Genomic DNA, 57,671 nt, shown 5'->3' with positions numbered 1-57,671 from the left:
TCAAGGTCAACATTCACCGTGGGCTGAAGATCCTCACCGCATTGATTGCACGGGAGACCAAAGCGTGAAAACCAATGAATTGATTTCCATGCTCAGTTCGCAGGTCGACCCGGTCGATACGCGAGAAGTTGTCCGAAACGTCCGGATTGCAATCTTGGTTGGCGCCGCGGCATCCCTGCTGGCGGTGGTTTTTGTCCTCGGCGTTCGCACCGACCTCAACGAGATGCACGCCCAAGTCTTCCTGGTCGCAAAACTCGCCTTCAGCCTGTCGGTCGTGATTTTGGCCTCGCATTACCTGGTCAAGTACATCCGTCCCGGCGGCGAATTTCGGGTCCGGTTCGCCCTCACCGTCCTGCCGTTTCTCGCGGTCATGATCCTCGCGGCCATCAGCCTGGCCACGGCACCGCGGTCGCACTGGGAAACCATGGTGTTCGGCAGCTATTGGCTTGAGTGTCTGATCGCCATCCCGACGGTCGCGGTCGTGCCGTTCGCCGCCATCATGTCGGCGGTTCGCCTCGCCGCGCCTACCGACCTGGTCCGCACCGGCGCGCTTGCAGGACTCGTCGCGGGCGGCGTCAGCGCAACCGCCTACGCTCTGCATTGCATGGATGACCTGCTTCCCTTCATTGCGCTCTGGTATGGTGGAACAATCGTTTTATGTACGGTCGCCGGCGCCGTACTCGGGCCCAAATTGCTGCGTTGGTAGACCGACTGACCACTCGTCAGGTCGCGGAACTCGCGAAGGCGGCGCGAATCCGACCCGCGGAAACCCTCGACCGCGTGTTTGGATTCCAGCTCGGCTTCATCTCGAGACGGAAAGCCGTGCGTGCCACCAGCGGACGTAAGTGCCGAAGACGATACCTGACCTCGGGTTCGTCGACGCCGATGGACTTTTCCTGTCGACCGCCTGATTTCACGAGATCGTGAGCTTGTAACCGAACATACTCTCTTCCCGAACTAACAGATGACGCTCGCTTTCCTGGGTGAGCGCCCAAGCGTCGCAGTCTGCTCCAAACCGCACCGCAGCACGCGTTGACCACCGACGCGCGCCATTCTTTGAAAGGCAACCAAATGAAGATCACCACTCTCATCCCGCTCGCATTGATTGCGTCGTTAGCGGCTTCCGCCGCCGTCCAGGCGGACGAAACGTCCACGCCACCGAAGACGCCGACGGAAACCAATCAACCCATGATGGGCAACGGCTCACAAGGCATGCAGGAAATGATGGGCATGATGAGTCAAATGAAGCAGATGATGGAAAGCTGCAATCAAATGATGAAGGCCAGCAACGAGCGTCACGACAAGCAAAATGCACCGAAACAAAAAGACCGTCACGGCTGAAACAGCCGCCGTCCGATTATCATGCCGATCGATGAACTTTGCGCATTCGGAAGGGCGCCCATGAATCGTTCGGCCTCGGCATCAATCGGCTTTCGGGGCATCGAACGACCATTCAAGTGGGTCTTTCACATCGGCGTGAGCCTGTAACCGGTTCGGTATTCGGCGCGAACTAACCGATGGTCCGTCTGCAAGCTCGTCTTGCCGGCGAACGGCCTCGAGTCCGGGCAACGATTCATCGGAATTGAAGAATCGCCAGATCATCCTGGACATAGGCGACGGCTCGCGACCGCCTCCCCGAGGCGATTTTCGTCGGGCGTCGCCATGGGGTCCAATTGCATTCTTCCGCGCAAGCAGCGTCAGGGGCAGACTATTGATGGACAAGTTTACGGATGACCGTCCATTCGAAGATGGACATCTAACGCGCCGCGCCCGAGCCGGAAGATCGACCGCGAAACGGGTCGCGCTCATTGTGTTCGCGATAAGCGCGCTCGCGGCAACATTGGGGATCGGCTATCGGCTCGGCCACACCAGTCAAGTGTTGCCTGATTGGGTGCCGCCTCGCCTCGCAACGGCCCTCGGTATTCAACCGGTCAAGCCCAGAGCCACCGGTCCGGTCATTTACTACCGCGACCCCGACGGCAAGGCGCTCTATTCCAAGGACGCCAGGATAACGCCGGACAGGCGCCCGTATGTCGCCGTCCATGCCAGCGAAGATGTCAGCTTCGACAATGCTCCGGAAACTGCGGCGCCAGCCCAGGACGCCAATTCCGGAGCCAAGCGAATTCTCTTCTACCGCAATCCGATGGGCCTTCCCGACACCTCCTCCGTCCCGAAAAAGGATTCGATGGGGATGGACTACATCGCCGTTTATGCGGGCGATGAGGACGCCTCCACGATCCAGATTTCGCCGGCGAAATTGCAGCGCACCGGTGTGCGTTCCGAACCTGCCTCGCGCCGGGTCGTGATACGACCGATCCGCGCCCCCGGCACGATCAAGCTCGATGAGCGGCGCGTGGTCGTGGTTTCACTGCGGGCGCAGGCCTTCATCGAAAGCGTCGCGAACGTCACGACAGGCGATCATGTCACCAAGGGACAACCCTTGTTCAAGCTTTATTCGCCGGACGTCGCCTCCGCGAGCGCCCAGTATTTATCCATCATCAGAGACGATGGTCGAACAGCCAGCCTCGCGGGACGCAAACAACTGGCCGAGGGCGCGCGGCAGCGGCTCGAGAACCTTGCGGTGCCTGCCGACGTGATCGCCGATATCGAGCGCACCAAGACGGTGCCACTGACCATTACATGGGCAGCACCTCGCGATGGCGTGGTTCTGGAAAGGACGGCGGTCGAGGGCATGCGCGCAATGCCGGGCGACGTGCTGTTTCGGATGGCCGACACGTCCGTTATTTGGGTGCTCGCCGACGTCGCCGAACAGGATATCGACGCGGTGAGGGTTGGCGCGGCGGCAACCATCAAGCTGCGCAGCCTGCCGGGGCGGGAATTCAAGGGATCGGTCGCCTTGATCTATCCCCAGGTCAACACCGAAACCCGCACCACCAAGGCACGTATCGAACTTCCGAATCCCGACGGCGTGCTTCTTCCCGATATGTTCGCCGACGTTGAAATCGCGTCCGGTGCGGAAAAGCCCGTGGTCGCGGTGCCCAATGGTGCGGTGATTGATACGGGTGCGCGGCAGATCGTCTTCATCGACAAAGGGGAAGGCCGTTTTGAACCTCGTGAAGTCAAGGTCGGCACGCACGGCGAGGACTACACTGAGATCCGCGAGGGCGTCGGCGAAGGCGACCTCGTCGTCGTTGCCGCCAACTTCCTGATCGATGCCGAAAGCAACCTGAAATCCGCCTTGCAGGCATTTACAGACGGGGAGAAGGCGAAATGATCGCCCGCCTGATCGCCTGGTCGGCGCGGAATTTGATGCTCGTCCTGATCGGGGCAGTGTTCGCGATCGCGGCGGGCATCTATGCGCTGCGCACCCTGCCGCTCGATGCCATCCCCGACCTCTCCGACGTGCAGGTGATCGTCTACACAGAATATCCTGGGCAAGCGCCGCAGGTCGTCGAAGATCAAGTGACCTATCCGTTGACCACGGCGATGCTGACGGTGCCGAAATCGAAGGTGGTGCGGGGCTTCTCATTTTTCGGCGTGTCCTTCGTCTACGTCATCTTCGAGGACGGCACCGACCCCTATTGGGCCCGAAGTCGCGTGCTGGAATATCTCAACACCGTAGCGCGCCGGCTTCCTACCGGCGTGACACCCACTCTTGGGCCCGACGCAACCGGCGTGGGCTGGGTCTATCAATACGCCGTCGTGGCCAAGAACATGACCCTCGCCGAACTGCGGTCGGTCCAGGACTGGATCATCCGGTACGGCATTTCCAAAGCCGAAGGCGTCGCGGAAGTGGCCAGCGTCGGCGGCTTCGTCAAGCAGTACAACATCGTCGTCGATCCGCAAAAACTGCGCGCCCAGGGCATTTCCCTGGACAAGCTCCGCAGTGCCGTCCGGGCCAGCAACATGGATGTCGGCGGGCGCACCGTAGAACTGTCCGAGTTTGAATTCGTCGTCCGCGGCCGCGGCTACCTCAGGGGCATCGAGGACATCGAGAACATCGTGCTGAAGACCGACGCGGGGACTCCGCTTCGATTGCGGGACGTTGCTCGCGTCGAACTCGGCCCCGACGAGCGGCGAGGAATTACCGAACTCAACGGCGACGGCGAGGTCGTCAGCGGCATCGCACTGCAGCGGTTCGGCGCCAACGCCCTCACCGTCATCGACAATGTCAAGGCGCGTCTTTCAGAGATCGCCTCAAGCCTGCCCAAGGGCGTCGACATCGTCACGGTTTATGATCGCTCCGAACTGATCAAGGCGGCCATCGAGACGCTCAAAGGAACCCTGCTCGAAGAGAGCATCATCGTTGCCTTGGTTTGCTTTGTCTTCCTGCTTCACCTGCGCAGTGCGCTCGTCGCCATCCTGATGCTTCCCGTCGGTATCCTGATGGCCTTCGCCGCCATGAAATTCATGGGGCTGGGCGCCAACATCATGAGCCTTGGCGGTATCGCCATCGCGGTCGGCGCCATGATCGACGCCGCGATCGTCATGATCGAAAATGCGCACAAGCACCTGGAGCGCGCGGAGCCCGGAACGCCGCGAACACAAATCCTCATCGATGCGGCGAGCGAGGTCGGACCGGCGCTGTTCTTCAGTCTGTTGGTGATCACCGTCGCGTTCCTGCCGATCTTTACCCTGGAGGACCAGGAAGGACGCATGTTCGGGCCGCTCGCCTACACCAAGACATTTTCGATGGCCGCGGCCGCCCTGCTCTCGATCACGTTGGTACCTGCCCTGATGGTCGTCTTCGTCCGCGGGCGGATCATCTCGGAACACAAGAATCCCGTGAACCGGTTCCTGATCTGGGTGTACCGACCGGTGATCCGGTGGGTTCTCAACGCCAAGACATTGACGATCATGCTTGCGTTGGTTGCGCTTGCGGTGACGGTCTGGCCCGCCCGCCAACTCGGCAGCGAGTTCATGCCGAGCCTAAATGAAGGCACCTTGATGTACATGCCGACGACGCTGCCCGGCCTGTCCATCACCAAGGCCGCGGAGTTGTTGCAGACCCAGGATCGCATCATCAAGTCATTTCCCGAAGTTGCATCGGTCTATGGCAAGGCGGGCCGCGCCTCGACCGCGACCGATCCGGCGCCCACCGAAATGTTCGAGACCATCATCAATCTAAAGCCGAAGTCGGAATGGCGGCCTGGCGTAACGATTGACAGCCTCAAGGCCGAGATGGACAAGGCGCTCCAGTTTCCGGGGGTCTCGAACGCCTGGACGATGCCGATCCGCGCCCGCATCGACATGCTGTCGACCGGAATCCGCACCCCCGTCGGGATCAAGATTTTCGGCAAGGATCTTGCGGAAATGGAGAAGATCGCCCGCGAAGTCGAAGGGGTGGTCAGATCGGTGCCGGGTACCTCAAGCGCTTACGCCGAGCGCGTGATCGGCGGATACTATCTCGAGATTATCCCCGATCGGATGGCGCTCGGACGCTACGGATTGACGATCAGCGACGTCCAGGACGTGATCTCGACGGCACTCGGCGGCGAAACCGTCACCACGACGGTCGAAGGCCGGGAACGTTATTCCGTCAACATCCGGTATCCGCGCGCCCTGCGCTCCAACCCGCAAACGATCAGCACCGACGTCCAGGTGCCGCTGGCGTCCGGCGGAAGCGTCCCGCTCGGCCAGGTCGCCAGCGTAAAATTGACCCGCGGCGCGACGTCGATCCGCACCGAGAACGGGCAACTTGCGGTTTACATCTACGTCGACATTACCGGTCGCGATCTGGGCGGCTATGTCGCGGAGGCACAGCACGCGGTCGCGCAGAAGGTAAAGTTTCCACCGGGATATTACGTCTCCTGGAGCGGACAGTTCGAGTACCTGCAACGCGCCGAAGCGCGGCTCAAGATCGTCGTGCCGGTGACGTTGCTGATCATCTTCCTACTGCTCTACCTGAATTTCCGAAAGTTGGCCGACACCCTGATCGTGATGCTGTCGTTGCCGTTCTCGCTGGTCGGCGGCATCTGGCTGATGTGGTGGCTCGGATTCAACATGTCGGTCGCGGTCGCCGTCGGCTTCATCGCGCTGGCGGGCGTCGCGGCCGAGACCGGCGTCGTCATGCTGATCTACCTCGAGCAGGCCATGGCCGAATTGAAGGCGGAACGCGCGGCCGCGGGACGGCCGTTCACGCGTGCCGACCTGTACGACGCGATCATGCTCGGCGCGGTCGACCGGGTGCGGCCCAAGATGATGACCGTTGTCGCCATCATGGCGGGGTTGTTGCCGATTCTCTGGAGCACAGGCACCGGTTCGGAGGTCATGCAGCGGATCGCCGTCCCGATGATCGGCGGCATGGCCTCATCAACCGTGCTGACCCTCGTGGTCATTCCCGCCATTTTTGCGGTCGTCAAGGGGTTCGGGTTGCCCGCGGCGCCGCAGGACGGCGAAGAGAAAGGCGGCGGGCGGCGGGATTCGACGCCGAAGCTCGACCTGCATCGTGCGGAGAACGTGCAGTGACGCCGAGCGGCAACATAAGAATTGCGCGCCGGAAACGGCGGCAATGGGCGCGAAGACGATCCTGGTGGGATCGGTTCAATCGCCCCGAGCCCTGCGCTCAACAACCGTCACACCAAAACAGGAGAGTATCCATGCATTTCATCGACAGCTATCACTGGGCCAGCCCTGCTGGAGTTCTGACCGCCGCGCTGCTCGGCGCGGCACTGGCGCTGCCGACGGGCGTCGCGTTCGCTCAAAACGGCGCGGGCATGTCCGATATGAAGAAAATGCCGGCGATGAGCGATACGAAAAAGGCAACGACTGCGACCGGAACCGGCACTGGCATAGTCACGGCCATCGACGCAGCGAACCTCAAGATCACATTCGATCATGGTCCAATCCCCGCCATCAACTGGCCAGCCATGAAGATGGAATTCGCGACTGCTCCTTCTGTTGATCTCGCAAAGGTGAAGACGGGCGACAAGGTCAATTTCACCCTGAGCGGATCCGGCGGCACCTACACCGTCCAGTCGATCACACCGGCGCCTTGACGCACGCGGCAGGCATGATCGGATCGCAAGGCATACTGGCCGCCTTCCGATGTGCGTTTGAGAAGGATAACGACAATGAGAAGGATAACGACAATGTTGAAGCTCTTCATCACCTTTGCAACGACCGCGCTGCTCGCGTCCGCCGCGCTTGCGGAGATGCCGCATTCTTCGACGCACGACGTCTCGCCGGACGTCCGTCGCGCACCGGCATTGGCTCAAAACGGCGCCTACTGCTTAAAGGGTGGAGAATGGGGCTTTCCAGGCAATTGCCAATTTGCAACCCTTCAGCAATGTAGGACATCAGCATCGGGAATTGGCGGGACGTGCGGCCGAAATCCGACTTCGTACTATCCCGAGGACTATTGAAAATAGGTCACCCCGCATCTGCTCGACAACAACGGATCGAGTTACGTCGCGGACGATCTGACAACGTGGCTCAAGGGCAAGGACATACAACTATTATCTACTGGCCCGCCATGAAGATGGAGTTCGCAGTTGCACCGTCCGTCGATCTCGCAAAGGTGACGACCGGCGACAAGGTGAATTTCACCCTGAGCGGCTCCGGCGGCACCTATAGCGTCCAGTCGATCACGCCGGCGCCCTGACGGGACGGATTGGATCCTGTCCGCCGCCAAGGGGAGGTGCTTGACAAGACACCTCCCCTCCCCGTCACGGCGCGGAACACCCGCGCTTATGAAAGGGAGAGTTGAAAGAGTGAAGGTCAAGGAGAACGACCATGAACAGACGACTGTTTTGCCTGGCGACGGCCGCGACGCTCGCCGGATTGCCGCTTGCGTCTCGTGCGGAGACGCTCCACGCCACCTTGTACAAAAATCCCGATTGCAGCTGCTGCGAAGGCTACGCCACCTACCTGCGCGACAATGGATTTGCAGTCGACGTCAAGCCCACCAATGACCTCGCCCAGATCAGTCTCAACGCCGGGATTCCGGAGAACCTGCAGGGTTGTCATACCATGTTCATCGATGGTTACGTCGTTGATGGACATGTGCCGATCAAAACGATCCGGAAACTGCTGACCGAAAGGCCCACGATCGCTGGCATCACGCTGCCGGCCATGCCGACCGGGTCTCCAGGCATGGTAGGCCAGAAGAGAGGACCGTTTACGATTTATGCCGTCGCCAAGGATGGGACGGTGCCAACCGTTTATGCGACCGAATAACACAAAAAGTGATTATTCTGTACACCGGCTGGCTACCGCGCCCCATGCATTGTTTCAACGTTAGCAGGGAAATATCAATGTCTTCCCATCTTTTGCGTGCAGCCCTGCCGGGGCTCGCAATTGCGCTCGTCCCTCCGACCGGGAGCATTGCCCATGAAATCGTCGGCAACCGCTTTTTTCCAGCAACGCTCGGCACCGATGATCCAGGCGTCAACGACGAACTGTCGTTGCCGACGGTATCGGCTTTCAAGACCGGCGACGATCCCTCAATCAAACAACGCGATTTCTCCGGCGAGTTTTCCAAACGAATTACCGAGGCGTTCGCGGTGTCATTCGGCTCCACATACACGCACCTTGGAGCGCCAGGCTGGCCAACCGGGATGGGTGCAAGCGGGTTTCAGAATCTGGAGACCGCGTTCAAATACCGCCTTTTCAAGGACCCTGCCCATGAGTTCGTGATGTCGGTGGGTCTTGGCGTAGAATGGGGCCGCACCAGTGCCCAAAGCGTCGGCGCGGAGCAGTTCAACACCTACACCCCGACTTTGTATTTCGGCAAAGGCTTCGGCGATCTTCCCGATACGATGTCGTGGCTGCGGCCGATCGCAGTTACCGGGCAGGTCGGCTACGCGATCCCGGGCAAACGTTCCACGACCGTCCTGGGAATCGATCCTGACACCGGCGAGCAAAGGGTCGATACCGAATTCCACCCGCGCGTGTTGGCATGGGGCGGAACGGTGCAATACAGCATGCCGTACCTCAAATCCGCAGTCGTCGATCTTGGATTGCCGGATTTTATCAATCGGTTCATCCCGCTTGTCGAGGCGACGTTCCAGACCCCGGTGGGGAATACCTTCACATCCGCGACGGGGACGACGGGGACGATCAACCCGGGATTCATCTGGGTCGGGAATACCTTTCAGATTGGCGTCGAGGCATTGATCCCGATCAACCGACAGAGCGGGTCGACGGTTGGCGCGATTGCTCAACTGCACTTTTATCTCGACGACCTCGATCCGCGTGGCATTGGCAAGCCGATCTTCGGCAATGCCGCGCAACCCGCCAGACCGTTCGGAGGAAATTGATCATGCGTCGCACTGCTCTCACCGCAATGGTTCCCTTGTTGATCCTGCTTGCGACAGGAGACGCCAGCGCACATGCTTCTCTCGATCATGCCGAACCGCGCGTCGGCAACACAGTCGCGACGGCTCCGCGCGAGGTTACGCTCTGGTTTACCCAAAAGCTGGAGACGGCTTTCAGCACGATCACTGTCACCAACTCCGCCGGTCAACGCGTCGATACCGGCAAAACCCGGGTCAGCGGCAATCGGATGGCAATTTCGCTGCGTCCCACTGGGGCCGGGACATACCGTGTCAAATGGCGCGTCCTTTCAGTCGACACGCATAGGGCGGACGGCGACTTCACGTTCAAGGTCAGCCCGTAGGGTATGGCGACCTGATGGATTGGCTCGAGACCGTAAACGATCCGTTGATCGTCGTACGCGCGATACACTTCACCGCCACGGCCGTGACTGCCGGAAGCATGCTTTTCCGGGTTGCCGTGGCAGAGCCTGCATTGGGTTCGGGTGCGCCCGCCACTGCTGCGCGGATGCAAAGCCTCAGTGTCGCATGGATCGGCCTGGCAATTGCCGCGGTCTCAGGCGCGATCTGGGTTCTGTTGGAGGCCGCGGCCATGAGCGGTCTTTCCCTCAGCGAAGCCATGACGGCCGACATCCTGTCGACGGTGTTGAACGAGACCCAATTCGGGCTGGTCTCGGAAATCCGTCTGGCGCTTGCCAGCACTCTTGCCGCTTGTTTGGCCTGCTCCCGGATGCCGTGGACGCGCTGGCCTGCGCTGACCTCGGCATTCGGCTTGATCGCAGCGCTGGCATGGGCCGGACATGCGGGGTCCAGCGTAGGTCTGATAGGCTTGCTCCATCTGACGGCCGACGTGCTGCATCTCACGGCCGCCGCGGCGTGGATTGGGGCGCTCGTGCCGCTTGCCATGCTACTCGCCGTGGCTCGACGCCGCCAAGACTTCGTCTGGACATCTCTTGCGCGCCACGCAACGCAACGTTTTTCAACACTGGGCCTCCTGAGTGTCGGGGTCTTGCTGATCACCGGCGTCGTCAATGCATGCATTCTCGTCGGCTCATTCTACGCGCTGCAGGCCACTGAATACGGTCGTCTCGTGATTCTCAAAACTGCCTTGTTCGCAGTCATGCTGTTGCTGGCGGCGGCAAATCGGTTTTGGTTGATGCCGCAACTTGCTCCCCTCTCGCGCACTGACATGCAGATCGATGCGCTCCGTCGGCTCACGCGCAACAGTGTTCTCGAGATCATTTTGGGAGTGGCGGTTATTGCAATCGTCGGTGCGCTGGGCATTTTGCACCCAGCAATCCACATCGCACTGGCTTGAGACCCAGCGCGGAGACCATGCGCCGAACGACGTCACCGAACTGCGCAACCGCTCCCGAAGCAACGGCGACGCCAGCGAAAACCAACATCTACAGTCCCTTCATCGATCTCCTCCCTTGTTGGACGAGAGCAGGTATTTGACAAGAACTGCCGCTGCGAGCAGCAAGACGATCACCACCAACAGCCCGATGAGTCCCATTCCCCACATCATCCCTGGCGCCATATCGTGCATCATGGTTCACCTTATTCGTTATTCGGCGGGCTCCGGGCCGACATCCTCATATTCCCGCGATAAAGGTGCGAGGGTCAACCTGTCCGTCGCCTTCGCAGTGGGATTCCCTCGAGAGATCGACGAGACTCCTGATCCCCAAGTCGCGGCGCCAGGCCAAAGCGCATCTGTGCGGCATTGCATCCCATAGTCTGATAAGATATACGTCCGATGTCCCTTTGACTAGTGTCCTTTGGGGATGACCGCGTGCGACGTATGCCACTCAGCAGCTCCTGGTCAGACAAATACCTACGACGATCTCGACGGAGGTGCCGAGCGTGTATTGTTCGATGATAGCGACTGGCCGCTCGGCGGGCTGCTCCCGCAAGGGTCGACACGGCGGCGCCGACTCTACTCACGCTCGCAGAGCGGGGTGTCGATGGCTCCGTCCGTGAATCAAGGAAGGAGACCTTAGCGATTGTCGGACCGCTTAAGCCAAACCGTCCGCTTTATCGAGGCCGTGGAGCAGACGAGAACTGCGGCCGAAATCGAAGATTGCCTTCTGGGGCTCGCGGCGGGGTTCGGCTTTACCGGTCTCTTCGGGGGCATCGTGCCGACACGCCCAGCGCCACTGGCTGAACTTCGCTCACGAATCCTGTTCCAGCGCTTTCCAGCGCAATGGTTAGATCGCTACAGCAGGAAGGGATACGTATTTCGCGATCCGATCATTCAGCACCTTTTTCATGAACGGGCGCCGTTCACCTGGCACGAGGGCTACGAGAGCTGCCCTCAGCGTAGGAATGTTAGGCTAATACGAGGCGAAGCCGCGGAATTCGGACTACGCGACGGTTACGTTGTGCCGATTTCGACAATAGACGGTGAGATTGCGTCTTTGTCGTTCGGCGGACCGGGAACGCTTCCGGTTTCGGCCGATCTCTCAGTGCTGAACTTTGCGGCCAGCTACGCCTTGGGCCGGCATCTCCATCGCATTGCGACCTGGCAACGCGTCAGTAGCAATCTGACCGCACGGGAATGGGATTGTCTGCTTTGGGCGGGCGAGGGAAAGACGAACTGGGAAACTTCGGCGATTCTTGGAATCTCAAGATCAACCGTGACCAAGCATATCATGGCGGCGCGCGCGAAGCTTGGTGCAGTCAGCAAAGCTCATGCCATTGCCACGGCGATTCGGACGAAGCTCCTTCGCTGAAAGCGTTAGGTCAGGCCATCGTCTACATTCGTCAGTCGACCGCCGGCCAGCTCGCCAACAACCTGGAGAGTCAGCGTCGCCAGTACGGTCTTGCCGATTGGGCGCGACAGCTCGGCTGGAACGATGTCGCCGTCATTGATGACGACCTCGGCCGCTCCGGCGGTGGCGTCGCGCGGCCCGGCTTCGAGAAGCTGTTGGCAGCCATCTGCGAAGGACGAGTCGGCGCCGTGGTCTCGATCGAGGCATCGAGACTCGCTCGCAATGGCCGCGACTGGCACACGTTGCTGGAGTTCTGTGGTCTCGTCGGCACGCTCATTCTCGGCGAGGACGGCGTCTACGATCCTCGCCATCCCAACGACCGACTGCTCCTCGGCATGAAGGGAACCATGAGCGAGATGGAGCTGTCAGTCCTGCGCCAGCGCTCGCTTGAGGCCCTGAAGCAGAAGGCGAGCCGCGGCGAGTTGTTCATGACGGTTGCCATCGGCTACGTGCGGATCGGCAACAATCGCATTGAGAAGGATCCGGATCGGCGCATTACGGAGGCGATTGCGCTCACCTTCGCCAGGTTCGCCGAGATGCAATCGGTGCGTCAGGTGCACCTCTGGCTCAGGCAAGAGCGCATCCCGTTGCCCGCTGTCACCTATGGTGCGGAGGGCCGCCTGATCGAATGGAAGTTGCCGGTGTACAACACGATTCTGCATATCCTGACCAACCCGATCTACGCTGGCGCCTATGCCTTTGGGCGCACCGGCAGCCGCGTTAGCATTGAAGCCGGCCGCAAAAGAGTGGTGCGCGGCTTCAAGAAGGAACGCAAGGATTGGGAGGTATTGATTCCGAACCACCACGAGGGTTATCTGAGCTGGGCAGACTACGAGAGGAACCTGGGCCTGATTGCGGACAACGCCAATGGTAAGAACCCCATGAGCCGCGGTGCGCTGCGCCGGGGTGAGGCGCTGCTCGCCGGCCTGCTGCGTTGTGGTCATTGCGGACGCAAGCTGCACGTCGCTTACTCTGGCGCCAATGGCAATACGGGCCGCTATCACTGTCAGGGTGGCTTTATCAATCACGGCGGTGATCGCTGCATCTCGTTCGGAGACATGCGCATTGACCGGGATATCGGTGCTGAAGTCATCGTGCGTTTGCAACCGCTCGGAATCGAGGCCGCGCTCGCGGCACAGGCACTCCGCAGTCGCGCAAACGAGGACAAGCGACGACAGATCGCGCTGGCATTGGAGCAGGCTCGCTACGAGGTCGGCCGCGCGCGTCGCCAGTATGATGCCGTTGATCCCGACAACCGCCTGGTCGCCTCGGAGTTGGAGACGCGATGGAATGAGCGACTGACTATCGCCCGCGATTTGGAGGCGGAGCTTGAGGAACTGACGGCATCACCCGCTGCCGAGCCGGCGCCTGCCGATCGCGAGCGGCTGATGATGCTCGGTGCCGATCTGCAAAGGGCATGGACGAGCGCCGGCGTGACACCAGAGGCAAAGAAACGCATCGTGCGGACGGTGATCGACGAGATCGTCGTCCGCGTCGAGGACAACGCGCTCGATCTCGTCATCCGCTGGCACGGAGGCGACCATTCGGCTCTTAAGGTCAAGAAGAACCGCACGGGCCAACACCGCTGGAGCGTCGAAGGCGAGACCATCGATCTCGTGCGCGTGCTGGCACGACAGATGCCGGACAAGGCGATCGCCTCGGTGCTCAATCGGGCCGGCAAAACGACGGGACGCGGCAACGGCTGGACGCAATCGCGGGTGTGCAGCCTGCGTAGTCACAATACGATTCCAACCTATCGGGAAGGCGAGCGTCGGGAGCGCGGCGAGGTCACGCTCGACGAGGCTGCGGCAGCTCTATCCGTTAGTCCGTCGACCGTGCGCCGTCTGATCAAAGATGGTCAACTCTCGGCGAATCAGCTCTGTAAGGGAGCGCCTTGGATCATCCACGCCGCCGACTTGGACCGAAACGACGTGAAGGGCGCGGCGACAGCCCGCCGTCTGAGACGTCCGCCGTCCAGTAACCCGCTGCAAAAAACTCTTGAACTTTAACGACATGGACAGGTGAGCATTATGAAGCCGGCTCGCTGGGACCAAGCGCAATGACATTCTCGCGCCGCTCGATCCATTCGCAACGCGCCAGTTCCAGCACCTGCATCTTGTTGAGCTTTGGGATGGCGGTGAAGTCGAAGCTGTCCAGGCTTTTGACGACCGGGAACCTTGCCGCCTTGATGCGGCGCTCGACCTTGCGGCGGTCCCGTTCGATCATCTCCCGTTCGGAAAGCCGGGTGAGGTATCCGACATGATCGACGCCCTCGGTGGCGCATAGCCGAGCCAGCTTCTGGTACTCGCGCTGGAAGGTCGGAAGCTTGAGGGTTTTGAGATAATGGGAGAGCAGGATCTCGGGCACATCAGTGCTCATGCCGCTTCCTCCCCATGCGCGGAAAGCAGTCGCATATAGGCCTTCGCCGATGTCGTCTCGACCGTCGCCCTCGGCAGGTATGGGTAGATGGACAGGTCCGTCGCGGCGGCCGTCGTTCCACCCTGCACAGGATCAAATGCTTGACGGCGTCGAAGCCGATCGCACCGAGTTGGAGGGCCTGCTTCACCGCCGCATGCAGATCGGCAAGCTCGAAGCTTTCCATGAGACGCAGGACCTGCACGTACTCGCGCCGGTTGGGGCGGTCGTCTGTGTGCACGCCAGGGACATGAAAGCGGCCTGGTGTCTGGCCGCCAGCAACGCTGAAGCGACGGCGCGCGAAATCACCAACCATTACGCCCGGCGCTGGACGATCGAGCCGGGGTTTCGCGACACCAAGGACCTTCGCTTCGGCATGGGGTTAGGCGTTCTTCGCATCGCCGATCCGCAACGCCGCGACAGGCTTCTTCTTTTGAACGCCTTCGCCATCGTGCTTTTGACGCTGCTCGGCGCAGCGGGCGAGAGTCTCGGTATGGATCGCCATCTCAAGGTCGCCACCGCCAAGCGCCGAACTCATTCGCTGTTCCGCCAGGGATGCATGCTCTACGAGTTGATCCCAAACATGCCGGATGTCCGCCTGCGCCCGCTTGTCGCGCGGTTTAGCGAATACATCAATCAACACGCCGCGCTAAATCAAACGTTCTCATGCGTGTGAATGAGGGGATACCTGAGCCTCCAGCCAGGTGTTGAACGCATCCCATGTCGCAAACTGCGGGATAGGCACCATGAAGTTGCGACGGGCATAGCCAACAAGCCCCTCAACGTTCCCCTTGTCGTTGCCTTTCCCCGGACGGCCATAGCGGTCCCGGATCAGGTAGTGGGACAGAAACCCGCTGAACAGCGTCGCCCGCTTGCGCGTGCCGTCAGCCAGGATCTTTGCCACAAGGCACCGGTCGTTGTCGTAGACGATCGACTGCGGCACGGCCCCGAAGAAGGCGAACGCATGGATGTGGCCATCGACCCAGGCCTCCGACACTGCCGCCGGATAGGCCCGTACATAGCAGCCGTCGCTATGCGGCAGATCCAACACGAAGAAGTGCGCCTTCCGCTCCACGCCATCGATCACCACCATCGCCTCGCCGAAATCGGCCTGCGCATGCCCTGGCGGATGCGCCAGCGGCACGAACACCTCCTGGCGACGCTGATCCCGCTCGCGCATGTAATCCTTGATGATCGTGTAGCCGCCCGTGAACCCGCACTCGCCCCAAAGACGGTCGAACACCCGCTTGGCCGTATGGCGCTGCTTGCGCGGCACCTTCATGTCCTCATCAAGCCAGTGATCGATCGTCGAAACAAACGCATCCAGCTTAGGCCGCCGGATCGGTGACTGACGCTGATAGCCCGGCGGCGTCGAATACGACATCATCTTGGCCACGCTATCGCGCGATATGTTGAAATGCTTTGCAGCCTGACGCCGGCTCATTCCTTCAGAACAGGCCAGACGAACCTTCAGATATAATTCCACGGTATAGATCCCCAACCCTCCTGCATTCGTCGCAGAAGGAAAATAGGTGGCCGGCTTTTACGCCGCCCGAAGCGGGACCATCCCGCCGCTACCGTGGACTAATTTTGCACCGCCGCTCTCACGCGTGTCGCTACATAGAGTGTATCGTGAATACGATTCAACGTGCCGTCCCAATCCCATAACATGAAGTAGAAATGCGCCGTGCTCTTGGCCGGCAGGTCTTTCGGCATCGCCTTCCATTGGCTGCCGGTCGACAGCACATAGAAGATTGCGTTCAACAGCTCGCGGACATCGACCGAACGGCGGCGTCCGCCTCGTCGCGCCGGCGGGATCATTGCAGCAACAAGCACCCACTCCGCATCACTCAAATCACTGGGATACCGAAGGTTGCGCCGGTCGGCCGTCAGACGGTGTTCAGGCTTCCACATCGTGTGCTCCTGTCACGAATCGCTCCGGGACATGGAATCACAACCGACTCATCTGACTCAAATTCTTCCTGGATCGGCTCTCAGGCACCCAGCCGCCGTCAGTACAGCTCACCGCGAAGTGGTGACCATGCAGTTGAATGGGATGATTGGTCATCGTGAGATTGCCCATACGAACCCAAGCCTTGTCGCGAAGCCGCACCGGCAACGGATCGATCCCCGGAAACACGCGACTATTCCAGGTCCACATATTGAAGTCGGTCATTTCGCTGACCTTCGGCGGGTAAGTACCCGGTTCGGCAGGTAAGTACCCGGGTTGGGTCGAACCGGCCGTCCGCAGCCGGAAGAGGTGCGTACCTCCGCGCCAGCGCGCCAGACTCCTTAAAATAACGTCACCGACTTCCCGGCCGGCTTGGAACATGTTTGCAGGCGGCCGCTTATCAGGACACCGGGTGCTAGGCACATCGGCCAGTGGTCCATCAGATCCATCGGGAGATTTGCGATGAAGCGGTTAGCGGCTGTAGTTTTGGGTGTTGCCTTTATAACGAGTGCCTCGGGCGCGACCTACGCGGCCACGTCGAAGAGCGACATGACGATCATGAAGAAATGCCAGTCGATGTCCGAAGATGCCATGATGAAGAACAAGAAGTGCATGGCCATGATGAAGAAGCATCCGGATATGATGGGCGGCAACATGGGCTCGGGTATGTCAAATAGCAACATGAAGCGATAAAGCGCGGTTGCCCCGTCGGGCTCGGCGGCCGGGGGGAACGCCTCGTATCGTTTGCCATCAGGGTGAAAGAACTCTGCCTGCGGGGATGCGGTCTTTTGATCGACCGGCACCCCTTGGCCAGTGCGGATCGCATTATCTAGAGTCCACCCCATTAATGGTAGCGCGACGGGGATTCCAAAAACCTCGCGAGTGTGATTCTGTTCTCTCGTGGAGGACGGCCATGGCAGTGATGTGTTTTAAGCCTCACCAAATGAGGTGCGAACCATGGGGCAAATTCACCAAAGCTCACCGAGCGCTTCCTAAAAACTTAGCACTTTATCGAACGAATGGACAAGCGCCGGATACATCTGGTGTTGAAGACTGTCTGGTCACCCTCGCAAGCCATTTTCGGCTTCACGTCAGCCTTCTGTGGTGTTGTGCCGTCGTCACGAACGCCAGTGTCATTGCGTATTACCGTTCAGCGTATGCCGCTCGAGATTAGGTACAACCGCAACGGTTATGTCTTTCGCGATCCAGCCGTTTGCCATCTGCAGCAGACCCGTTCTCCCTTCACTTGGATGAGGCCTAACTCTCACTGCTCCAACACTTCAAATGTAAAAAACTTATACAGGGTAGGCACGTGAATTTGGACTTCGGCGGGGGCATGTCGTTCCTGTCTCCACATTAGACGGGAGCACTACTGCTATATCGTTTGGTGCTACAAACCCGAAAACGAGCGGAGAGGGAAAAGATGCGTTGACGTTTGCATGGCCTATGCGGTTGGACGTCTGCTGCACACGACCCATTGCGCAGTCCGTTACCGAAATTCGGATCACGCTTCGAGAGATGGATGCGCCTCTCCCCGCAGCCTATAGCGCACGAATGATGGGATTCATTCAATGTCTCCATCCTCTTGCGTTCCTCCGGCCTCCAACCGTCAGTGATGATGGTCAGGTTTCGGACTGACTTCCTTCGATGGCTCTGCGTTGTGTTCGTGATGTCCGCCGGCGTGCGTGTGACCGTCACCTTGGCCCATGGATTCCATCTCTTCGTCGGGAGGCGCTTTTGCGACGATGTCCTTGTATTGCTGGGCCGACATCCCTGATAATTTCCCGACAAACGCGACGATGCTCCAGAGTGTAGCATCGTTGTGTCCGAGTCCCCACGCCGGCATTCCGCTCATCTTCAAGCCGTGCTTGGTGACCCAGAACACGGTTTTCGGATCGAAAGGATGTTCGGAGAGCTTTGGCGGCTTCGGGTAAAGGCCCGGCCGGATTTCCGACTCCGACTTGCCGGGCGCGAGGTGACAGTCTGCGCACATCGCCGCATATTGTCCCGCGCCTTTCAGGATCAGTTGCTCGCCCGTTAGGTCCGGGACCTGGATATCTTTCGCACGAACAGCGATGGCGCGGTCGCGGACGATTTCCATGATCTTTCTGGTCAGCGTCCAATGCGGGGTATCAGCTCCAACGTCGTAGACGCCCGAAAACACGAAGGCTCCGGCTCCCGCCAGCGCGATCACGACCGCGAGGATCGCGGCACCAACCAATTTGGTCATTTCGAAGACAGCTCCTTTTCAATTCGGTAATTCATTTGATGAGACCGGCTGCAAAAGAGCAGCTTGTTTTGTGACTCCCCTGAAGCGGATGCGACCACTTCGGCGGAAAGCCGCAAAACCGAATCCACCGCTCACTCGACATTCAGAACCAGCATCAGCCCGCCGCCGTGCTGCTCGACGTTGTTGTTCGAGGTGTGGTGCGGAATGGGGCAATGCACCAGCCACTTGCTCGGCTTACGGGCGGTCCAGATCACATCATAGCGCTGGCCCGGGCCGACGTTGACGGTATCCGCCTGATAACGCGCGCTTTCGTTCAGCGTCACGCCATCGACCGCGACGACCTCGAATGGACCACCGTGTACATGCATCGGATGAATGAAGTTATTGTTGGTTGGTAGCTGTCGAACGTTTGATGACAATCAAAAAAGAAGGCGTCTACATGCCCTTCATTCCCTTCATATCCATGCCTTTCATCCCCTTCATCTCATCGGGCTGATCGGTCTTTTTTGGGTTGCCTTGACGCGGAGCCTGGCCGGCGGGCGCATCGACCAAGTGCGCGACCGTGCCTTCGGGATACTCGTAGGGACCGGGATCACTGTAATCGTCGCGCGCGAGCCCCTCGCGGATCTTCATAACGGTAAACATCCCACCCATTTCGATCGGACCGAATGGTCCTCTTCCGGTCATCATCATCAGCGTATTGTCCGGCATCGGCATCTCCATGTCGCCCATCGCCATTCCCCTCGATCCCATCGCCATTGCGTCCGGCGCGAGCTTTCCAACCGCTTTGGCTAAATCCTTGGGGGACACGCCGATCATGTTCGCAACATTGTGTCCCATCGCGTTCATGGTGTGATGCGACTTGTGACAATGAAACGCCCAGTCGCCCGGATTGTCCGCCACCACGTCGAAGGCGCGGACGGCGCCAACGGGGACATTGACGGTGGATTCCGGCCACTGCGCGCTTTCAGGAACCCACCCTCCGTCCGTGCAAGTGACCGCGAAATGATGCCCGTGCAAATGGATCGGATGGCTTGTCATGGAGAGATTGCCCATGCGCACGCGCACGCGATCTCCTAGACGAACAGGCAACACATCGATCCCTGGGAAGACGCGGCTGTTCCAGGTCCACATGTTGAAATCGGTCATCTCGGAGACTTTGGGCAGATAGGTGCCGGGATCGATGTCGTAGGTGCTCATGATGAAGACGAAGTCGCGGTCGACGGGGCGGAAGGTCGCGTCGCGTGGATGCACGACGATCATTCCCATCATGCCCATCGCCATCTGCACCATCTCGTCGGAGTGCGGGTGGTACATGAAGGTCCCGCTGTTCCGCATCTCGAATTCGTAGACGAAGGTCTGGCCGGGTTTGATGTGCGGCTGATTGAGACCGCCGACCCCGTCCATGCCGTTTGGCACGATCATGCCGTGCCAATGCACGGTGGTATGTTCCGGTAGTTTGTTGGTAACGAAGATGCGGACCTTATCGCCCTCGACGGCCTCGATGGTCGGGCCCGGAGCCTGACCATTATAGCCCCACAGGAAGGCCTTCATGCCCGGCGCGAATTCACGCACGACCGGCTCGGCGACGAGATGAAATTCCTTCCAGTCGCCGTTCATGCGCCACGGCAGGGACCAGCCATTCAACGTCACCACCGGGCGGTAATCCGGGCCGCTCGACGGATGCAGCGGCGGTTGCATCGTCGCCTTGTCCATCATCGGAGCTTCGGGAATATTCGCCGCCTGGACGCGGCCGCTTACTGCGCTGGCGCTCACCAGCGCTGCCGTGCCGAGGAATCCTCTGCGCGATAGCATGTTGGTCTCCTTCAATGGCCGCCGTTGCCGCCCGCCTGGGCGGTGGTCGTCGGGGATTTCGATTGACCTTCTCCGCTGCCGCCGCCGTTGACGGCGGTTTGCAGGTCGGACTGCGCGAACCAAAAGGCGCGCTTGGCTTCGATCGCCGCACGTAACGAGGCAATGCGTTGACGCGCTTCCGTCAGCAGCGCGAAGACGTCGACCTGCATGCTCGAGAAGCGCAACTGCATCTCTTCCGTGATGATTTTGCGCAGCGGCAAGACCTCGCGCTGATACTGGCTGGCGATTTCATAGGAGGAGCGATAGGTGCGGTAAGCGTCGCGCGCTTCCGACCGGACGTTGACGGCCTTTTCGGTCAGACGATTGAAGGCCTGGTTGTAAGTCTCCGCGGCCTGCCGGACTCTCGCCTCGCCGCCGTCGAAGATCGGAATCTGGAACTGGATGTCAAATCCCCGTTCCCGGAATGGCGCTCCTTCCGGTTCTCGAGTCTTACGATCGATGCCGGCGATATCGAGCATAGTGACGAATCGGTTGGCTTCGGTGAGGTTCAGGGATTTCGCGAGCGCATCGAGTTCGATGCGGGCGACCTGCAGATCGATACGGTGTTCAACGGCGTCGACCTCAATGCGCGGCAACGCCCGTGGACGTGGCGGCAATGTCGGCAGGTGGCTCGGCAGCTTGAAATTCAGGTCGCCGTCCCACAGGCCCAATAGCCGCGCCAAGGCTTCACGCGAGCTCGTTGCTTCCTGACGCAGCGTCGCAAGATCCGCCGTGGTTTCCGCGTAGAAAACCTGCTCGCGTGCCTGATCGAGCTTGTTGAGAGAACCCGTTTCGCCAAGTTTCTTCGACAGTTGCGCGGTGGATTCCGCGGTGGCCTTGGCGCCGCTGAGAAGGGCGACGAGTTCGTTTGCGGCTACCGCGCGGTAGTAAGCACGTCTGACATCGGCGGCAAGACGAAGCGTTTCCAGTACAGCACGAAGCTGCGCTTGCCGGAAACGCTGCTTCGCGATCTCGGATCGGAACGGCAGCGTCGCAAGCGCGAGGATGTCTCCCACGACTTGGCGCTCGATCTCGGTGGCGCCATTACCCGAAATGCGCGAGACCGAGAAGGTCGGATTGGGCGGCAGGCTTTCCTGGATACGATCGGCTTCGGCCAGGGCCAACTCGTTATACGACGCCTGAAGCCCGCGATTGTTGAGCAACGCGACCTGAACCGCGGTATCTACGGTGAGCGTCCGGTGCAGCAGACGCTTGACGTTGTCGTCGGCCTGCCGCGCGTCGTCAACGGAGCGGATCGCAATCACGTCCTTCTTGATCGTGCCGTCGGCGATATCGGCGACGACGCCCATTCCTTGATCCGGCGAGAAGGTCGCGCAACCGGAAAGAACAAGGGAGATGGCCAGCACCAGTGGCGACCGATTGTTTCGGAGGAGGTTCTGATGCGACAGCAAGCCACGGATAATTTTCATGACGTGCTCCTAATGCTCGTGGCCAGACTTCGGTGACGGCGTGACGCGCTGGTTCTGTTCGGTCCAACCCGAAGGCGCCGTCGGACGGAAGCTGGTGTAAGGCGCGATGCTCGACCGGTAACCGACGCCGGCGGTCCTCGCGCCGGGATCTGCGGGGTCCCTGCCGATCAGCGGCGCCGGGGGTAGCGCGCAGCCGCCGAGCGTTATGGCCGCGGCGACCATCCCTGCGAATGTCCCAAGTCTTCTTCCGGATATTCCGCGCACCACCGAACCAACGGCGGCGACAGTCGCCCCAAGCTGCGCTGACATAAGAGTTTCCTGAACTGACGATGGACCACAGGCGCGCGTGCCCCGCACGGGGCACGGCACAGCGTCATGCTGTTGTCAGGTCAGGAAATGGGGGGACGATAGCGCTGCGGGGGCGCATTGTCCGTCAGTTTCCGATACTGATCGGACGCCCGGACGGCCTTCGGCACCGACGGTTGTGTCATGGCGACGAGCGGCGCGGGAAGTGCCGTGACGCACTTCAGTCCGCAGCACTTTCCATCCGCCGAATGCGGCGCCTTAGCCGGACCGGCGTCGCTCTTCAGCGCGACCGGCTTCGCATCATGATCGGCGGATGAATCCGCGTGGGTCTGAACGCCGGAATGATGTTGGTCATGTCCGCCCTTGTGGACATGCATCACGCCTTCATGATGCATATGGATCATGCCCGGCACATGATCCTCGTCGGTCAGACAATAAGGAGCGGCCTGACTGCCGGGCAAAGCGAAGGACAGCGTCGGCGCCATCACGCAAAACAGATAAGCCAGAGCGATGAACCACCCTGCTCTCCGCCGTTGCATCCTGGTAAGTCCGAGCAACATAAACGCGTCAATGCTTTCGATTTGCCGTACCCGGATTCGGAATCATAGTCGCGAATCCTCCTACCGCCAAGAAGGAACCGAGAGGTTCATCGTTCCGCCCGTCCGACCACCGCCATCAATTCCGCGATCTTGCGGCGCTGATCCGCCTTATCGCCGCTTGCGATCGCATACTCGACGCAATGGGCGACATGGTCCTTCAACACCTCTTCCTCGACGCGGCGCAGGGCGGCACGAACGGCGGAGATTTGCGTTACGATATCGATGCAGTAGCGGTCCTCCTCCACCATCTTGGCGAGGCCGCGGACCTGGCCTTCAATCCGGCTCAAACGTTTCTGGCACGATGTCTTGATGTCTTTGCGCATCCGCCCTATATACCCCCACAGGGTATGAATGGCAAGCCCCACAGGAGACTTAGATGACCAGTCCTGAAAAGGCTAATTCCAAGGGCGAATGCGGCTGCTCCTCGAAGGCAAGCGCGGCACCGGGCCCCGACGAAACCAAAGCAGCTTGTTGCGGTGACGGTCATGGCGGCCATGATCACGACGCTCACGAGCATCGCCACCATCCCGTTTCGGGAGACGGAAAGGTCGTGGACCCAGTTTGCGGGATGACCGTCGATCCGACGTCGAGCAAGCACCGGTTCGATTACCAAGGTCACACCTACCATTTCTGTTCGGCAGGCTGTCGCACGAAGTTCGCGGCCGCCCCGGAAACGTATCTCGACAAGTCCAAGGCCACACCGAAAGACCCTGTTCCGGAAGGCACCGTCTACACCTGTCCGATGCATCCGGAAATCAGGCAGATCGGGCCCGGCAGCTGCCCGATCTGCGGCATGGCCCTGGAGCCCGAAGTGGCAACGCTGGACGCCGCGCCGAATCCCGAACTGGCGGACATGACACGACGGTTCTGGATCGGCCTCGTGCTCGCCTTGCCCGCGGTCGTCCTCGAAATGGGCGGGCATCTGGTCGGCGGCCACGGCTGGGTCGACCAAACCCTGTCGAACTGGATTCAACTCGTTTCGGCGACGCCGGTCGTGATCTGGGCGGGTTGGCCGTTCTTCGTGCGCGGCTGGCAGTCGCTGGTGACCCGCAACCTCAACATGTTCACCCTCATCGCGATGGGAACCGGCGTGGCTTACGTCTACAGCCTCGTCGCCACGGTCGCCCCGCAGGTCTTTCCACCCGCGTTTCGCGGCCATGACGGCGCCGTCGCTGTCTATTTCGAAGCGGCGGCGGTGATCACCGTCCTGGTGCTGCTGGGCCAGGTGCTCGAATTGCGTGCCCGCGAGGCAACGTCGGGAGCGATCAAGGCTCTGCTCGATCTCGCGCCGAAGACGGCGCGCCTCGTTGCCGAGGATGGCACCGATCACGAAGTCCCGCTCGACGGCCTGAACGTCGGCGACAGATTGCGCGTCCGTCCCGGCGAAAAGGTACCGGTGGACGGTGTCATTCTGGAGGGACGTTCATCGGTCGATGAATCCCTGGTGACCGGAGAGTCCATGCCCGTCACCAAGGAAATCGATGCCAAGGTAATCGCAGGAACGCTCAATCAATCCGGAAGCTTCGTGATGCAGGCCGAGAAGGTCGGCCGCGATACGGTATTGTCGCAGATCGTGCAGATGGTGGCGCAGGCGCAGCGGTCGCGGGCGCCGATCCAGCGCCTCGCCGATCAGGTGGCGGGCTGGTTCGTCCCCGCGGTGATCGGTGCCGCGCTTGTCGCGTTCGCCGTCTGGGCCCTGGTCGGTCCCGAGCCTCGTCTGGCGTTCGGTCTGGTGGCAGCCGTCAGCGTGCTGATCATCGCCTGTCCTTGCGCCCTCGGCTTGGCGACCCCGATGTCGATCATGGTCGGTGTCGGGCGTGGTGCACAGGTCGGCGTCCTGATCAAGAACGCCGAAGCGCTCGAACGCATGGAAAAAATCGACACGCTCGTGGTCGACAAGACGGGCACCCTGACCGAAGGCAAACCCAAGGTGGTCTCCATCGTGGCGTCCGCCGGATTCCGGGAGGACGACCTGCTGCGTTTCGCAGCCAGCGTCGAGCGCGCCAGCGAGCATCCGCTGGCCGACGCCATCGTTCGCGCCGCCAAAGAGCGCGATCTGTCGCTGGCAAACGTGGAGGAATTCGATTCACCCACGGGCAAGGGCGTGACGGGTAAGGTCGACGGCAAGAACATATTGCTCGGCAACGTCGGTTACCTGCAGTCGCTGGGCGTCGAAACCCAATCGATGGAAGCGCAGGCTGAAGCGCTCCGCGGCGACGGCGCCACCGTCATCAATATCGCGGTCGACGGAAAGCTGGCGGGACTCTTCGCGATCGCCGATCCCATCAAACCATCGACGCCTGATGCCTTGAGGGCGCTGGCCGCGGACGGCATCAAGGTCATCATGCTGACCGGAGACAACAGGACGACGGCCAATGCGGTCGCGAAGCGGCTCGGCATCTCGGAGGTCGAGGCGGAAGTTCTGCCCGACCAGAAGAGCGCCGTCGTAAGCAAGCTACAGAAGGCTGGCCGGATCGTCGCCATGGCGGGGGACGGCGTCAACGACGCCCCTGCCCTCGCTGCGGCCGAAGTCGGAATCGCGATGGGCACCGGCACCGACGTCGCCATGGAGAGTGCCGGGGTAACCCTGTTGAAGGGCGATCTCGGGGGGATCGTTCGCGCTCGCCTCCTATCGGAAGCAACGATGGCCAACATCCGTCAGAACCTGTTCTTCGCCTTCATCTACAACGCCGCCGGAATACCGATCGCGGCCGGCGTGCTGTATCCAGTGTTCGGCCTGTTGCTGTCGCCGATCATCGCCGCAGCGGCCATGGCGCTATCGTCGGTGAGTGTGGTCGGCAACGCGCTGCGTCTGCGGATGGTCAAGCTTTGATCGTCGGTCGACCGCAAGGCGGAACGCAACGTGACGATGCTGGACAAGTATACGATACCGACTCAATTTCTTTGGAAGACGCTGAATTGAAAATGCTGCGTATTGCCGCCCGGGGTCAAATGATCGTGCCGCCGACAATCGACCAATGTAAATTCCGCTCCGACCACGGCGGCAAGAGCATCGGCGTCATAGCGTATGATCCGCAGTCCGCTGCACCGCTCCGGACCGTCCGGCGCAAACGTGCCGATGACGACATGCCCGCTTGGGCCGACGGCCTTTTTGAGGCACGCAATGTAAGCCTCACGATCAGTCGGGTCCGTCAGGAAATGGAACGCAGCCCGGTCGTGCCAGAGATCGTAGGTACGCGTCGGGTGCCATCGCGTAACATCCGCGACAACCCATTCTACCCCGGCGCCGGCGCGGCCAAGACGTGTTTTCGCGTCGGCAAGGGCGGCCGCCGAGAGATCGAGCACAGTGATGCGGCGAAACCGGCGGTCGATGAGACCATCAACCAGGCGTGAGGCGCCGCCACCGATGTCGATGATCTCCGCTTCGTTGGACAAGCCGGCACGTGCAATAAGCTCCAGGGATGGCGCCGGGTTCTCCTGAAACCAGCTGACTTCATACTCTCGCTTGGTGCGGTACACGTTTTCCCAGTGGGCTTGCCGATCGATCTCGTCCATGAACTGCGTTCCTTCTCAATCGACCAAGGTGCGACCGATGGCGACGCCCCCGATCCTTGACAATAAGAATACCTCCTCACCTTCCGTTTTCCTGCCATCGGCTTTGCTACGCGAATCGCGGCGACAAAAGAATCTTCCCGTTTCTCAGGTCCCGCCCGTCTGCCTGCTGGATCCCGACGGAGACCTCGTCGGCAAACTTCGGCAGACGGGTCAGGCCAAGCGCTTCGCCTCTTGGCCATGTTATCACACCGAGCTGGATACGTTCATGCTCGCCGGCCGTGAAATCGGGATCGTTGGACGTGTGGTCGGCGCACCGTCTGCCGTTCTGGTGGCGGAAGAACTGTTCGCGAGCGGTTGTCGCCTGCTGATCAGTCTGACTTCGGCGGGACAGATCGTCCCCTGCGGGCCGACACCCTATTTCATCATCATCGATCGCGCGCTGCGCGATGAAGGGACGAGCTACCACTATGCTCCGCCTTCCGAATTTGCCGAAGCCTGCCCTCTGCTGGTATCGAAGGCATTCGATGCCACGTCGCGAATCGAGCCTCGGGTCGTGGTCGGATCGACTTGGACAACCGATGCACCGTTTCGCGAGACGGCCGAAGCGATCAGAGCGGCAAAGCTGAAAGGAATATTGGCCGTCGAAATGGAGGCAGCCGCACTCTACGCTTTCGCCCAGGCGGCGGGCGCAAAGCTTCTCTGCCTCGCCCATGTCACAAATACAATGGGACAAGGCGGAGCCGATTTCGACAAAGGCGAGGCCGATGGCACGACGGACGCCATCAAAATGCTGGACCGCGTGGTCGCGGCTCTTTCGCACACAATCGATACACCTGCGGTGTAACGTGCGGGGGCCGCTGCCGTGCATTCTATCGCGATGCCGTCCCCGAAACTGTCAACTGAATGACCGTTTCCGTTTTCTGCCCCAAACTAACCAAAAATAATCCAGCGCTGGCGCAGGGTCTGCGGGGATCGCGGCAGTTTCTCGTATCAGCCGCTCGCTGATTTCTTATGGAGTTTCGACCCGGAATCTCGCCTGGAGAGCACGTTCGCTGCCGCCGGCTACGAAATCTAGTTCGGTCGCAGAACATTCAGCTCGGGCGCGAGATAGGTTCAAAGCGGGGATAGGATTTGAAACTATCAACATCAGGTTGTGAGCGTGACGACCGACCGCTCTACGCTATAAGCGGTCGGTCACCCTGGAAATACAAGGCGGCGAGCAACAGCGGCCCGGTGGGAGCGCAAGTCGCCATTGGGCCGGCGCCGCTGATCAATGCCGAGAGCGCACGACCAGCGGCTTCAGTAGTTCGGCGAACACCAAATAGACGATGACGATGATGCCGGTCCCGACGAGCATCGCCAGCGGCGGCGCCTCGAAGCCGAACCAGCCGCCGACAGGTGTGAAAGGCAGCACCATCGCGACGATCAGCGCTACTAGTGATGAGGCTGCGAGAGCGGGCCGCGGAAGATCCTGCCATGGCCGGCCGTTGGTGCGGATAATGAAGATGACGAGGATCTGCGTCGCCATCGATTCGAGAAACCACGTGGTTCGGAATTCAGCCGGCGAGGCATTGAACACAAACACCAGTGCACCGAAGGTTAGAAAATCGAATAGCGAAGAGAGCGGTCCCATGATCGCCGCGAACCGAATGAGGCCGCTCATGTCCCAGACCTGAGGCCGCGCCGTCGCCTCTGGGCGCACCCCATCGAACGGAATTCCCAGCTCGGACAGGTCATAGAGCAAGTTGTTGAGAAGGATTTGCGTCGGTAGCATCGGGAGGAACGGCAAGGCGATGGAGGCCACCGCCATCGACAACATGTTCCCGAAATTGGAGCTCGCTCCCATCCGCACATATTTGAGGATATTGGCGAAGGTTCGCCTTCCTTCTTCGACGCCGTCGGCGACGACTTCCAAATCCGACGCGAGCAGGATCATGTCTGCCGCAGCCTGTGCCACACCCGTCGCGCCTTCAACCGACAGCCCTATGTCCGCAGCCTTCAGGCCCGGCGCATCGTTGATGCCGTCACCAAGGAACCCGACGACCGCGCCTTTTGACTGAAGCGCCTTGACGATCCGAGACTTCTGGTCGGGCGCCAGGCGCCCGTAAGCGTCGACGGATTGAACCTGCACCGCCAACGCCTCATCGCTCAATTTGGCGATATCGTTGCCGGAGAGAACCTTCTCGGCATTGAGCCCGACAAGGCCGGCCAGCCGCTTCACGACGATCGGATCGTCGCCCGACAAGATTTTGAGCCTGACGCCCGCGCTTGCGAGCCGTGCGATCGCCGCCGCCGCGGTTGGTTTGGGCGGATCGGCGAAGGCGCAAACCCCTTCAAATACCAGTTCGTTTTCGTCGGCTACTTCAACTTCGTGGGCCTTTTCCGACCAAGGACGCGAGGCAACGGCAACGGCACGAAGTCCATTCTGGGCGAGCGCGTGTACCCTGTCGATTGCCTCGGTCCGTGCCCTTCCATCCATCGCCAGCACGTCTTTGCCTCGCCGCTGTTTGGTGCAGAGTGCCAGCACGGCCTCTGGGGCGCCCTTGACGATCAGCAACTGGCCGTCCGGGCCTGCCGCGAGGACCGATCCCAACCGGCGAGTGAAATCGAACGCGTGCCGGCCGAGGAGTGTCCAGCCCCCCGCCGCCGCCGACGAACCGCGGAGCAGCGCCGCGTCCAGTGAACCGCGATCACCGCCGAGGTCGGCGGCGATGGCACCGAGTCGGGCAGCGCGAGGATCGTCGGCTCCAAAAGCATCGAGGCTGCGGGCGAGAGTAATCTCGGCGGAGGTCAGGGTGCCGGTCTTGTCGGTGCACAGCACAGTCATGGCACCTAGATCGTGGATCGAGGCGAGCCGCTTGACGATGACCTTGCGGCCGGCCATCCGCATCGCGCCGCGTGACAGTGTGACCGTGGTGATCATCGGCAACAGTTCAGGTGTCAGTCCGACGGCCAGCGCCACGGCGAATAGCAGCGAATCTAGCACCGGACGACCTAACAGGACCCGCGTCGCGAGAACGATGACTACCAGAGCGAGGGTCAACCGCGCTATCACGAGGCCAAATTGGTGTAAATCGCGCTGAAAAGGGGAAGGTGCCTGAGCCTGTGCCAGAGCGGACGCCGCAGCCCCGAACACAGTCGCGCGTCCCGTATTGACTGCAAGCGCGATCGCTTCTCCGGTCTGCGCCACAGCACCGCGGAACAATGTATTCGATGCTTCGCCTGCGTTCGTTCCCGTGACTACGCCAGCGCGCTTCTCGATGGGATAAGGTTCTCCAGTCAAGGCTGCCTCGCCGGTCGTGCAGGCCGTGCTCTGGAGGATCAGCGCGTCAGCCGGAATGATATCCCCGGCCCGCACGCGCAGGATATCGCCGGGAACGACTCTTTCCACCTCGATCTGATGGAAGGTTCCATCGCGTTTGACTTCAGCCTTGAGCGCCACCGATCGCCGCAGGATATCCGCGGTCCTGACCGCATGTCCTTCCTGCACGGTGTCGAGCCCGATCGAGAGCGCCAGGATCGCAACAATGATTGACCCGCCGATCGCATCGCCGGTAACAACAGAAATGATGCCCGCAGCGAGCAGGATTAACGACAGGGGCTCGAGCAATCGACGGAAGATTGCGCGCAACAGACTGTCGGCCTTGGCTTCGGCGTCGCTATTGGGTCCATATTGAGCGAGTCTTTGCTCGGCGTCGCTCGAACTCAAGCCTTCCAACCCGCAATGAAGCGTGGTCGAGATAACTTCTGGCGTCTGGGTCCAGAACCTGTCGAGGCTGTCCGTATGTTTTTCCGCGAGGGGATTGTCGACCGTTTTCATCTGGCTTCGCCGATCATGCAACGATGTGGAAGCGGCGTGATCGTCCCGATTTGCGAGACCAAGATCTTCCCCGAAGGTCTCGATTTCGTCACCCCAGCACGAACGTATCGTCCTCGGTTGGCCCTGCTCACACTACTGTTCCGAATAAGGCCCCGACGCCAGCGGTCAGTCCCATGGCCAGCGCACCCCAGAACGTGACGCGTATTGCGCCCACCGCCAAACCGGCGCCGCCCGCGCCCGCCGCCAGCGCCCCCAAAAGTGCGAGGAACATTAGTGAAGTTGCAGGGACAAGGATAATCAGACTCGCCTCCGGGACGGAGGCAGCGGTTAAGAGAGGCATGGCTGCTCCAACAGCGAAGCTAAGAGCCGACGCGAACGCAGCTTGAATCGGACGCGCCCGGAGCGTCTCGGTGACCCCAAGTTCGTCGCGGGCATGCGCGCCTATTGCATCATGGGCCATGAGTTGATCGGCGACCTGCTTCGCGAGCAAAGGATCGAGGCCGCGAGCGACGTAGATCGCAGTCAGTTCCTCATGTTCTCCCTTGTCGTCAGCTTTGAGTTCCGCGAGCTCCCGCTTGAGTTCGGCCTTTTCGGTGTCGGCCTGCGAGTGGACAGATACGTACTCACCCGCAGCCATCGCCATGGCCCCTGCGACCAGGCCGGCGACCCCGGCGACCAACACGTTGCTGCGGCTCCCGTGCGCGGCGGCGACACCGAGCACCAGACTTGCCGTCGAAACGATACCATCGTTCGCGCCTAACACCGCTGCGCGCAGCCAGCCGATGCGTTCGGTGCGGTGTCGTTCCTTGTCGTGTAGAGCCTTTCTTGATGGAACAGCCGCTTCTCGGTCTGGCACACGAACGACCCCTTATTTTCACGCATCCATATGCTGGAGACGCTCGCGGTTGCGAAGCAAAATTTGGCGGGCCCCCGAAAACCCCAGCACTCCTGACTATGAAACTGCGAAAGCGTTCGCGAAACTGTTTCAAGGGTAAGACCCAGATAATCGCCTATGTCCCGCCGGCACATTGGAAGCGCCATCATCCCCGTGCCAGCGAGACGACCGTCCATCTCCAGCAGAAACGTGGCGACGCGTTCCTTCGCGTTCTTTCGTCCGAGAAGAAGCATATGATCTTCGGCATGCCGAAGGTCTGAGGACGTCATTGCCCAAAGGCTTCGAGCAACCTGGACATCGGTAACCGCTGCCTTTTCTAGCCCTCGACGTGTCACCAGACGAACCGTGGTATCGATGATGGCTTCTGCCGTTAGACGATGGACCGGACCTGATTCCAGTCCGAAAAAGTCGCCAGGCAGATGAAACGCGCCGATCTGGCGCCGACCATCGGAAAGCAGTTTGTAAGTTCGAACGGCGCCGCGGACTATCTGATAGACGTACTCGCCAAGTTCCTCTTCGCCGTATATTTCTGCATCTTTGCTGTAGGAGAATTCCGTCGCCACAAGGCCGGCATGGCCGGTGACCGAACAAAATTCATCGGCCGCAGCGCTGGGTATCTTGCTGAACTTGGTGGGAATAACGGGCGCACTGAGTGGTTGGGTCAACATTTGCCATCTCCTCGTCGGCGGATGGCTGTTTCTACTTGGGATCACTATCCATTGAAATTTCGCTCGATACCTTAAGGCACATTCCCTAAGTAGTCACCGGAGGTCGCTTTGGCCTCGATACCCCGCCCCTAGGGAAGCGTGGAAGTCATCCAACAATAGGTTTTTGAAGGCAGACAGACCGAAAAGGGCTCTTGTCCTATCGGAGAAAAAAAGTTCCTGCGTCGCCAAGTCCAAGTCCCATGTTCCGACGCCAGCTTGGTCGATTGCAAACCGCAAACGTTGATCGGAGCTGAGGCATCGAACGAGGGCCGAATTGTAGTCACCTCCCCTATTCCTTCTCTTGATCTTCTTGCTCACAGGTTGCTCTGAAACTCCACGCAATAAAGTAGTCAGCCCCCGCCCGCGAAGAGTTCAGCCTCGCCCAGCATAAAGCATAAGCAATTGAGACGGCTGAAGTAAATTCGCAAAGCGCAACGAGTGATATTCCTCGAAGATGAGAGCAGGTGGGTAGCAAGTCAACCATCCCTGCCGTCAGAACAGGTTAGTGGTTCAAGTCCCTGCCATCGGCCAGTGCGTGCTCGGAGCTCGGTAAATTTCTTTGACCGCGCACCTCATCAGGGGCGAACCAGACCTGGCTTTCGAACTTGCTGCTGCAACCCGCAAATTAAAGCTGGCTCCCCGGTTGCGCCTTGATCTTAATTAACTTTGTCCCCACGCCAGAAGTTAAGGTACGAGCGAGCGACCAGGCAGGGTAGTTGGCGCGAAGACTCTGCACGTGCCGCTCTAACGAGCCAGCGATTGATCGTGTTCATGTACGAATTTCTTGAGGGACTAGTCGCGAATTATATGACGTGCCCGGTCAAGACCGTGACGCGTCAGGTTACAATGCGCGAACTCAACCTCCTGTTCGAAAGCAACGACTTCAATGCCTATCCGGTCGAGGAACACGCGCGAGTTTTGGGCCTAGTCACGAAATTTGATTTTCTGAGTTGCTTTGCGTTCAGACCGGGTCAAATGGTTCCACGTTATGACGAATTGATGAATCGAACAGTTGCTGACGTGATGACGCCAGAATTCATCTACGTTAACGAGACAACCAGGCTTACGCGGGTGCTGCAACTCATAGTCGATCATCGTATCAAGAGTATTCCGGTGATTGAAGCGGATCATCGACTGGGTCGGAATCATTTCACGCGAAGATATTATGCGAGCGTTGGCGCGCTGCACCGACAACCCAAACAACGACGTTCGAAGAGTAACATTACTTTGAGCTGACGGTAGGCGATCCGACATGCTCCTCGATAGTTAGTTGAAAGGTTCATCAGTTGGCCATACCCACCAAAGCCTTGGAGGCACGCCGCGGGCCGTATTCTCTTTTAGCGATAAACGGCGGCTCGTCCAGCATCAGGTTCGCGCTGTTTGATGTGGGCGAGCCGCTACGGCGGCTGCTGGATGGGAAGGTGGATCGTATCGGTCTGAGCGGTACGAATTTTACCTTCAAGGATGCCACCGGACAATCGCAGAACAGTCACGCCATCGATGCCAGCGATCGCCATTCGGCCGTCGGCTTTCTATTGGATTGGCTCGAAACGCAGCAGGCGTTCGCTTCAGTCAAAGCCATAGGACACCGAGTGGTACACGGGATGACGCACAGCGAACCAGAGCGGGTTACTCCGGAGTTGCTTGATGAATTGCACCGCATCATGCCGTATGACCCGGACCATCTGCCGCTTGAAATCGAGTCGATAGAGGCCTTTCGTCAACACCACCCTGCACTGCCTCAGGTGGCGTGCTTTGATACCGCGTTTCACCGCACCATGCCGCGGGTCGCCAGTCTGCTGCCAATTCCTCGACGGTACGAGGCGGCGGGCGTTCGACGTTATGGCTTCCACGGTTTGTCTTATGAATTTCTCATGGAGGAACTCGCACGTCTCGGCGACCCGGCGGCAACAAAGGGTCGCGTGATCCTGGCTCATCTCGGCAACGGCGCGAGCCTGGCCGCCGTGCGCGACGGTAACAGCATCGACACTAGCATGGGCTTCACACCAACGTCCGGATTGGTGATGAGTAGCCGCTCGGGGGATCTGGATCCGGGACTGGTCTCCTACCTGGCGCGCACCGAACAAATGAGCGCGTCGCACTTTTGGGAAATGGTGAACCAAGCGTCCGGACTGCTTGGAGTTTCCGAGATCAGTTCCGACTTGCGCGATTTGCTCGCAAGGGAATCCGACGACGTTCGCGCGGCAGAAGCCGTGGCGCTGTTCTGCTATCAGGCCAAGAAATGGATTGGGTCTTTCGCCGCGGCGCTCGGTGGATTGGATACGCTCGTCTTCGCAGGAGGCATCGGCGAAAACGCGGCACTCATTCGGGAGCGGATATGCGACGGACTCGGCTTTCTTGACATCGAACTGGACCAAAAGCGCAACGCGAAGAACGCGTCCTTGATTTCGACTGACGGTGGTCGGGTCGCGGTGCGTGTCATTCGCACCGACGAAGAAATCATGATTGCGAGGTCAGTGGTACGCCTCTTCGGTCTCGATGATGGAAAGCCAGTTGAAGGATGAATACAAACGCAACGACCCTCAAACTGTGTGACGCCGATGGTTCCCTTTCCCTCTCCTTTCCGCGGCGAGCAGCGACGAGCGATTACCATGGCCAATGCAGACGCGAACTCCGTGTCATTCGCGATCACGGGAGTCATCGCCATTCTCGCGGCATACATCACGCTGAATGGGGAAAAGCATGACCGCCTTGCGGGTAATCGGCGACATCGGCGGGACCTACGCCCGATTCGCTGTCGCAGAACGCGGAAAGTACAGTGAGCTTCAGCATCTGAGCGTGAGCAAATACGCTGCCTTGAAGGACGCACTCGGCGAGTATTTGGCTGCGCTGCCTCGCGACCTGCGACCCACCAGAGGAGCGCTTGCAGTTGCCGGTCCTGTGTCCGGAGATGAGGTGAAACTGACCAACCTCAACTGGTCTTTCTCAATAACCGCACTCAAGGCCGACTTGGGTATGAGCTCACTCGTCGTTGTCAACGATTTCGCCGCTACCGCAATGTCGGTTCCTTATCTCCCGGAAGCCGACTGCTATCCGATAGGACCGCCTCAATCGAAGACGAGCGGCCCGGTCGGCGTCATCGGACCCGGTACTGGTCTCGGGGTTAGCGCGCTGGTTCCGGACGCCGGCAGATGGATCTTGCTACCTGGCGAAGGCGGACATTCGACGTTGCCGCCGGCTACGCAAGCGGAAAGTCTCATCGTTGAAGTACTTCGAACCCATTGGCCGCATGTCTCGGCGGAGCGCGCACTCTCGGGCGCGGGCCTGGTGAATCTCTATCAGGCACTCTGTTCAATAGAAGGCAAACGTCCTGATCCGTTATCGCCGGCAGATGTGACCGATCGGGCAATGCGGGGAAGCGATCCGACCTGCGTGAAAGCATTCGAGGTTTTCTGTTCAATGCTGGGGACAGTGGCCGGCGATCTAGCGCTCACCATAGGCGCAACGGGTGGCATCTACATCGCAGGTGGGATTCTGCTCCGCTTCAAGGAGGCATTTGCCTCCTCTCCGTTTCGGGACCGTTTCGAAGACAAGGGTCGGTTCCAAGACTATCTTCGCAGAATTCCGACTCTCCTTATTCTAGAGGAATCGCCCGCGCTTCTAGGTCTTGCCAATCTTCCACTTGAGCCGTGACGTCGCCGAGCTGCAGGCAAAAGTATCAGCGACACTGCGCGCTACAAGTGGAAGGCGAAGTTTGGCGGGTTCGACGTATCGGACGCCCGCCGTCCGAAAGCACTGCAAAACGCGCGCCAAGCCGGAGGCACGATGCAAGTCGTCATCACACTTTCCCCGCGGGACTACGACGCGGTTCTATTCGATCTTGATGGAGTGCTGACCAGGACGGCAACCGTGCATGCATCGGCCTGGAAAAAGCTGTTCGACGGGTTTCTCGAGCAGCACGCCACCCAGTCAGGCGAGCCATTCGTCCCCTTTGATATCGACGCCGATTACCCACGTTACGTCGACGGCAAGTCGCGTTACGACGGCGTGGCATCCTTCCTCAAATCACGCCGGATCGAATTGCCGCTGGGTACACCCGAAGACGGCGCCGAGGTGCAAAGCGTCCACGCACTCGGCAATCTGAAGGACCGGTATTTCCTGGAACACCTTAAGCGGGACGGCGTCGATCCCTATGAAACCTCGGTCGCGCTGGTGCGCAAACTCCGGGCGCTGGAGATCAAGACTGCTGTCGTGTCCTCCAGCGTTAACTGCGCGGAGGTGCTCGAGGCTGCCGGTATAACGCAACTGTTCGACGCGCGAGTGGACGGGACGGACATCACTCGTCTGAAACTTACGGGTAAGCCGGCACCGGATGCTTTTCTGGAGGCGGCACGGCGCGTCGGGGCTGAAGCTTCGCGTGGCGTCGTCGTGGAGGACGCCATCGTTGGTGTGGCGGCCGGTCACGCCGGCCGGTTCGGCTGCGTCATCGGCGTGGATCGCAGCGGACATGCGATGGCGCTGCGCGATGCCGGCGCCGATGTTGTCGTGACCGATCTGGCGCAAGTCCAGGTCGCAGTGGAACCCCCTTCCACGTGGTCACTGGCGTATGAGGGCTTCGACCCGGCGCAAGAGGGTATCCGCGAAGCCTTATGCACCTTGGGGAATGGCTATTTCGCGACGCGAGGCGCCGCCGCCGGGCCGATCGCGAATGACATTCACTATCCGGGGACCTACCTCGCCGGCGGCTACAATCGGTTACGCACCAACATCGCCAGCCGCGTGGTCGAGAGCGAGGATCTCGTGAATTGCCCGAACTGGCTCGCGCTCGAGTTTCGCATGGCCGAGCAGGACTGGTTCGATGCGCGAACCGTCAAACTCCTGTCCTACCACCAGGAGCTTGATCTGCGGAACGGCATGCTGTTGCGAAGCGTCGGCTTCGAAGACGCCGAGGGGCGGCGCAGTACGCTCAAGGAACGACGCCTGATATCGATGGGCAGCATGCATCTTGGCGCGCTGGAACTGACGCTGACCGCCGACAACTGGTCGGCATGCGTCACGGTGCGTTCGGCGATCGACGGACGCGTCATCAACGCGGGCGCGAAGCTATACCGCAAGTTCAACAACAAGCACTTGGAACCGCTGACGAGCGAGGTTGTTGACGAGGACAGCATGTGCCTGCAGGTTCGCACCTGCCAGTCGAATATTCATGTCGCGCAGGCGGCACGAACGCGAGCGTTCCTCGACGGACAGATTCTTACGGTCCAACGCCGGGTCATCGAAGAACCGGGATACATCGGGCAGGAACTGAAAATCGACGTCAAACAAGGCGAAAGGCTGGTGCTGGAGAAGCTGGCCTCTTTCTATACCTCGCGCGATCAAGCCATTTCAGAGTGCGCGCTGGAGGCACGCAAGGCTATTGCGCGCGTGGGTCGCTTCGATGCCTTGATGGCGGACCATGTGCTCGCATGGAGACACCTTTGGCACCGCTTCGACGTACATATCCAGCCCGCCGAACCCGGGTTCAGGATGAACGTCCAGATGCTACTGCGGTTGGACATGTTTCACCTGCTGCAAGCCGTATCGCCCAACTCCATCGGAATCGATATCGGCGTGCCCGCGCGGGGCTGGACCGGCGAGGCGTATCAGGGCCATGTATTCTGGGATGAACTGTTTATCTTCCCCTTTTTCAATTATCGAATGCCAGAAATCACCCGATCACTTCTGATGTACCGTTACCGGCGCCTTGGCGAAGCGCGCGCGGCCGCCATTGCAGCCGGATACAAGGGCGCGATGTTCCCCTGGCAGAGTGGAAGCGATGGTCAGGAGGAGACCCAGGCGCTCAACCTGAATCCACGCTCGCAGCGCTGGGTGCCGGATAACTCCTACTTGCAGCGTCACGTAGGGAGCGCCATCGCTTATAACGTCTGGCAGTACTTCCAGGTCACTCACGACGTCGAGTTTCTCAATTCCTACGGCGCGGAGTTGATCCTCGATATCGCCTGCTTCTGGTCGAGTATCGCGACCTTCGATGACGTGCGTGGGCGCTATGAGATCCGCGGCGTGATGGGTCCCGACGAGTTTCACGATGGCACGCCGGATTCGGCAACGCCCGGCCTCAACAACAACGCTTATTCGAACATCATGGCCGTATGGGTGCTGTGCCGGGCGCTGGAGGTGCACGATCTGCTGTCAAAGGTACGGCGCGCCGAGCTCACGACCCAACTTGGTTTATCAGCGGAGGAAATCGCGCGCTGGGGCGATATCAGCCGCAAGATGTATGTACCGTTCCATGATGACGGCATCATCAGCCAGTTCGAGGGCTACGAAAAATTGCGTGAGTTTGATTGGGAGGACTACCGAGCCCGGTACGGCAATATTCAGCGTCTCGATCTTATCCTCGAAATGGAGAACGACAGCGCCAACCGCTACAAGCTCTCAAAACAGGCCGACGTGCTGATGTTGTTCTACCTGTTTTCTGCCGAGGAAATCGGCGAGTTGTTCGAGCGTCTGGGATATCCGTTCGAATATGAAACCATCCCGCGAAACGTCGCCTATTACGCCGCGCGCTCGTCTCATGGCTCCACGCTGTGCCGTGTGGTGCATGCCTGGGTGCTGGCGCGTTCCGACCGGCAGCGCGCCATGGACTTCTTCGCGGAAGCGCTCCAGAGCGACGTGAGTGACATCCAGCAGGGCACCACCGCAGAGGGCATCCACCTCGGCGCCATGGCGGGAACTGTCGATCTAATGCAGCGCGTATCAACTGGTATCGAAGTAAGAGGCGATGTTCTGCGACTCAACCCGGAATTGCCGCAGGAAATAGAGCGCCTCGACATGTCTATCCGGTACCGCGGGCATTCACTCGATCTGCGGCTGACGCGCGACTCACTCACGGTCCACGGGCATGACGATGCAGCGGCACCGATTTCCTTGTGTATCGACGGCAAGCTCTGCGAGTTCCTTGGCGGTACTACCCGTGTATTTCAATTGAACGGCAACGCGGCGGATAGCGAAATTGTCGAAAAGGAGCCCGCCGACGGACGCGCGAGACTCCATGACCGCCTAGGTGATAGCGGTGAAGCGGAGTATCGATGAAAACGCTGATCGTTTTCGACCTGGATGGTACAATTGCTGAAAGCAAATCGTCGCTTGATGACGAAATGTCGGCACTTCTGCGCGACCTTCTTAGCATCGTCAAAGTCGCGGTCATTTCCGGCGGAAACTGGCCACAATTCGAAAGGCAATTGGTTTCGAATCTCCCCCGCGATGCAAATCTTGAGAACCTATCCCTCCTCCCGACGTGCGGAACGAAGTTCTACAGATACGGTTCAGCCTGGGAAGAACTCTATTCGGAAAACTTCACCGATGAGGAGAAGACGAAAATTATTGGTTCCTTGCACCAGGCGGTTGGAGCATTGGGCTTCAACGCCGAAATGGTCTGGGGGGAGCCGATTGAGGACCGAGAAAGTCAGATCACTTTCTCCGCGCTAGGTCAGGAGGCTCCCTTGGAAGAGAAGAAGAAGTGGGACCCGGATTTTTCCAAGCGAAAGCAGATAAAAGCATTCCTTGATAACTCTATTCCCGAGTTTTCCGTGCGCTTGGGTGGAACGACTTCCGTGGATGTCACCAAGCAGGGCATCGACAAAGCCTACGGGATTAAAAAACTCCGAGACATTCTGGGCGTCGCAATCAGCGAGATGATCTTTATCGGGGATGCCTTGTTCCCCGGCGGAAACGACTATCCGGCCAAGGAAGCAGGGGTTGTTTCTATCCAGGTCAGGGATCCCAATGAGACGAAACGGGTTATCGAAGCCATCATTGCTTGTTTAGACAGCAAGCGCGACCAAGTGAGCCGACGCAATGAGTGATTTCCAATTGCGGCGTCTTGGACTGTTGATGGAACCGGAGCCAGGTAATCCTCTGGAAGCCGAAGGCGTCCTGAACCCAGCCGCCGCGCGTGGTCCGGACGGTCAGCTTTACCTTTTTCCGCGGCTGGTCGCGCGGGGTAACCACTCCCGCATCGGTATAGCGCGGGTTTTGTTCAATGAGATCGGTGATCCGGTCGGGGTCGAGCGACTCGGTATCGCACTTGAACCTGAAATGGATTACGAACTGCGGTCGGACGGTACCGGCGGCTGCGAAGATCCGCGTATCACGTTTGTCGAGCCGCTCCGACGTTACGTCATGACTTACACTGCGCATTCCCCGAACGGCCCACGGATCGCGCTGGCAATATCCGAAAACTTGTTCCGCTGGCAACGCCTGGGGTTGGCTACCTTCCGACCGTATGAGGGCATTGAGTTCGAAGGCGTGGACAACAAGGACGCCAGCGTCTTCCCTGTCGCTATACCAGATCCATCGGGACAGCTCTCAATGGCCATCCTACAGCGGCCGTTGTTTCCAGGAACACGCCCGGAGGAAACGTTACGCCGTCCTGGGTCCGGCTTGGTGGATCTCGACCGCGAAAGCATCTGGATTTCCTATTGCTCGACGGCCCTGGCAGACTGTGAACCCTTTCATCTCAGTCATTTCGGCTCGCATCACCGCCTGGCCGCCCCAATGGCTGCCTGGGAACGGCTTAAAATCGGCGGTGGTACCCCACCCATCCTGACCCGTCACGGTTGGCTGACAATTTACCACGGCGTCAGCGAGCTTTCGGCCGCTCCCGGGTTTCCACGCAAGCTGCTGTGTTACTCGGCTGGAGTGCTGGTGCTTTCGGAGGAGCATCCTCAAGTTATTCGCTTTCGTTCGCCGGAGCCGGTGCTGATACCGGAATTGCCGCAGGAACGCCAAGGGATCGTCGCCAACGTCGTATTCCCCACCGGCATCGATCGGCGAGACGATCTCGGGTCACCCGATCGCTTCGACGTTTACTATGGGATGGCAGACAACCGGATCGGTGTGGCGAGACTCGACATACCGAAGCACCTACCGTCAGATGGGCTGAAGGATCTGCCACCAGTGAAGCTTTTAGAACTTTAATCGGCGACGACGCTGAAAGAGCCCATGGAGACATGTGACGGCCAGTTGCCGTTACCAAGGTTCGAGCAGAAGTCCGTTACGGGCCTACCCGGACTATCTCAAGTCACGGCGCACCGTTCGCACCGACGAAATCATAATTGCAAGCTCAGTCATACGCGCCCTTGGCTTGACGCGCAGAAGGAAGTCGAACGATGAAGACAACGGCAGACTCAAAGACGCTTAGCCCGGAATTGCTGCACAACATGGATGCCTATTGGCGGGCGGCCAACTTTCTCTCGGTCGGGCAAATTTATCTTTACGACAATCCGTTGCTGAAGCGGCCGCTGACGCTCGCGGATGTGAAGCACATGTTGTTGGGCCACTGGGGCACGACCCCCGGGCAGAATTTCATCTACGTCCACCTGAATCGCGTCATCAAGAAATATGACCTGGACATGATTTACGTCTCTGGACCTGGGCACGGCGGGCCGGCCGTGGTTGGCAACACTTACCTCGAGGGCACTTACAGCGAGATCTATCCCGACATCAGCCAGGATGAGGCCGGGCTTCGGAAACTCTTCACTCAGTTTTCGTTTCCCGGAGGCATTCCCAGCCACGCATCGCCGGAGTGCCCAGGCTCGATCCACGAGGGCGGCGAACTGGGTTATTCGCTCAGCCACTCTTTCGGTGCGGTGTTCGACAATCCCGATCTCGTTGTGGCCTGCGTCGTCGGCGACGGCGAAGCTGAAACCGGACCGCTGGCCACGGCGTGGCATTCCAACAAGTTCCTCAACCCGGCGACCGACGGCGCGGTACTGCCGATCCTGCATCTCAACGGCTACAAGATTTCCAACCCGACGATCCTCGCCCGCATCACGCGCGAGGAATTGGAGCAGTTGCTTCGGGGTTATGGGTGGGCGCCCTACTTTGTCGAGGGCCACGAGCCCGCGCTGATGCACGAGGCCATGGCCGCAACGCTCGATATGGCAGTGGAGCAGATCAAACAAATCCAGCAGGACGCCCGCATCCACGGCAATGTCACGCGTCCACGCTGGCCGATGATCGTCCTTGATTCACCCAAAGGTTGGACCGGGCCCAAGGTCGTTGATGGCCTGCAGGTTGAAGGTACTTTCCGTGCGCACCAGGTGCCGCTTTCTGACCCGGCCACCCATCCTGAACACCTCAAGCTGCTGGAAGACTGGCTGAGGAGCTATCGGCCGGAGGAACTCTTCAATGAGCACGGACACCTAAAGCCGGAGCTGGCTGAACTTGCGCCCAAGGACGAACGACGCATGGGTGCGAATCCTCACGCTAACGGCGGCATTTTGCTCCGCGACCTGCGGATGCCGAATTTCCGCGACTACGCAGCGGACGTGCCCTCGCCGGGAGTTCGCGGCATCGGCGACACCCGGGTGCTCGGGCCTTTCCTGCGCGATGTGACCAAGCTGAACAGCGAACAACGGAATTTCCGGGTCTTTGGACCTGACGAGACGCTCTCCAACGGTCTGGAAGCGCTCTTTGAGGTGACCAATCGCCAATGGGACGCGACGACCGCGGCGAACGACGATTTTCTCGCGCCCACCGGGCGCGTGATGGAAATGCTGAGCGAGCACCAGTGTGAGGGTTGGCTCGAGGGCTACCTGCTCACCGGGCGGCACGGACTATTTAATTGCTACGAAGCGTTCATCCACATCGTCGATTCAATGTTCAACCAGCATGCCAAGTGGCTGGAGGTCACGTCACACCTGCCGTGGCGTCGGAAGATCGCCTCCTTGAACTACCTGCTGGCCTCACATGTCTGGCGACAGGATCACAACGGCTACACACACCAGGACCCCGGTTTTATTGGCCACGTCATGAACAAAAAGGCCGAGATCGTGCGGGTTTACCTTCCGCCCGACGCCAACTGCCTTCTGTCGGTGACGGACCACTGCCTGCGTAGCCGCCATTACGTCAACGTCGTGATTGCAGGCAAACACCCGGCACCCCAATGGTTGACCATGGACGCCGCCGCCGCGCATTGCTCAGAAGGCATCGGCATCTGGCAATGGGCTGGCAGTGACCAAGACTCTGAGCCAGACGTTGTAATGGCCTGCTGCGGCGACGTGCCTACGCTGGAGACGCTCGCCGCTGTCTCGATTCTGCGCCAACGTCTTCCGGACTTGAAAATCCGGGTGGTCAACGTCGTCGATCTCCTGAAGCTACAGCCGAAGAACGAGCACCCGCACGGTTTGAGCGATACAGATTTCGATTCACTCTTCACCAAGGATAAACCGGTCATTTTTGCGTTCCATGGTTACCCATGGTTGGTCCACCGGCTGACCTACCGCCGTACCAACCACGAGAACTTGCACGTCCGCGGCTACAAAGAGGAAGGCACGATCACCACCGCCTTCGACATGACCGTGCTTAACGATCTGGATCGTTTCCATCTGGTGATCGATGTAATCGACCGCCTACCGCAGTTGAGTGCCAAGGGGGCTTATCTGAAGCAGCAGCTTCAGGACAAGCTCACCGAGCATAAGCACTACATCCGCAGGTATGGCGAAGACATGCCGGAAATCCGCAACTGGCGGTGGGGTGCAAAGACGTGACGGGCATCCCGAGCTTGCTCTCGCGCCTTTATCTGATGCGACACGGCTAAACCGCTTGGTCGCTCTCGGGCCAGAACCGGACCTCGCGGAGTGGGACTACGCGACTACGAGGGACAGCGCCCTGCGGATATTCGCAAGGCACGGCCGGACTGGAACGTCTTTCGAGACGGATGCCCAAGCGGCGAATCGCCCGCCCAAGTTTCCGAACGCGCAGATCGGCTGATTGCTCGACTCCGGACGTTTAAGGGTAATATCGCCATCTCGCACGGCCATTTCGGGCGTGTCATGGCCGCGCGTTGGATCGGATTGGAGATAAGGCAGGCGCAGCATCTCCTTCTCAGCACGGCGTCAGTCAGCGTTCTCGGTTATGAGCACAACCTCGCCGAAGTGCCGGCCATCGTCTTATGGAATGGCTCCACAGCGGGGCCCAGGAATGGTTTCAAAGTTGGGTATGCTGGGAGGCTTGTCATGAACTTAGGATCAACACCGCGATGGGTCTGGATTGTTGTTGCCGTGTTGGCTATGGCGGCCGCCGAGTATCTGATGAGGCCTCAGATAATTCCGAACTAGTTAGCAGCACTTTCCGTTCTCTTGAATCGGCGGACACGGCACCGAGCCGTAAGAGCAAAACACGCAACAATCACTCTGCCTAGGCTTTAGCCGCTGGCCGCAACCTTTGCAGTCATAGAAAAACTGGCAGGCGTCCGTCGGCATCTTCTCGATTGCTTAATAGGCGCAATTCGGACAAGTGAGCGTGGATTTCAACTGCATCGGCGGTTCGCTCGCACGATCTTGAGCAGCGTCCGTTCTAGTGCGTCCCAGTTTGCTGCGGTGACAACGAGCATTGATGCTGCGGCCAGAACAACCGCGGTGCTTCTAGCCCCGCGTAACGCTTGTTCCTAGCCACGAAGGACAACGGGCAGCACGCAGCATGACGCTGCCAACACGGCTCCTGCGCCGGTCGCCAGCCCTACGGCCGCCAACCCACCAGCGAGGGGCCTCTGATGGGACTGATTCGTGCCGGGAACATAGCCGGGGCGTTCGATCACGCACCAGTCAAATGCCCGATACTCAAGCTTTTCCTGTCAGGCATACAATTTCCAACGGGAGGGGGCGAGAAGATCAGGCCTAATCTAAGACACGGCGCGGCCCTCCCCGTTGCAGGCGGCTTCGCCGAGTTTCCGCGTCACAAGCGCATTCGGAAGGCCGAGACTCAACAGGACACCCAGGACGGTTAGCACAGCTACCAGCAAAAACGAGGCGTGCGGCAGCGGCGCAACATCGAAGAGGAGTCCTCCGGCTGCGGACCCCACGGCAGCACCAAGGCTTGATGCGGCCGTTTGCTTGCCAAGTTCCGCTCCCTGCGCCTTGCCGGCCTTGATCGATATCCAGTAGGTCAGGATCGGAGAGAGAATACCGGCGCTCGCCGCCACCGCCCCGATCACCGCGAGCGTCAGCGTGAAGTCCGGCGCACGTGGGACAAGGAATAATCCTGCCGCCAAGATGGCGAGAGCCGGCGCAATAAACCAGCGCGTGGTCTTGGGTTTGATCCAAGGCGAGAAGACGATCGATTGCACGACCAACATCACAGAGCTGCACTCGGTGAACATCAGCGCAATCTGGTATTGGGTGAGCCCGAGTTCCTGTTTGCCGCGAAGCGCTAATCCAACCTCGAACACACCCACTCCAGCAGAGACGACGAATGCGAGGGTAAGCAGCTTGGGAACGAGCCAGCGGCTAGGCGCCAGATCTGCTCGGTCGCGCTTGGGGGTAGCATCGCCCCGCTTCACTCCAGGTACGGTCACGGCGGCAGCGGCCGCCACAAGAAGCGCCAAGACCGCAGTCCCCGCCAGTGGCAAGGTCAGTGCTCCGGCCCCGCCGCCAATCGGGAGCAGGCTCCCTGCGCTCCGCACAACGAAGACGCCAAGCATAGGTCCGAGCAGAAACCCGCTGATTCCCGCTAGGCTGACGAAGGTGAGGCGGCGCGCTCGTGCCTCATCTGTCGCTGCGAGATCCCCGATCGTGGCCAGCGCGCCCGGCGTCACCGCAGCGGCGAACATACCGCTCAAGAAACGCTCGGCGTAAACCGCCGTCAGGTTCTCGATGAATGCGAAGGTCAACATGGTGGCGCTGAAACCGATCAAACCGATCAGAAGGATGATGCGACGTCCGTACCGGTCAGACATGTGTCCCCAAGCCGGAGCAAAGAGAAAGAGAGCCAATGTGTAGAGGCCTGTCAGCAGCCCGGTCGAGCGCGATACTTGCGCCGCATCGGCAGCCGCGCCGAGCAGACGCTCTATGAGATATGGGAGCAGAGGCAGTACCACACCGTAGCCAATCGACACTGTGAACACCGACGCCATCAAGACGGCCATAGTGCTCAGCGGCACGCCCGATGCGCCGCGTAAGATCACGACGTCGCCACGACGGAGGTGAACGTCTCAGGAGATGCAGTGGGGCGCTGACGACGGATACCCGTCAGCTTGGTCCGCTTCAGCATCAGTGCATTGGCCGCGACCAGCGCCGAGCTGCCGGACATGGCAATGGCCGCGATGGTTGGGCTGAGCAAAAACGGATAGAGAACACCAGCGGCCAGAGGAAAGGCGACGACGTTGTAGCCGACTGCCCACCAAAGATTCTGATGCATTTTTCTGAGCGTCGCATGGGACAGTTCGATGGCGCCGACCACGTCGAATGGGTCGCTTTTCATCAGGACGATGTCGGCGCTTTCCATTGCGACATCCGTACCGGCTCCGATCGCGAAGCCGACGTCGGCCTGTGTCAGAGCCGGAGCGTCATTCACTCCGTCGCCGACCATGCCGACTTTCTTACCTTGCGATTGCAGCTCCTTGACCTTGCCTGCCTTGTCGCCAGGCAACACGTTGGCGAACACTCTATCTATCCCGATACTCTGCGCGATCCGCTCTGCCGTGCCCTGATTGTCTCCGGTTAGCATTGCGACCTCGACACCCCGCGCGCGTAGCGACTTGACCGCTTCCACCGCGGTCGGCCTTACCGCATCGGCGATGGCGATCAAACCCACGAGCTTGCGGTCCACTGCGAGGTGGACGACGGTCCGGCCAGCGCCCTGCAACTCCTCGGATTTCGCGCCAAGTTCGCCGAGATCAATGTTATTCTCCGACATCAACAACTTGTTGCCGAGCAAGACTATCTTCCCGTTGATCTCGGCTTGCGCGCCCTTGCCCTCGATGTTCCCGAAACCGGTCGTCTTTGGCGCCTTCACATTGGCGGCCCGGCGCAGTATTGCCTGCGCCAAGGGATGGTCCGATCCTGCTTCCACCGCCGCGGCCGCAGATAGCAACTGTTCCTCGGTGGCGCCAACAGCTATCGCCAGACCCACCACCTCGGGATGGCCCATCGTCAGCGTGCCGGTCTTGTCGAAGATGACGACGTTCAACTTGGTCGCGTCCTCCAGCGCCGACGCATTCTTGAACAAAATTCCGTTCATGGCGCCGAGCCCGGTTCCGACCATGATCGCCATTGGGGTCGCCAACCCAAGGGCATCCGGGCACGCGATCACGAAGACGGTGATCGTGAGGCTGAGCGCGAACAGCAGCGTCTGGCCGATCCACCAATACCAGACGACGAACGTAAGAAGGCCCACCGCAACCGCCGCCAGGACCAACCATTGCGACGCACGATCCGCAAGCAGTTGTGACGGCGCCTTGGAGTTCTGCGCTTCTTGGACCAGCTTGACGATTTGGGCGAGCGCCGTGTCAGCGCCGACCTTGGTCGCGCGATAGTGAAACGCACCGCTCTTGTTGATAGTCGCGCCGATCACCGCGTCGCCGGCTTTTTTGGCCACCGGCATCGATTCACCCGTGAGCATGGATTCATCGACCTGGGATGTGCCTTCCAGCACGGTCCCGTCGACCGGGATCTTATTCCCGGGCCTGATCACGACCGTATCGCCCGAAATGATCTCGGCGGTCGCCACTTCCAGTTCCTTGCCATCCCGCAGCACCGTTGCTTTGGGCGGCGCCAGATCCATGAGTGCGCGGATGGCTTCAGATGCCCCTGCCCTTGCGCGCATTTCGAGCCAGTGTCCGAGAAGGATGAAGACCAGCAGGATTGCAGACGCTTCGTAGAACTGCTGGCCACCGTAAAAGAACGTGGACCCGACGCTGAACAGGTACCCGGTGCCGACACTGAGGACGACCAGCACCGCCATATTGGCGACACCGCTGCGGAGCGCTCGGTAGGCTGCAACAACGAAGGGCCAGACCGGGTAGAGGATGGCGGCGCTGGCTAAAACGAACAGTATCAGATCCAGCCGCAGGCCGAATGGTGGCGGAATTTGAATGAAGTCCATGCCCATAGGAGAAAAGAGAAAGATCGGCAGGCTGAAGGCAAGCGCGATCCAGAAGCGGTTGCGCATGTCGCGGACCATGACCTGCATGTCCATGCCAGCGCCGTGGCCCATTTCATGGGCCATAGCATCGCTCTTGTCCCCGCCATGCGCCTTGGGTTTAGCCATCGTGTCGGCCGGCTTCATGCCGGCCATCCCCGAATGATCCTGATGCGTTTCGGAATCCGCAGGCTTTAGCTGGCTGGTCGGGGCCTTCGAACTAGAACCCCGCATCGCGGGCTTTTCGCAAATATGCTTCGGCACGGCTTCGCCCGCACAATGAAAGCCGCAATCCTTGATCGCTTCCTGTATTGCGGCAGGGCTGGTCTTCCCCGGGTCAAACATCACGGTCGTCGAGCCGGAGACCGGATTGACCGATACGTGACCGACACCTGCAACACGCTGTACCTGCCGTTCGATCCCGTGTGCGCCGAGGACCGAGAACAGATCTCCGACTTCGAGCGTAATCTTGGTCATTGAAGCTTACTCCTACCGGCGATAGAGAATTGAGTATGTGCTTTTGCGAACCCGTGAGTTTTGCTGCCGGCGGCGTCCTGATTGTTGGCGGTGCGTTTGCAGGCTGGAAAGCCTTCAAGATAAACAAACGGTACTTTCCGGTTTCTCAAATGCCGACACTGGCCGGGCTTCAGCAATTGATGGAGGGCCATGTCTGGATGGGAGTGAACAACTCCGACCAATCCATGATCTGGTGGGCCGCCATGGGCTTTATCTTTTTCTCTTGGGTGATTTGGCCGGTCTGGGTCCCGTTCAGCATCTATTTTCTGGAACCTCCAGGCAGTCGGCGCAAATTGCCATTGCTGGGCTTTGCCTTGGCAGGGCTTGTTTTCGGCCTGATCCTCTTTGTCCCACATCTTTTCCATCCAGATTGGGTAAATGTCAGGATTAACCGACAGTCACTGGCTTATGAAGACACCATGTTTCTCGATTATCTGATCCCGCGCTGGCTGACCTATCTGATCTATGTTTTTCTGCTCATTACGCCGACCATGATCTCGACCTACCTGCACATACGCCTGTTTGGATTGACGCTTATTGCCATCACAGTTGTGGACTACACGTTTCTGAGTTTTGCCTACATATCATTCTTCTGTTTTTTGGCCGGTCTCGGCACCCTGCACCTGATTTACATCATCGTGTGGAACAAGTGTTGTCGCGAATGCCCGGAATTGTTCAGATAGGCGACCGTTCCCGGTAAACGGAATTCTGGATTGGACGGGCCCATGAAATGTCATGGCCGCACAATTTCTGGGCATCAACGACCGAGAACCGGTCGCCGACGTTGAGCGTGCTCGTTGTCATGGATGATTGCTTCGCACCTCGCACGACGGCTATGATTGATGCTCGTGCTGCTTCTTATGATCAGCATCGGAAGAGCCCTCGCCGTGGCAGCAAGATCCGGCGGCTTCCGCCGGCGCTGAACGCTTTGCCGCTGAGGATGGGGCCGCTTCCGGCTTGGCAGCCGCGAGCGCCGCCTTTTCCTTGGAAGCCTGACCGTCGCAGCAACCATGCGCCGATACGGACTGCTGCGATGTGTCGTTCTTATTGGTCATCTTGTTCTCCTGTTGGCTTTGGCGGGGGAGGATACCTGCTCCGGCTATTTCGCTATTCGACTTAGTGTGGTCGGAAGTAAGCGCGTGGGTTCCGGAGATACTCACCTCATGATGACGCAATTCTGAACCAGCATATTGATATATGTCACGTGCGGAATGCCGCTGAAGCTTCTTCGGTGATCAATTAGCTTTTCCAAAATGGCCTCGCATTCAGGAGTCGCCGATGCGCCTCAAAGGCCACGGTAACACCGGCGCCCAAGGCGATACCGACCATCCGCCCGACGAGTCCGCGGTCGACGGGTTCGGTGTTGTTGCTGAGCGCGTTGACCAGTTCTTCCGTCTTCATGCCCTGGTCTCCCTGCCGATCAGTTTCGCCAAAGCCTTGATGCCGCGATGGATGCTGATCTTAACGCCCGATTCCGTCATATCGTACCGGACGGCTGTTTCTGCGACGCTTCGACCCTCGAGCTTCACGCTCTCAATCGCATGACGGACCTTCGTTGGCAGACGGTTCAGCAACTGCCCGATGTCGTGCGTGCTCTCGACGGCGATCTGATCGTCGGCCGCCGCGAGTTCGTGGTGATCCCCGATCGGCAAATACGCCAGCAACGCGCGATTGCGCCGGAGATAGTCAATCAGCTTGTAGCGTGCGATCGCATGTACCCACGGGGTCAGCAGCGTCTCGACGTCAAACGTGTGACGCTTGAGCTGGATTGCCAGCAGGGCTTCCTGCACCAGATCCTCCGCCTCCTCGGGACCTCGCCCGATGCGGTCCAGATGGCGTTTGTAGAACGCCCGCAGATAGCGGCTCAATTGATCAAGCAGTGCGCGGTGCGAGACCGCGTCGCCATCCAGGCTGGCAAGCATAAGTGCCTTCAGTTCGGTCTCGTGGCTCATCATGCTTGGCGTCTTCTCTATCAATTCGCTGGTCAATCCGGTTCGGTTACAAACGATGATGCCTCGCGGATAATAAATCCGGCATCGAGGGGGGAATCCGACCAGGGACGGACCGATCTCACCACCTAGCAATGCGGCTCGATAAACCTGCCGATCTCTTCCGGTTCGGCAAAGATTATCGCGGCACGATCACCCATCATTCCCGCAGGCATAATCGCGGGCGCATTTTTCTCCGGTCCATCCTTGCTTGTGTCCGTCATGAAGCGGAGGTTGCGTTCCCAGAACGCGCGCATCTTGCCGTCGGCGGTAGTGACGCGATAGGTGTCGCGGCAATAGGTAATCGTTTTGACCTGTCTGGCGGGCTCAAGGCTTTTCAGATTAGGGTCATGGCCGCCGCCGTCCATCATGCCGCTCATGCCCTTCATCTGGCTTTGTGCGGTCCGCGCGGGTGCGGCTCCGGGCTTCGTAGCCTCCTTGAGGAACGCCAGCAGGTCTGCGCGGGCGCCAACATCCTTGATGCCGTCGAACGGCATCTCATTACCCGGCACCACGTTCTGCGGATCGGTCAGCCATTGATCGAGCGTGTCATCATTCCAGACAATCCCGGACGCCTTCAGCGCGTCGGAGTAGCGGTCGAAGCTCAATACCCCACCGGCTTTCCGCCCCCAGAGATCGGCCAAACTGGGCCCCGTCATATTGCGGCCGGGTTCAAGAGAATGACATGGCGCGCAAGCTTTGAAATCCTTCCGACCACGCGCAGCGTTACCCTGCTCGGCGAGAGCCGGCGACAGAAATGCGATAGCGAGCAGCACCAAGATTCCGAATTTGCTCATTGCCGGTCTCCCTTGTGTCCAGAAAACAGATACTTCACCAGTGCAGCCATCGAGAGGACCAGGACAGCGACCACCAGCAGCCAGACCAACGCCATGCCCCACATCATTCCGGACGTCATCATTCCGTTCATCATGATTCACCTCATTCGGCCGGCTCTGGAATCCGTCGTGCCGCGCGCATCGTCGGAGTCGTCGGCGTTGTAGATCGATTAACGCCGTTCGGCAGCCTAAAACCTTTGACGAGGGCGAAGATCGCCGGGATCACGATCAGCGTCAGCAGCGTCGAGGAGATCATGCCGCCGATCATCGGCACAGCGATTCGCTGCATGATTTCCGAGCCCGTGCCGGTGCTCCACATGATCGGCAGCAGGCCGGCCATGATGGCGACGACCGTCATCATCTTCGGCCGCACGCGTTCGACCGCGCCCTCCATGACGGCATCGTAGAGGTCAGTGCGCATGAGGGCCCGGCCCTCGATCAACCTTCGCGCTTTGATCTCGGCCAGTGCCTGGTTGAGGTAGATCAACATCACCACGCCGGTCTCGGCGGCGACGCCGGCCAGCGCGATGAAGCCGACGGCGACGGCGACCGACAAATTGAAGCCAAGCGCCCACATCAGCCATAGCCCGCCGACCAGCGCGAACGGCAGCGACAGCATCACGATCATGGTTTCCGTCAAAGAACGGAAGTTGAGGTAGAGCAGCAGGAAGATGATCAGCAGCGTTACCGGAACCACAATCTTGAGCCGCGCTGTGGCGCGCTCGAGATATTCGTACTGACCGCTCCAGACCACATAGTAACCCGGCGGAAACTGGATGCTCGCCTGCACCGCCTTCTGCGCGTCGGCGACGTAACCACCGAGGTCGCGATCGCGGATGTCGACATAGATGTAACTGGCCAGTTGTCCATCTTCGGTACGGATCGACGTCGGCCCGCGCGTCGGCGCGATCTTGGCGACTTCGCCGAGCGGCACCGCACCTCCACCCGGCATCGGCACCAGGACGTTGGCAATTGATTGCGGATCGCTGCGCAGCGCGCGCGGGTAACGCATGTTGACGGTGAAGCGCTGGCGGCCTTCCACCGTTGTCGTGACCGTTTGTCCGCCCAGCGCCGTCGCGATGACGTCCTGCACGTCCTGGATCATGATGCCGTAGCGCGCCAATGCCGCACGATCCGGCGTGATGTCCAGATAGTATCCGCCGATCGTGCGCTCGGCGTAGGCCGACGATGTTCCGGGCACGACCTTCAAGACCCGTTCGATCTGCTTGGCGAGCTTGTCGATCTCGACTAGATCGATGCCGATCACCTTTACCCCGACCGGGGTTCGGATACCCGTCGACAGCATGTCGATGCGCGCCTTGATCGGCATGGTCCAGGCGTTGGAGACGCCGGGGAATTGCAGCGCCTTGTCCATCTCGGCGGTCAGACTGTCGATCGTCACGCCCGGGCGCCATTGCTCCTTCGGCTTGAGATTGATGATGGTTTCGAACATTTCTGACGGCGCCGGATCGGTGGCGGTCGACGCACGTCCGGCCTTGCCGAACACTGATGCGACCTCCGGAAACGACCGGATGATCCTGTCCTGGGTTTGCAGCAGTTCGCCTGCTTTGGTCACCGAAATGCCCGGCAGCGTCGTCGGCATGTAAAGCAGCGTGCCCTCGTTCAGGTTGGGCATAAATTCGGTGCCAAGCTGGCGCGCCGGCCAGACGGAGACCGCCAGCACGCCAAGCGCGAGCAGGATCACCAGCGTCTTGGCGCGCATCACGCCCCTGATCACCGGGCGATAGATCCAGATCAGGAAGCGGTTGATCGGGTTCTTGTGCTCCGGGACGATGCGGCCGCGGACGCAGACGATCATCAAGGCCGGAACAAGAGTCACGGACAACAGCGCTGCCGCCGCCATGGAGAACGTCTTGGTGAACGCCAGGGGACTGAACATTCGTCCCTCCTGCGATTCCAGAGTGAAGATCGGCATAAACGACACCGTGATGATCAGCAGGCTGAAGAACAGCGCCGGACCGACCTCAGAGGCCGCATCGATCAGGATATTGACCCGCGAGCGTCCGGGCTCGGCCCGCTCCAGGTGCTTGTGGGCGTTTTCGATCATGACGATCGCGGCGTCGACCATGGCGCCGATCGCGATCGCGATGCCGCCGAGGCTCATGATATTGGAGCCGAGCCCCAGCAGTTTCATCGCACCGAACGCCATCAGCACGCCGACCGGCAGCATCAGGATCGCCACCAGAGCGCTGCGGACGTGCAGCAGGAATATGATGCACACCAGCGCGACCACCGCGCTTTCCTCAAGCAGCGTGTGTTTGAGGGTCGCGATGGCTGCGATGATCAAATTCGAGCGGTCATAAACCGGCACGATATCCACTGATTTCGGCAGGCTGCTGGCGATTTCCTTGAATCGCTTTTTGACGTTCCGGATCACGTCGAGCGCATTGCCCCCGAACCGCTGCAGCACGATGCCGCTTGTGACTTCACCCTCGCCGTTCAATTCGGCGATGCCGCGTCGCTCGTCCGGACCCAATTCGACGCGGGCGACATCCTTCAGCAGAACCGGGGTGCCGTTGTTGGTCTTCAGAACGATGCTGCCCAGATCGTTGATGTCTTTCAGATAGCCCTTGCCGCGAATAACGTATTCAAACTCCGACAGCTCTACGGTGCGGCCGCCGACATCGGCGTTGCTGGCGCGGATCGCGTCGCGCATCTTCTGCATCGTAATGCCGAGATCGCGCATGCGCTGTGGATCGAGGATGACGTTGTATTGCTTGACGAAACCGCCGACGCTTGCGACCTCGGCCACGCCCTCAGCCTTTGCCAGCGCGAACTTCAGATTCCAGTCCTGGATAGCGCGGGTGTCGGAAAGGTTCAATTCCTTCGACATCACCGCATACTGGTAGACCCAGCCGACGCCGGTAGCGTCCGGCCCGATCGTAGGGGTGACCCCGGCCGGCAACCGTGATGCCGCGCTATTGAGGGATTCAAGAACGCGCGAGCGCGCCCAGTAGATGTCGGTGCCGTCCTTGAAGATGACGTAGACAAAGGAGACGCCGAAGAACGAGAAGCCGCGGACGACCTTGGAGTGGGGAACGGTCAGCATCGCCGTCGTCAGCGGATAGGTGACCTGATCCTCGATCACTTGCGGGGCCTGGCCCGGATATTCGGTGTAGACGATGACTTGGGTATCGGAGAGATCGGGGATGGCGTCGAGCGGCAAGTGGACCAGCGCATAGATTCCCGCGGCTGCGGCGAAACCGGTACCGAAGAACACCAGCAGCAGGTTGCGGGCCGACCAGGCGATTAGGCGGGCGATCATGGTTGAGCTCCCGTTTCAGAGAATCCCTTCAGCGCCGCCTTGAGATTGCTCTCCGCATCGATCAAGAAGTTCGCGGAAACGACAACCGGCTCCCCGTCCGCGACACCCGACCGGACTTCGACATAACCGTTGCCCCGTTGATCGAGCTTGACCTCGCGCGGCTCGAAACGGCCTTGTCCCTTGTCGATAAGCACCGATTGCCGGGCGCCGGTGTCGAGCACGGCGCTCTCCGGAATCGCCAGTACCGCCTCGGGGCTGCCGGTATTGATCTCGGCATCGACATACATGTCATGCAGCAGGATCAGGTCGGCATTCTTTAGCTCTACACGGACGCGTGCCGTCCGCGTCTCCTTGTTAATCTCTGGATAGATCACGTCGACCTTTCCGGTGAACTCCCGCCCGGGAAAGCTCCGCGCTTTGACTGTGACCGGCTGGCCGACGGCGATGGCGCCGAGATCGCGTTCGGCAACGTCGATCAGCGCCCACACGACGGAGTGGTCGGCGATCCTGAACAGGACGCCGCCCGGCTGGACACGCATGCCCTCGATCGCGTTGCGCTCGAGAACGATGCCGTCGCGCGGTGCGCTCCACTCGATCGATGTCGGTACGGTTCGGCTCTTCTCGATGGCTGAAATGGCGGCATCCGGAACGTCGAGGTTCATCAGACGCTGCCGCGATCCCCGACCGTACTGGACGTTGCCGCTGGTCGTCTTCGAGGTGATCGTCGTGAGGTACTCAGCGGCGGCGGACGAAACCGACGGGCTATAGATCTCCATCAGCGGCTGGCCCTTGACGACGTGCGATCCCGTCGTGACGTCGGCGACCTTCAGGACAAAGCTTTCGGACCTCATCGCGATGACGGAAATCCGCCGCTCGTCGAGCGCGATGGTGCCGGGAGCGCAGACTATCGTCCGAATCACCCGCCTTGCTGCGGGTTCCGACTTCACGCCGGTGCGCTGGATCTTGCCCGGAGACAACTTGACCGACCCGTCGTCGGAATCCTCGCCCTCATAGACCGGGATGTAGTCCATCCCCATCGAATCCTTCTTCGGTTTGGGCGACGTGTCGGGGAGCCCCATCGGGTTGCGGTAGTATTTGATGCGTCGCTCTTTGGAGCCGCCGACCGACGCCGTGGGCGTCGGCTCCGGAGCGTCGTTGTCGAAACTGACGTCGGCGCTCGCCGGGACGGCGCGATAGTCGCGGCCGTCAGGAGTCTTCCTCGGCGTCAGCGAGTACGAAGGTTTGCCGTCGGGATCCTGATAGTAGATCGGCGTGGGAGCGCCCTCCGCCGCAGCGGGAGCGACCATGCCGGTGACGCCTGCCACGGACCACGGCGAACGCGCCGCGACGAACCCGCCTCCCGCCGCCGCGATCAATGCGGCGACGGTGGCGCTGGTGACGACGGCGCGGTTCATTGCTGCGCCGTGATGACGAACTTGTTCTCGACGGTGCCGGTCTCGCCCTGGACCTTGGCGCCGAGCGAAAGCTGCCAGCGGCCGGCCATGCCGAATGTCGCCTTGAACCTGTAGGTGCCAGGCTCGGCAGCCGGTACCGCCTCGACCTTGGTGACCATCTCCTGCATGCCATCTGGAGTCATATCCAGGCGGCTCGCGAAGATGACGGCATCGGGCACAGGCTTGCCGGTCTTCGTATTCAAGAGCCGGACCGTGATGACCTTGTCGGGACCTGCCTGAACGGTCTGGTCGACGAGTTCGAACTTGTAATCCTTGATGTCGGCCAGAGCAGCCATGCTTGCGCCGCCCATCATGGCAGCGATCAGCGCCGCCTGGACGGCGCGCGTCAGAGTAAACGTCTTCATTTCTCTAAAATCCTCGATTGTCCTGAATCTGCCGTTAAGCGGCATGCATTTGCCCGCACGCCTGAGGGCGTGCGGCAGCAACCGACGACTAAGCGCCGGTCAGGCCAGGTTTCGAGGGGGATGGTCGGGAGGCGGGCGGTCAAGGCCGTCGGCTAGAACGTCGTTCCTAACCGCATGTGTCGTCCGGATCGCCTGCCGCAGCGGTAGGGCCGCCGTCAGAGAGGGACCCGCCTGCGACGTCTTAAGGACGCACATCGCAACCAGGGGACAATCATGGCAGTTCTTGTTCTTCTGGTCGTCCGGACAACAGGGCATGTCGGCGGACATAGCCGACATCCCGGTCATTTCGGAGATGGACAGTGCGCTTGCAGCCACTGGCGTCACCAGTGGTGCAGTAACGAGCCCGGCGATCACAAAGACCGCAAGCAAACGACCGATGAGTCGGCGTACATCCATGACCCACCATCACACAGGCCACGGAACTTGACCAGCCGCAGCCACTTCACATATGCGCCAGCGAGGCGCTTTTTTGCGCCTTTGCGCGCTAAGAGGCCCCCGGTGGGCAGCAGATTTGCATCATTCTGGATTGGGGGACACGGCACCGAACCGTAAGAGCAGAAAACGCAACAGTCCCCGGCAAGTGGCTTAAGCCTCTCTCCGCAGCCTCATAGAAAAACTGGCACGCATCAGCAGGCATCGTTTCCAGGGCCTGATGAGCGCATTTCGGACAGGTCAGGACGGACTCAAATTGCATGATCGAATTCCCGGCTCCCGTTAAGCATATCGCAAGTTGCGGCAGGAGTGCGGCCTAGGATCGATATCTACGAAAATGCTTTCTCCGATCGTAGCCGCCGCCGCGATGGTGCTTTCCTCGGTGAGCGTGGTCGGCAATGCACTACGTCTGCGGATGGTCAAGCTTTGATCGCAAGTCGCTGCCGCAAGGCGGAACGCAACGTGACGATGCTGGACAAGTATACGATACCGACTCAATTTCTTTGGAAGACGCTGAATTGAAAATGCTGCGTATTGCCGCCCGGGGTCAAATGATCGTGCCGCCGACAATCGACCAATGTAAATTCCGCCCCGACCACGGCGGCAAGAGCATCGGCGTCATAGCGTATGATCGGCAGTCCGCTGCACCGCTCCGGACCGTCCGGCGCAAACGTGCCGATGACGACATGCCCGCTTGGGCCGACGGCCTTTTTGAGGCACGCAATGTAAGCCTCACGATCAGTCGGGTCCGTCAGGAAATGGAACGCAGCCCGGTCGTGCCAGAGATCGTAGGTACGCGTCGGGTGCCATCGCGTAACATCCGCGACAACCCATTCTACCCCGGCGCCGGCGCGGCCAAGACGTGTTTTCGCGTCGGCAAGGGCGGCCGCCGAGAGATCGAGCACAGTGATGCGGCGAAACCGGCGGTCGATGAGACCATCAACCAGGCGTGAGGCGCCGCCACCGATGTCGATGATCTCCGCTTCGTTGGACAAGCCGGCACGTGCAATAAGCTCCAGGGATGGCGCCGGGTTCTCCTGAAACCAGCTGACTTCATACTCTCGCTTGGTGCGGTACACGTTTTCCCAGTGGGCTTGCCGATCGATCTCGTCGATGAACTGC

General features: G+C 60.0%; 48 protein-coding genes and 9 pseudogenes (1 of these 57 running past the window's edge). 26 read left to right on the top strand and 31 right to left on the bottom strand.

Features of this window, described 5'->3' with window-relative positions:
* The 12 genes from NHAM_RS22485 to copD form a co-directional block, all read left to right on the top strand.
* Nucleotides 1–68, top strand: partial view of a sigma-70 family RNA polymerase sigma factor gene (locus tag NHAM_RS22485; RefSeq protein ID WP_011505154.1) — the 3' portion only. It extends 487 nt beyond the left edge of the window; only the last 68 of its 555 coding nucleotides appear in the window; its start codon lies off the left edge, out of view; it ends in the stop codon at nt 66–68.
* On the top strand, nt 65–706 hold the full coding sequence (locus NHAM_RS22480) for an NrsF family protein (protein ID WP_011505155.1): 642 nt from the start codon (nt 65–67) through the stop codon (nt 704–706). Before NHAM_RS22485 ends, NHAM_RS22480 begins: the two co-directional genes overlap by 4 nt.
* 326 nt (nt 707–1,032) lie before the next feature.
* On the top strand, nt 1,033–1,341 hold the full coding sequence (locus tag NHAM_RS22475) for a hypothetical protein (protein WP_245270130.1): 309 nt from the start codon (nt 1,033–1,035) through the stop codon (nt 1,339–1,341).
* 373 nt (nt 1,342–1,714) lie between these two features.
* Complete coding sequence (locus tag NHAM_RS22470) at nt 1,715–3,235, top strand: efflux RND transporter periplasmic adaptor subunit (RefSeq protein WP_041359630.1); 1,521 nt, start codon at nt 1,715–1,717, stop codon at nt 3,233–3,235.
* Nucleotides 3,232–6,429: an efflux RND transporter permease subunit gene (locus NHAM_RS22465; RefSeq protein ID WP_011505158.1), complete on the top strand. Its 3,198-nt coding sequence runs from the start codon at nt 3,232–3,234 to the stop codon at nt 6,427–6,429. The genes NHAM_RS22470 and NHAM_RS22465 overlap by 4 nt, the downstream gene beginning before the upstream one ends.
* Before the next feature lie 131 nt (nt 6,430–6,560).
* Nucleotides 6,561–6,959, top strand: a complete 399-nt coding sequence (locus tag NHAM_RS22460; RefSeq protein WP_011505159.1) for a copper-binding protein — start codon at nt 6,561–6,563, stop codon at nt 6,957–6,959.
* A 93-nt stretch (nt 6,960–7,052) separates the two neighbouring features.
* Nucleotides 7,053–7,325 carry a DUF3551 domain-containing protein gene (locus NHAM_RS25920; RefSeq protein ID WP_081435103.1) on the top strand — a complete coding sequence of 91 codons (273 nt, stop codon included), beginning with the start codon at nt 7,053–7,055 and terminating at the stop codon, nt 7,323–7,325.
* A 65-nt stretch (nt 7,326–7,390) separates the two neighbouring features.
* Entirely contained in the window at nt 7,391–7,564 is a 174-nt protein-coding gene (locus NHAM_RS25915) for a copper-binding protein (RefSeq protein WP_245270129.1), read from the top strand.
* A 131-nt stretch (nt 7,565–7,695) separates the two neighbouring features.
* On the top strand, nt 7,696–8,139 hold the full coding sequence (locus NHAM_RS22455; RefSeq protein WP_011505160.1) for a DUF411 domain-containing protein: 444 nt from the start codon (nt 7,696–7,698) through the stop codon (nt 8,137–8,139).
* A 77-nt stretch (nt 8,140–8,216) separates the two neighbouring features.
* The gene (locus NHAM_RS22450; RefSeq protein ID WP_011505161.1) at nt 8,217–9,221 is read left to right on the top strand and encodes a hypothetical protein; all 1,005 of its coding nucleotides are present in this window, start codon (nt 8,217–8,219) and stop codon (nt 9,219–9,221) included.
* A 2-nt stretch (nt 9,222–9,223) separates the two neighbouring features.
* Nucleotides 9,224–9,580: a copper resistance CopC family protein gene (locus NHAM_RS22445; protein WP_011505162.1), complete on the top strand. Its 357-nt coding sequence runs from the start codon at nt 9,224–9,226 to the stop codon at nt 9,578–9,580.
* A 14-nt stretch (nt 9,581–9,594) separates the two neighbouring features.
* Nucleotides 9,595–10,554, top strand: a complete 960-nt coding sequence (copD, locus tag NHAM_RS22440; RefSeq protein WP_011505163.1) for a copper homeostasis membrane protein CopD — start codon at nt 9,595–9,597, stop codon at nt 10,552–10,554.
* Nucleotides 10,555–10,653: 99 nt separating this feature from the next.
* On the opposite strand, the gene NHAM_RS28985 is transcribed toward copD, so the two are convergent.
* Nucleotides 10,654–10,788 (bottom strand): hypothetical protein, encoded by a 135-nt coding sequence (locus tag NHAM_RS28985; protein WP_283805391.1) that lies wholly within the window; start codon nt 10,786–10,788, stop codon nt 10,654–10,656.
* A 493-nt stretch (nt 10,789–11,281) separates the two neighbouring features.
* On the opposite strand from NHAM_RS28985, the gene NHAM_RS25910 reads away from it, so the two are divergent.
* Nucleotides 11,282–11,968, top strand: coding sequence for a helix-turn-helix transcriptional regulator (locus NHAM_RS25910; RefSeq protein WP_011505164.1), 687 nt, complete (start codon nt 11,282–11,284; stop codon nt 11,966–11,968).
* Nucleotides 11,965–14,016, top strand: coding sequence for a recombinase family protein (locus NHAM_RS22435; RefSeq protein ID WP_041359701.1), 2,052 nt, complete (start codon nt 11,965–11,967; stop codon nt 14,014–14,016). The genes NHAM_RS25910 and NHAM_RS22435 overlap by 4 nt, the downstream gene beginning before the upstream one ends.
* A 34-nt stretch (nt 14,017–14,050) precedes the next feature.
* On the opposite strand, the pseudogene NHAM_RS22430 reads toward NHAM_RS22435, so the two are convergent.
* Nucleotides 14,051–14,386, bottom strand: a pseudogene (locus tag NHAM_RS22430) (ATP-binding protein); the annotation flags it as partial.
* Nucleotides 14,383–14,684, bottom strand: a pseudogene (locus NHAM_RS27330) (IS21 family transposase); the annotation flags it as partial. The pseudogenes NHAM_RS27330 and NHAM_RS22430, both read right to left, overlap by 4 nt.
* On the opposite strand from NHAM_RS27330, the gene NHAM_RS25905 reads away from it, so the two are divergent.
* Nucleotides 14,580–15,098, top strand: a complete 519-nt coding sequence (locus NHAM_RS25905) for a transposase (protein ID WP_198137076.1) — start codon at nt 14,580–14,582, stop codon at nt 15,096–15,098. The pseudogene NHAM_RS27330 and the gene NHAM_RS25905 sit on opposite strands and share 105 nt — an antisense overlap.
* Before the next feature lie 11 nt (nt 15,099–15,109).
* Here NHAM_RS25905 and istA read toward each other — a convergent pair.
* The 11 genes and pseudogenes from istA to NHAM_RS22365 all read right to left on the bottom strand — a co-directional run.
* Nucleotides 15,110–15,908, bottom strand: a pseudogene (gene istA, locus NHAM_RS22415) (IS21 family transposase); the annotation flags it as partial.
* A gap of 122 nt (nt 15,909–16,030) precedes the next feature.
* A pseudogene (locus tag NHAM_RS22410) lies at nt 16,031–16,336 on the bottom strand (transposase); the annotation flags it as partial.
* A 76-nt stretch (nt 16,337–16,412) separates the two neighbouring features.
* A pseudogene (locus NHAM_RS22405) lies at nt 16,413–16,631 on the bottom strand (multicopper oxidase domain-containing protein); the annotation flags it as partial.
* A 266-nt stretch (nt 16,632–16,897) separates the two neighbouring features.
* Nucleotides 16,898–17,218: a hypothetical protein gene (locus tag NHAM_RS22400; RefSeq protein WP_011505168.1), complete on the bottom strand. Its 321-nt coding sequence runs from the start codon at nt 17,216–17,218 to the stop codon at nt 16,898–16,900.
* A gap of 764 nt (nt 17,219–17,982) precedes the next feature.
* Nucleotides 17,983–18,603: a c-type cytochrome gene (locus NHAM_RS22395; protein ID WP_011505169.1), complete on the bottom strand. Its 621-nt coding sequence runs from the start codon at nt 18,601–18,603 to the stop codon at nt 17,983–17,985.
* 131 nt (nt 18,604–18,734) lie between these two features.
* Nucleotides 18,735–19,010: pseudogene (locus NHAM_RS22390) on the bottom strand (multicopper oxidase domain-containing protein); the annotation flags it as partial.
* Nucleotides 19,011–19,038: 28 nt separating this feature from the next.
* Complete coding sequence (locus NHAM_RS22385) at nt 19,039–20,418, bottom strand: multicopper oxidase family protein (protein ID WP_011505170.1); 1,380 nt, start codon at nt 20,416–20,418, stop codon at nt 19,039–19,041.
* Nucleotides 20,419–20,429: 11 nt separating this feature from the next.
* Nucleotides 20,430–21,887: a TolC family protein gene (locus tag NHAM_RS22380; RefSeq protein WP_011505171.1), complete on the bottom strand. Its 1,458-nt coding sequence runs from the start codon at nt 21,885–21,887 to the stop codon at nt 20,430–20,432.
* Nucleotides 21,888–21,896: 9 nt separating this feature from the next.
* Entirely contained in the window at nt 21,897–22,196 is a 300-nt protein-coding gene (locus tag NHAM_RS22375) for a hypothetical protein (RefSeq protein WP_041359624.1), read from the bottom strand.
* 80 nt (nt 22,197–22,276) lie between these two features.
* Entirely contained in the window at nt 22,277–22,753 is a 477-nt protein-coding gene (locus NHAM_RS22370) for a hypothetical protein (RefSeq protein WP_011505173.1), read from the bottom strand.
* Between the two features lie 86 nt (nt 22,754–22,839).
* Nucleotides 22,840–23,115 carry a metal-sensitive transcriptional regulator gene (locus NHAM_RS22365; RefSeq protein ID WP_011505174.1) on the bottom strand — a complete coding sequence of 92 codons (276 nt, stop codon included), beginning with the start codon at nt 23,113–23,115 and terminating at the stop codon, nt 22,840–22,842.
* Nucleotides 23,116–23,168: 53 nt separating this feature from the next.
* On the opposite strand from NHAM_RS22365, the gene NHAM_RS22360 reads away from it, so the two are divergent.
* Nucleotides 23,169–25,625: a heavy metal translocating P-type ATPase gene (locus tag NHAM_RS22360; RefSeq protein WP_011505175.1), complete on the top strand. Its 2,457-nt coding sequence runs from the start codon at nt 23,169–23,171 to the stop codon at nt 25,623–25,625.
* Nucleotides 25,626–25,687: 62 nt separating this feature from the next.
* On the opposite strand, the gene NHAM_RS22355 is transcribed toward NHAM_RS22360, so the two are convergent.
* Nucleotides 25,688–26,308 carry a class I SAM-dependent methyltransferase gene (locus NHAM_RS22355; protein WP_011505176.1) on the bottom strand — a complete coding sequence of 207 codons (621 nt, stop codon included), beginning with the start codon at nt 26,306–26,308 and terminating at the stop codon, nt 25,688–25,690.
* Between the two features lie 37 nt (nt 26,309–26,345).
* Between NHAM_RS22355 and NHAM_RS22350 the strand changes: the two genes are divergently transcribed.
* Nucleotides 26,346–27,152, top strand: coding sequence for a nucleoside phosphorylase (locus NHAM_RS22350; RefSeq protein WP_011505177.1), 807 nt, complete (start codon nt 26,346–26,348; stop codon nt 27,150–27,152).
* A 426-nt stretch (nt 27,153–27,578) separates the two neighbouring features.
* On the opposite strand, the gene mgtA is transcribed toward NHAM_RS22350, so the two are convergent.
* The 3 genes and pseudogenes from mgtA to NHAM_RS22335 form a co-directional block, all read right to left on the bottom strand.
* The gene (mgtA, locus tag NHAM_RS22345) at nt 27,579–30,128 is read right to left on the bottom strand and encodes a magnesium-translocating P-type ATPase (protein WP_041359620.1); all 2,550 of its coding nucleotides are present in this window, start codon (nt 30,126–30,128) and stop codon (nt 27,579–27,581) included.
* A 127-nt stretch (nt 30,129–30,255) separates the two neighbouring features.
* Nucleotides 30,256–30,891, bottom strand: coding sequence for a VIT1/CCC1 transporter family protein (locus NHAM_RS22340; protein WP_011505179.1), 636 nt, complete (start codon nt 30,889–30,891; stop codon nt 30,256–30,258).
* 111 nt (nt 30,892–31,002) lie between these two features.
* Nucleotides 31,003–31,691 (bottom strand): annotated as a pseudogene (locus tag NHAM_RS22335) (helix-turn-helix domain-containing protein).
* Nucleotides 31,692–32,501: 810 nt separating this feature from the next.
* On the opposite strand from NHAM_RS22335, the pseudogene NHAM_RS22325 reads away from it, so the two are divergent.
* The 8 genes and pseudogenes from NHAM_RS22325 to NHAM_RS25900 all read left to right on the top strand — a co-directional run bounded on the left by NHAM_RS22325 (nt 32,502) and on the right by NHAM_RS25900 (nt 43,813).
* A pseudogene (locus NHAM_RS22325) lies at nt 32,502–32,961 on the top strand (CBS domain-containing protein).
* A 55-nt stretch (nt 32,962–33,016) separates the two neighbouring features.
* Complete coding sequence (locus NHAM_RS22320) at nt 33,017–34,255, top strand: acetate/propionate family kinase (RefSeq protein ID WP_011505183.1); 1,239 nt, start codon at nt 33,017–33,019, stop codon at nt 34,253–34,255.
* Nucleotides 34,256–34,433: 178 nt separating this feature from the next.
* Nucleotides 34,434–35,384, top strand: coding sequence for a glucokinase (gene glk / locus NHAM_RS22315; RefSeq protein WP_011505184.1), 951 nt, complete (start codon nt 34,434–34,436; stop codon nt 35,382–35,384).
* Nucleotides 35,385–35,516: 132 nt separating this feature from the next.
* The gene (locus tag NHAM_RS22310; protein ID WP_011505185.1) at nt 35,517–38,783 is read left to right on the top strand and encodes a beta-phosphoglucomutase family hydrolase; all 3,267 of its coding nucleotides are present in this window, start codon (nt 35,517–35,519) and stop codon (nt 38,781–38,783) included.
* Nucleotides 38,780–39,556, top strand: coding sequence for an HAD-IIB family hydrolase (locus NHAM_RS22305; RefSeq protein ID WP_011505186.1), 777 nt, complete (start codon nt 38,780–38,782; stop codon nt 39,554–39,556). The genes NHAM_RS22310 and NHAM_RS22305 overlap by 4 nt, the downstream gene beginning before the upstream one ends.
* The gene (locus NHAM_RS22300; RefSeq protein WP_011505187.1) at nt 39,549–40,670 is read left to right on the top strand and encodes a glycoside hydrolase family 130 protein; all 1,122 of its coding nucleotides are present in this window, start codon (nt 39,549–39,551) and stop codon (nt 40,668–40,670) included. The genes NHAM_RS22305 and NHAM_RS22300 overlap by 8 nt, the downstream gene beginning before the upstream one ends.
* Nucleotides 40,671–40,861: 191 nt before the next feature.
* Complete coding sequence (locus NHAM_RS22295) at nt 40,862–43,243, top strand: phosphoketolase family protein (protein ID WP_011505188.1); 2,382 nt, start codon at nt 40,862–40,864, stop codon at nt 43,241–43,243.
* Between the two features lie 90 nt (nt 43,244–43,333).
* Nucleotides 43,334–43,813 carry a histidine phosphatase family protein gene (locus tag NHAM_RS25900; protein WP_011505189.1) on the top strand — a complete coding sequence of 160 codons (480 nt, stop codon included), beginning with the start codon at nt 43,334–43,336 and terminating at the stop codon, nt 43,811–43,813.
* Here the strand turns inward: NHAM_RS25900 and NHAM_RS28980 are convergent, their stop codons facing one another.
* From NHAM_RS28980 to NHAM_RS22280, 3 genes are all read right to left on the bottom strand, one after another.
* A complete protein-coding gene (locus NHAM_RS28980; RefSeq protein ID WP_283805394.1) occupies nt 43,814–43,966 on the bottom strand; it encodes a GDCCVxC domain-containing (seleno)protein in 153 nt (50 codons plus the stop codon).
* A 410-nt stretch (nt 43,967–44,376) separates the two neighbouring features.
* Entirely contained in the window at nt 44,377–45,657 is a 1,281-nt protein-coding gene (locus tag NHAM_RS22285) for an MFS transporter (RefSeq protein WP_245270127.1), read from the bottom strand.
* Nucleotides 45,654–48,089 carry a heavy metal translocating P-type ATPase gene (locus NHAM_RS22280; protein WP_011505191.1) on the bottom strand — a complete coding sequence of 812 codons (2,436 nt, stop codon included), beginning with the start codon at nt 48,087–48,089 and terminating at the stop codon, nt 45,654–45,656. Before NHAM_RS22280 ends, NHAM_RS22285 begins: the two co-directional genes overlap by 4 nt.
* A 35-nt stretch (nt 48,090–48,124) precedes the next feature.
* Here NHAM_RS22280 and NHAM_RS22275 point away from each other — a divergent pair, with 35 nt between their 5' ends.
* Entirely contained in the window at nt 48,125–48,811 is a 687-nt protein-coding gene (locus NHAM_RS22275) for a DUF6629 family protein (protein ID WP_011505192.1), read from the top strand.
* 556 nt (nt 48,812–49,367) lie between these two features.
* Here the strand turns inward: NHAM_RS22275 and NHAM_RS27815 are convergent.
* The 10 genes and pseudogenes from NHAM_RS27815 to NHAM_RS22235 form a co-directional block, all read right to left on the bottom strand.
* A complete protein-coding gene (locus tag NHAM_RS27815; RefSeq protein ID WP_198137073.1) occupies nt 49,368–49,529 on the bottom strand; it encodes a hypothetical protein in 162 nt (53 codons plus the stop codon).
* Entirely contained in the window at nt 49,526–50,083 is a 558-nt protein-coding gene (locus NHAM_RS22265) for a sigma-70 family RNA polymerase sigma factor (protein WP_011505194.1), read from the bottom strand. The genes NHAM_RS27815 and NHAM_RS22265 overlap by 4 nt, the downstream gene beginning before the upstream one ends.
* A 122-nt stretch (nt 50,084–50,205) precedes the next feature.
* Nucleotides 50,206–50,913, bottom strand: coding sequence for a c-type cytochrome (locus NHAM_RS22260; RefSeq protein WP_011505195.1), 708 nt, complete (start codon nt 50,911–50,913; stop codon nt 50,206–50,208).
* Nucleotides 50,910–51,047: a hypothetical protein gene (locus NHAM_RS27810; protein ID WP_198137072.1), complete on the bottom strand. Its 138-nt coding sequence runs from the start codon at nt 51,045–51,047 to the stop codon at nt 50,910–50,912. The genes NHAM_RS22260 and NHAM_RS27810 overlap by 4 nt, the downstream gene beginning before the upstream one ends.
* An 8-nt stretch (nt 51,048–51,055) precedes the next feature.
* Nucleotides 51,056–54,238 carry an efflux RND transporter permease subunit gene (locus NHAM_RS22255; RefSeq protein ID WP_011505196.1) on the bottom strand — a complete coding sequence of 1,061 codons (3,183 nt, stop codon included), beginning with the start codon at nt 54,236–54,238 and terminating at the stop codon, nt 51,056–51,058.
* A complete protein-coding gene (locus NHAM_RS22250) occupies nt 54,235–55,653 on the bottom strand; it encodes an efflux RND transporter periplasmic adaptor subunit (RefSeq protein WP_011505197.1) in 1,419 nt (472 codons plus the stop codon). The genes NHAM_RS22255 and NHAM_RS22250 overlap by 4 nt, the downstream gene beginning before the upstream one ends.
* On the bottom strand, nt 55,650–56,057 hold the full coding sequence (locus NHAM_RS22245; protein WP_011505198.1) for a FixH family protein: 408 nt from the start codon (nt 56,055–56,057) through the stop codon (nt 55,650–55,652). Before NHAM_RS22245 ends, NHAM_RS22250 begins: the two co-directional genes overlap by 4 nt.
* Before the next feature lie 99 nt (nt 56,058–56,156).
* Complete coding sequence (locus tag NHAM_RS27805) at nt 56,157–56,513, bottom strand: hypothetical protein (protein WP_011505199.1); 357 nt, start codon at nt 56,511–56,513, stop codon at nt 56,157–56,159.
* Between the two features lie 119 nt (nt 56,514–56,632).
* Nucleotides 56,633–56,811 (bottom strand): annotated as a pseudogene (locus NHAM_RS28975) (GDCCVxC domain-containing (seleno)protein); the annotation flags it as partial.
* 232 nt (nt 56,812–57,043) lie between these two features.
* Nucleotides 57,044–57,664: a class I SAM-dependent methyltransferase gene (locus tag NHAM_RS22235; protein WP_041359684.1), complete on the bottom strand. Its 621-nt coding sequence runs from the start codon at nt 57,662–57,664 to the stop codon at nt 57,044–57,046.
* Nucleotides 57,665–57,671 lie beyond the last annotated feature (7 nt).

The organism is Nitrobacter hamburgensis X14 (assembly GCF_000013885.1).
GTDB classification, from domain to species: Bacteria; Pseudomonadota; Alphaproteobacteria; order Rhizobiales; family Xanthobacteraceae; genus Nitrobacter; species Nitrobacter hamburgensis.
The sequence above is the reverse complement of the archived record's forward strand: the minus strand, read 5'-3'. Positions and strand labels throughout refer to the sequence as shown.

Excerpts from the sequence above, each read along its gene's own strand:
- NHAM_RS22305 (WP_011505186.1), top strand. The coding sequence starts at position 38,780 with ATGAAAACGCTGATCGTTTTCGACCTGGATGGTACAATTGCTGAAAGC.
- NHAM_RS22370 (WP_011505173.1), bottom strand. The coding sequence starts at position 22,753 with ATGTTGCTCGGACTTACCAGGATGCAACGGCGGAGAGCAGGGTGGTTC.
- copD (WP_011505163.1), top strand. The coding sequence starts at position 9,595 with ATGGATTGGCTCGAGACCGTAAACGATCCGTTGATCGTCGTACGCGCG.
- NHAM_RS22255 (WP_011505196.1), bottom strand. The coding sequence starts at position 54,238 with ATGATCGCCCGCCTAATCGCCTGGTCGGCCCGCAACCTGCTGCTGGTG.
- NHAM_RS22380 (WP_011505171.1), bottom strand. The coding sequence starts at position 21,887 with ATGAAAATTATCCGTGGCTTGCTGTCGCATCAGAACCTCCTCCGAAAC.
- NHAM_RS25905 (WP_198137076.1), top strand. The coding sequence starts at position 14,580 with ATGCAGATCGGCAAGCTCGAAGCTTTCCATGAGACGCAGGACCTGCAC.
- NHAM_RS27810 (WP_198137072.1), bottom strand. The coding sequence starts at position 51,047 with ATGATGAACGGAATGATGACGTCCGGAATGATGTGGGGCATGGCGTTG.
- NHAM_RS22280 (WP_011505191.1), bottom strand. The coding sequence starts at position 48,089 with ATGACCAAGATTACGCTCGAAGTCGGAGATCTGTTCTCGGTCCTCGGC.
- NHAM_RS22260 (WP_011505195.1), bottom strand. The coding sequence starts at position 50,913 with ATGAGCAAATTCGGAATCTTGGTGCTGCTCGCTATCGCATTTCTGTCG.
- NHAM_RS27815 (WP_198137073.1), bottom strand. The coding sequence starts at position 49,529 with ATGAAGACGGAAGAACTGGTCAACGCGCTCAGCAACAACACCGAACCC.
- NHAM_RS22265 (WP_011505194.1), bottom strand. The coding sequence starts at position 50,083 with ATGATGAGCCACGAGACCGAACTGAAGGCACTTATGCTTGCCAGCCTG.
- NHAM_RS27805 (WP_011505199.1), bottom strand. The coding sequence starts at position 56,513 with ATGGATGTACGCCGACTCATCGGTCGTTTGCTTGCGGTCTTTGTGATC.
- mgtA (WP_041359620.1), bottom strand. The coding sequence starts at position 30,128 with ATGAAAACGGTCGACAATCCCCTCGCGGAAAAACATACGGACAGCCTC.
- NHAM_RS22360 (WP_011505175.1), top strand. The coding sequence starts at position 23,169 with ATGACCAGTCCTGAAAAGGCTAATTCCAAGGGCGAATGCGGCTGCTCC.
- NHAM_RS22450 (WP_011505161.1), top strand. The coding sequence starts at position 8,217 with ATGTCTTCCCATCTTTTGCGTGCAGCCCTGCCGGGGCTCGCAATTGCG.
- NHAM_RS22455 (WP_011505160.1), top strand. The coding sequence starts at position 7,696 with ATGAACAGACGACTGTTTTGCCTGGCGACGGCCGCGACGCTCGCCGGA.
- NHAM_RS22300 (WP_011505187.1), top strand. The coding sequence starts at position 39,549 with ATGAGTGATTTCCAATTGCGGCGTCTTGGACTGTTGATGGAACCGGAG.
- NHAM_RS22275 (WP_011505192.1), top strand. The coding sequence starts at position 48,125 with ATGTGCTTTTGCGAACCCGTGAGTTTTGCTGCCGGCGGCGTCCTGATT.
- NHAM_RS22470 (WP_041359630.1), top strand. The coding sequence starts at position 1,715 with ATGGACAAGTTTACGGATGACCGTCCATTCGAAGATGGACATCTAACG.
- NHAM_RS22310 (WP_011505185.1), top strand. The coding sequence starts at position 35,517 with ATGCAAGTCGTCATCACACTTTCCCCGCGGGACTACGACGCGGTTCTA.
- NHAM_RS22350 (WP_011505177.1), top strand. The coding sequence starts at position 26,346 with ATGGCGACGCCCCCGATCCTTGACAATAAGAATACCTCCTCACCTTCC.
- NHAM_RS22395 (WP_011505169.1), bottom strand. The coding sequence starts at position 18,603 with ATGACCAAATTGGTTGGTGCCGCGATCCTCGCGGTCGTGATCGCGCTG.
- NHAM_RS22460 (WP_011505159.1), top strand. The coding sequence starts at position 6,561 with ATGCATTTCATCGACAGCTATCACTGGGCCAGCCCTGCTGGAGTTCTG.
- NHAM_RS22365 (WP_011505174.1), bottom strand. The coding sequence starts at position 23,115 with ATGCGCAAAGACATCAAGACATCGTGCCAGAAACGTTTGAGCCGGATT.
- NHAM_RS28985 (WP_283805391.1), bottom strand. The coding sequence starts at position 10,788 with ATGATGCACGATATGGCGCCAGGGATGATGTGGGGAATGGGACTCATC.
- NHAM_RS22295 (WP_011505188.1), top strand. The coding sequence starts at position 40,862 with ATGAAGACAACGGCAGACTCAAAGACGCTTAGCCCGGAATTGCTGCAC.
- NHAM_RS22375 (WP_041359624.1), bottom strand. The coding sequence starts at position 22,196 with ATGTCAGCGCAGCTTGGGGCGACTGTCGCCGCCGTTGGTTCGGTGGTG.
- NHAM_RS22445 (WP_011505162.1), top strand. The coding sequence starts at position 9,224 with ATGCGTCGCACTGCTCTCACCGCAATGGTTCCCTTGTTGATCCTGCTT.
- NHAM_RS22245 (WP_011505198.1), bottom strand. The coding sequence starts at position 56,057 with ATGAAGACGTTTACTCTGACGCGCGCCGTCCAGGCGGCGCTGATCGCT.
- NHAM_RS25920 (WP_081435103.1), top strand. The coding sequence starts at position 7,053 with ATGTTGAAGCTCTTCATCACCTTTGCAACGACCGCGCTGCTCGCGTCC.
- NHAM_RS22465 (WP_011505158.1), top strand. The coding sequence starts at position 3,232 with ATGATCGCCCGCCTGATCGCCTGGTCGGCGCGGAATTTGATGCTCGTC.
- NHAM_RS22250 (WP_011505197.1), bottom strand. The coding sequence starts at position 55,653 with ATGAACCGCGCCGTCGTCACCAGCGCCACCGTCGCCGCATTGATCGCG.
- NHAM_RS22385 (WP_011505170.1), bottom strand. The coding sequence starts at position 20,418 with ATGCTATCGCGCAGAGGATTCCTCGGCACGGCAGCGCTGGTGAGCGCC.
- NHAM_RS22400 (WP_011505168.1), bottom strand. The coding sequence starts at position 17,218 with ATGGGGTGGACTCTAGATAATGCGATCCGCACTGGCCAAGGGGTGCCG.
- NHAM_RS22355 (WP_011505176.1), bottom strand. The coding sequence starts at position 26,308 with ATGGACGAGATCGATCGGCAAGCCCACTGGGAAAACGTGTACCGCACC.
- glk (WP_011505184.1), top strand. The coding sequence starts at position 34,434 with ATGACCGCCTTGCGGGTAATCGGCGACATCGGCGGGACCTACGCCCGA.